At 72.0% G+C, this 57,671-nt stretch carries 50 protein-coding genes and 1 pseudogene (1 of these 51 running past the window's edge); 29 read left to right on the top strand and 22 right to left on the bottom strand.

Annotated elements, in window-relative coordinates; all coding sequences use genetic code 11:
* Positions 1-225 precede the first annotated feature (225 nt).
* Positions 226-3,276: pseudogene (locus ACIBW6_RS17945) on the top strand (NPCBM/NEW2 domain-containing protein); the annotation flags it as partial.
* Between the two features lie 57 nt (positions 3,277-3,333).
* Here ACIBW6_RS17945 and ACIBW6_RS17950 read toward each other — a convergent pair.
* The 13 genes from ACIBW6_RS17950 to ACIBW6_RS18010 all read right to left on the bottom strand — a co-directional run bounded on the left by ACIBW6_RS17950 (position 3,334) and on the right by ACIBW6_RS18010 (position 15,174).
* Entirely contained in the window at positions 3,334-4,299 is a 966-nt protein-coding gene (locus ACIBW6_RS17950) for a PAC2 family protein (protein WP_399060565.1), read from the bottom strand.
* 190 nt (positions 4,300-4,489) lie between these two features.
* Positions 4,490-5,161 (bottom strand): FadR/GntR family transcriptional regulator, encoded by a 672-nt coding sequence (locus tag ACIBW6_RS17955; RefSeq protein ID WP_399060567.1) that lies wholly within the window; start codon positions 5,159-5,161, stop codon positions 4,490-4,492.
* A 115-nt stretch (positions 5,162-5,276) separates the two neighbouring features.
* Positions 5,277-6,278: a Rieske 2Fe-2S domain-containing protein gene (locus ACIBW6_RS17960; protein ID WP_399060569.1), complete on the bottom strand. Its 1,002-nt coding sequence runs from the start codon at positions 6,276-6,278 to the stop codon at positions 5,277-5,279.
* A gap of 5 nt (positions 6,279-6,283) precedes the next feature.
* The gene (locus ACIBW6_RS17965) at positions 6,284-6,514 is read right to left on the bottom strand and encodes a recombinase-like helix-turn-helix domain-containing protein (RefSeq protein WP_399060571.1); all 231 of its coding nucleotides are present in this window, start codon (positions 6,512-6,514) and stop codon (positions 6,284-6,286) included.
* A 28-nt stretch (positions 6,515-6,542) separates the two neighbouring features.
* Positions 6,543-7,487 (bottom strand): PDR/VanB family oxidoreductase, encoded by a 945-nt coding sequence (locus ACIBW6_RS17970; protein ID WP_399060573.1) that lies wholly within the window; start codon positions 7,485-7,487, stop codon positions 6,543-6,545.
* 12 nt (positions 7,488-7,499) lie between these two features.
* Positions 7,500-9,125, bottom strand: a complete 1,626-nt coding sequence (locus ACIBW6_RS17975) for a thiamine pyrophosphate-binding protein (RefSeq protein ID WP_399060575.1) — start codon at positions 9,123-9,125, stop codon at positions 7,500-7,502.
* A 9-nt stretch (positions 9,126-9,134) separates the two neighbouring features.
* Positions 9,135-9,911 (bottom strand): SDR family oxidoreductase, encoded by a 777-nt coding sequence (locus ACIBW6_RS17980; protein ID WP_399060577.1) that lies wholly within the window; start codon positions 9,909-9,911, stop codon positions 9,135-9,137.
* Between the two features lie 19 nt (positions 9,912-9,930).
* Positions 9,931-10,671 carry an SDR family oxidoreductase gene (locus ACIBW6_RS17985; protein ID WP_399060579.1) on the bottom strand — a complete coding sequence of 247 codons (741 nt, stop codon included), beginning with the start codon at positions 10,669-10,671 and terminating at the stop codon, positions 9,931-9,933.
* Complete coding sequence (locus tag ACIBW6_RS17990; protein WP_399060581.1) at positions 10,664-11,185, bottom strand: cupin domain-containing protein; 522 nt, start codon at positions 11,183-11,185, stop codon at positions 10,664-10,666. Before ACIBW6_RS17990 ends, ACIBW6_RS17985 begins: the two co-directional genes overlap by 8 nt.
* A gap of 16 nt (positions 11,186-11,201) precedes the next feature.
* The gene (locus tag ACIBW6_RS17995) at positions 11,202-11,972 is read right to left on the bottom strand and encodes an alpha/beta fold hydrolase (protein WP_399060584.1); all 771 of its coding nucleotides are present in this window, start codon (positions 11,970-11,972) and stop codon (positions 11,202-11,204) included.
* Positions 11,969-12,766 (bottom strand): aspartate dehydrogenase domain-containing protein, encoded by a 798-nt coding sequence (locus tag ACIBW6_RS18000; protein ID WP_399060586.1) that lies wholly within the window; start codon positions 12,764-12,766, stop codon positions 11,969-11,971. Before ACIBW6_RS18000 ends, ACIBW6_RS17995 begins: the two co-directional genes overlap by 4 nt.
* On the bottom strand, positions 12,763-13,668 hold the full coding sequence (locus tag ACIBW6_RS18005) for a VOC family protein (protein WP_399060589.1): 906 nt from the start codon (positions 13,666-13,668) through the stop codon (positions 12,763-12,765). The genes ACIBW6_RS18000 and ACIBW6_RS18005 overlap by 4 nt, the downstream gene beginning before the upstream one ends.
* Before the next feature lie 21 nt (positions 13,669-13,689).
* Positions 13,690-15,174 (bottom strand): aldehyde dehydrogenase, encoded by a 1,485-nt coding sequence (locus ACIBW6_RS18010; RefSeq protein ID WP_399060591.1) that lies wholly within the window; start codon positions 15,172-15,174, stop codon positions 13,690-13,692.
* Between the two features lie 264 nt (positions 15,175-15,438).
* Here ACIBW6_RS18010 and ACIBW6_RS18015 point away from each other — a divergent pair, with 264 nt between their 5' ends.
* The gene (locus ACIBW6_RS18015; protein WP_399060593.1) at positions 15,439-16,803 is read left to right on the top strand and encodes an MFS transporter; all 1,365 of its coding nucleotides are present in this window, start codon (positions 15,439-15,441) and stop codon (positions 16,801-16,803) included.
* On the opposite strand, the gene ACIBW6_RS18020 is transcribed toward ACIBW6_RS18015, so the two are convergent.
* The gene (locus ACIBW6_RS18020) at positions 16,793-18,019 is read right to left on the bottom strand and encodes a TetR family transcriptional regulator (protein ID WP_399060595.1); all 1,227 of its coding nucleotides are present in this window, start codon (positions 18,017-18,019) and stop codon (positions 16,793-16,795) included. The genes ACIBW6_RS18015 and ACIBW6_RS18020 overlap by 11 nt on opposite strands.
* A 219-nt stretch (positions 18,020-18,238) precedes the next feature.
* Between ACIBW6_RS18020 and ACIBW6_RS18025 the strand changes: the two genes are divergently transcribed.
* From ACIBW6_RS18025 to ACIBW6_RS18045, 5 genes are all read left to right on the top strand, one after another.
* Positions 18,239-19,108 carry an FAD binding domain-containing protein gene (locus tag ACIBW6_RS18025; RefSeq protein ID WP_399060597.1) on the top strand — a complete coding sequence of 290 codons (870 nt, stop codon included), beginning with the start codon at positions 18,239-18,241 and terminating at the stop codon, positions 19,106-19,108.
* Entirely contained in the window at positions 19,105-19,650 is a 546-nt protein-coding gene (locus tag ACIBW6_RS18030; RefSeq protein ID WP_399060599.1) for a (2Fe-2S)-binding protein, read from the top strand. Before ACIBW6_RS18025 ends, ACIBW6_RS18030 begins: the two co-directional genes overlap by 4 nt.
* A gap of 2 nt (positions 19,651-19,652) precedes the next feature.
* Positions 19,653-22,004, top strand: coding sequence for a xanthine dehydrogenase family protein molybdopterin-binding subunit (locus ACIBW6_RS18035; protein WP_399060601.1), 2,352 nt, complete (start codon positions 19,653-19,655; stop codon positions 22,002-22,004).
* Positions 22,005-22,027: 23 nt separating this feature from the next.
* The gene (locus tag ACIBW6_RS18040; RefSeq protein ID WP_399060603.1) at positions 22,028-22,630 is read left to right on the top strand and encodes an SRPBCC family protein; all 603 of its coding nucleotides are present in this window, start codon (positions 22,028-22,030) and stop codon (positions 22,628-22,630) included.
* 100 nt (positions 22,631-22,730) lie between these two features.
* The gene (locus tag ACIBW6_RS18045; RefSeq protein ID WP_399060605.1) at positions 22,731-23,252 is read left to right on the top strand and encodes a MarR family winged helix-turn-helix transcriptional regulator; all 522 of its coding nucleotides are present in this window, start codon (positions 22,731-22,733) and stop codon (positions 23,250-23,252) included.
* Positions 23,253-23,356: 104 nt separating this feature from the next.
* Here ACIBW6_RS18045 and ACIBW6_RS18050 read toward each other — a convergent pair whose 3' ends face one another.
* The 4 genes from ACIBW6_RS18050 to ACIBW6_RS18065 all read right to left on the bottom strand — a co-directional run bounded on the left by ACIBW6_RS18050 (position 23,357) and on the right by ACIBW6_RS18065 (position 28,502).
* Entirely contained in the window at positions 23,357-24,973 is a 1,617-nt protein-coding gene (locus tag ACIBW6_RS18050; protein ID WP_399060607.1) for an FAD-dependent oxidoreductase, read from the bottom strand.
* A 9-nt stretch (positions 24,974-24,982) separates the two neighbouring features.
* Positions 24,983-26,521, bottom strand: a complete 1,539-nt coding sequence (glpK, locus tag ACIBW6_RS18055; RefSeq protein WP_399060609.1) for a glycerol kinase GlpK — start codon at positions 26,519-26,521, stop codon at positions 24,983-24,985.
* Positions 26,522-26,581: 60 nt separating this feature from the next.
* On the bottom strand, positions 26,582-27,373 hold the full coding sequence (locus tag ACIBW6_RS18060; protein WP_399060611.1) for an MIP/aquaporin family protein: 792 nt from the start codon (positions 27,371-27,373) through the stop codon (positions 26,582-26,584).
* Positions 27,374-27,728: 355 nt separating this feature from the next.
* Positions 27,729-28,502 carry an IclR family transcriptional regulator gene (locus ACIBW6_RS18065; protein ID WP_399060613.1) on the bottom strand — a complete coding sequence of 258 codons (774 nt, stop codon included), beginning with the start codon at positions 28,500-28,502 and terminating at the stop codon, positions 27,729-27,731.
* A gap of 300 nt (positions 28,503-28,802) precedes the next feature.
* On the opposite strand from ACIBW6_RS18065, the gene metH reads away from it, so the two are divergent.
* From metH to ACIBW6_RS18085, 4 genes are all read left to right on the top strand, one after another.
* Positions 28,803-32,312, top strand: coding sequence for a methionine synthase (gene metH, locus ACIBW6_RS18070; protein WP_399060615.1), 3,510 nt, complete (start codon positions 28,803-28,805; stop codon positions 32,310-32,312).
* Between the two features lie 99 nt (positions 32,313-32,411).
* A complete protein-coding gene (locus tag ACIBW6_RS18075; protein WP_399060617.1) occupies positions 32,412-33,107 on the top strand; it encodes an HAD family hydrolase in 696 nt (231 codons plus the stop codon).
* Positions 33,108-33,465: 358 nt separating this feature from the next.
* Positions 33,466-35,073 (top strand): ABC transporter substrate-binding protein, encoded by a 1,608-nt coding sequence (locus ACIBW6_RS18080; protein WP_399060619.1) that lies wholly within the window; start codon positions 33,466-33,468, stop codon positions 35,071-35,073.
* Between the two features lie 74 nt (positions 35,074-35,147).
* On the top strand, positions 35,148-36,743 hold the full coding sequence (locus ACIBW6_RS18085) for an ABC transporter substrate-binding protein (protein WP_399060621.1): 1,596 nt from the start codon (positions 35,148-35,150) through the stop codon (positions 36,741-36,743).
* A gap of 71 nt (positions 36,744-36,814) precedes the next feature.
* Here the strand turns inward: ACIBW6_RS18085 and ACIBW6_RS18090 are convergent, their stop codons facing one another.
* On the bottom strand, positions 36,815-37,486 hold the full coding sequence (locus ACIBW6_RS18090) for a response regulator (protein WP_399060623.1): 672 nt from the start codon (positions 37,484-37,486) through the stop codon (positions 36,815-36,817).
* A 37-nt stretch (positions 37,487-37,523) separates the two neighbouring features.
* A complete protein-coding gene (locus tag ACIBW6_RS18095) occupies positions 37,524-38,504 on the bottom strand; it encodes a RecB family exonuclease (protein ID WP_399060625.1) in 981 nt (326 codons plus the stop codon).
* Positions 38,505-38,679: 175 nt separating this feature from the next.
* On the opposite strand from ACIBW6_RS18095, the gene ACIBW6_RS18100 reads away from it, so the two are divergent.
* From ACIBW6_RS18100 to ACIBW6_RS18110, 3 genes are all read left to right on the top strand, one after another.
* Entirely contained in the window at positions 38,680-40,563 is a 1,884-nt protein-coding gene (locus ACIBW6_RS18100; protein ID WP_399060627.1) for a site-2 protease family protein, read from the top strand.
* A 55-nt stretch (positions 40,564-40,618) separates the two neighbouring features.
* Positions 40,619-41,524 (top strand): tRNA (adenine-N1)-methyltransferase, encoded by a 906-nt coding sequence (locus ACIBW6_RS18105; RefSeq protein ID WP_399060629.1) that lies wholly within the window; start codon positions 40,619-40,621, stop codon positions 41,522-41,524.
* 259 nt (positions 41,525-41,783) lie between these two features.
* Positions 41,784-42,359 (top strand): hypothetical protein, encoded by a 576-nt coding sequence (locus ACIBW6_RS18110; RefSeq protein WP_399060631.1) that lies wholly within the window; start codon positions 41,784-41,786, stop codon positions 42,357-42,359.
* Between the two features lie 102 nt (positions 42,360-42,461).
* Here ACIBW6_RS18110 and ACIBW6_RS18115 read toward each other — a convergent pair whose 3' ends face one another.
* Positions 42,462-42,776: a ferredoxin gene (locus ACIBW6_RS18115; protein WP_399060633.1), complete on the bottom strand. Its 315-nt coding sequence runs from the start codon at positions 42,774-42,776 to the stop codon at positions 42,462-42,464.
* Between the two features lie 264 nt (positions 42,777-43,040).
* Here ACIBW6_RS18115 and arc point away from each other — a divergent pair, with 264 nt between their 5' ends.
* From arc to prcA, 6 genes are all read left to right on the top strand, one after another.
* Complete coding sequence (arc, locus tag ACIBW6_RS18120; protein ID WP_399060635.1) at positions 43,041-44,807, top strand: proteasome ATPase; 1,767 nt, start codon at positions 43,041-43,043, stop codon at positions 44,805-44,807.
* A 257-nt stretch (positions 44,808-45,064) separates the two neighbouring features.
* Complete coding sequence (gene dop / locus ACIBW6_RS18125) at positions 45,065-46,576, top strand: depupylase/deamidase Dop (RefSeq protein ID WP_399060637.1); 1,512 nt, start codon at positions 45,065-45,067, stop codon at positions 46,574-46,576.
* A 161-nt stretch (positions 46,577-46,737) separates the two neighbouring features.
* On the top strand, positions 46,738-46,956 hold the full coding sequence (locus tag ACIBW6_RS18130) for a ubiquitin-like protein Pup (RefSeq protein WP_190193994.1): 219 nt from the start codon (positions 46,738-46,740) through the stop codon (positions 46,954-46,956).
* 35 nt (positions 46,957-46,991) lie between these two features.
* Positions 46,992-47,582: an endonuclease VII domain-containing protein gene (locus ACIBW6_RS18135; protein ID WP_399060640.1), complete on the top strand. Its 591-nt coding sequence runs from the start codon at positions 46,992-46,994 to the stop codon at positions 47,580-47,582.
* Positions 47,534-48,379, top strand: coding sequence for a proteasome subunit beta (prcB, locus tag ACIBW6_RS18140; protein WP_399060642.1), 846 nt, complete (start codon positions 47,534-47,536; stop codon positions 48,377-48,379). The genes ACIBW6_RS18135 and prcB overlap by 49 nt, the downstream gene beginning before the upstream one ends.
* Before the next feature lie 60 nt (positions 48,380-48,439).
* The gene (gene prcA / locus ACIBW6_RS18145) at positions 48,440-49,225 is read left to right on the top strand and encodes a proteasome subunit alpha (protein WP_399060644.1); all 786 of its coding nucleotides are present in this window, start codon (positions 48,440-48,442) and stop codon (positions 49,223-49,225) included.
* Between the two features lie 59 nt (positions 49,226-49,284).
* Here the strand turns inward: prcA and ACIBW6_RS18150 are convergent, their stop codons facing one another.
* The gene (locus ACIBW6_RS18150) at positions 49,285-50,325 is read right to left on the bottom strand and encodes a LacI family DNA-binding transcriptional regulator (protein ID WP_399060646.1); all 1,041 of its coding nucleotides are present in this window, start codon (positions 50,323-50,325) and stop codon (positions 49,285-49,287) included.
* 121 nt (positions 50,326-50,446) lie between these two features.
* Between ACIBW6_RS18150 and ACIBW6_RS18155 the strand changes: the two genes are divergently transcribed.
* The 9 genes from ACIBW6_RS18155 to tatA all read left to right on the top strand — a co-directional run.
* On the top strand, positions 50,447-51,715 hold the full coding sequence (locus ACIBW6_RS18155) for an MFS transporter (RefSeq protein ID WP_399060648.1): 1,269 nt from the start codon (positions 50,447-50,449) through the stop codon (positions 51,713-51,715).
* Positions 51,716-51,724: 9 nt separating this feature from the next.
* On the top strand, positions 51,725-53,086 hold the full coding sequence (gene pafA / locus ACIBW6_RS18160) for a Pup--protein ligase (RefSeq protein ID WP_164558827.1): 1,362 nt from the start codon (positions 51,725-51,727) through the stop codon (positions 53,084-53,086).
* 144 nt (positions 53,087-53,230) lie between these two features.
* Entirely contained in the window at positions 53,231-54,244 is a 1,014-nt protein-coding gene (locus ACIBW6_RS18165) for an FKBP-type peptidyl-prolyl cis-trans isomerase (protein ID WP_399060651.1), read from the top strand.
* Positions 54,245-54,305: 61 nt separating this feature from the next.
* Complete coding sequence (locus ACIBW6_RS18170; protein ID WP_399060653.1) at positions 54,306-54,680, top strand: FKBP-type peptidyl-prolyl cis-trans isomerase; 375 nt, start codon at positions 54,306-54,308, stop codon at positions 54,678-54,680.
* A gap of 141 nt (positions 54,681-54,821) precedes the next feature.
* Positions 54,822-55,775, top strand: a complete 954-nt coding sequence (locus ACIBW6_RS18175; RefSeq protein ID WP_399060655.1) for a helix-turn-helix transcriptional regulator — start codon at positions 54,822-54,824, stop codon at positions 55,773-55,775.
* Positions 55,776-55,792: 17 nt separating this feature from the next.
* Positions 55,793-56,758, top strand: coding sequence for a helix-turn-helix transcriptional regulator (locus ACIBW6_RS18180; RefSeq protein ID WP_399060657.1), 966 nt, complete (start codon positions 55,793-55,795; stop codon positions 56,756-56,758).
* Between the two features lie 83 nt (positions 56,759-56,841).
* Positions 56,842-57,123 (top strand): hypothetical protein, encoded by a 282-nt coding sequence (locus ACIBW6_RS18185; RefSeq protein ID WP_399061060.1) that lies wholly within the window; start codon positions 56,842-56,844, stop codon positions 57,121-57,123.
* A 9-nt stretch (positions 57,124-57,132) separates the two neighbouring features.
* The gene (locus ACIBW6_RS18190; RefSeq protein ID WP_399060659.1) at positions 57,133-57,330 is read left to right on the top strand and encodes a hypothetical protein; all 198 of its coding nucleotides are present in this window, start codon (positions 57,133-57,135) and stop codon (positions 57,328-57,330) included.
* A 269-nt stretch (positions 57,331-57,599) separates the two neighbouring features.
* A protein-coding gene (gene tatA / locus ACIBW6_RS18195) for a Sec-independent protein translocase subunit TatA (RefSeq protein ID WP_399060661.1) crosses the window boundary here: on the top strand, positions 57,600-57,671 show its 5' portion. Its footprint extends 222 nt past the window's final position; 72 of the gene's 294 nt are visible here — the first part of the coding sequence; the start codon lies at positions 57,600-57,602; the stop codon falls past the right edge of the window.

The raw sequence follows: 57,671 nt of genomic DNA on the forward strand, positions 1-57,671 counted from the left end.
CCTGGCACGCACTCTCGCCGCACCGGGCGCAAGGCCAAGTACGTCCAGTACGAGGCCGTGCGCCCGGCACGCCGAGAGCACGCACCAGACGCCGCAGGGCCGCCCTCCGGGCGACGACGGGAATTGTCAGACAGGCCCTAGCGCGTCTGCTTGTTTCTGCGCTAAAACTCGCCCATGTAATCAGCATCGAGCACGCTCGGACGCACGCGCCCCCACCCACGGACACGTCTCAGATCTCTCGTTGCCCTCGCCGCGCTCGGTCTCGCCGCGAGCCTCGCCGGGCCCGGTCACGCCGCCGCCGACGACGACAGCCGGGCCGGTGCCGTCGGCGACGTCACCGGTCTCCACCGCGACGGCTCCCGCTACACCCTCGACGCCGGGGCCGCCGAGGCCCGCGTCAGCTTCGTCTCCGAGGAGACCTTCCGGATCGAGCTCGCCCCGGACGGGGAGTTCACCGATCCCGCCGGTGACGCCATCGTGCTGCCGCAGGGCCGCCCGCCCGCCACCCGCGTCAGGGACAAGGGCGACCGCTACGAGCTGAGCACCGGCAAGGTCACGCTGCGCGCCTACAAGTCCCCGCTCCGCTTCGCCCTCTACCGCGACGACGGCACCCGGCTGTGGTCCGAGAGCGCCCCGCTCAGCTGGACCGGCGACTCCACCACCCAGACCCTCGACCGCGGCGCCGACGAGCAGTTCTACGGCGCCGGGATGCAGAACGGCCGCGGCAACACCTCACTGCGCGGCCAGACCGTCGAGGCCGAGGTCGACTACGACTGGGACGACGGCGGCCACCCCAACTCCGTGCCGTTCTACCTCTCCTCGGCCGGCTACGGCGTCTTCCGGAACACCTTCGCACCGGGCACGTACACCTTCGGCGCGCCCGTCACGGCCGCCGCGAAGGAGCGCCGCTTCGACGCGTACTACTTCGCGGGCAGCGGCTCCGACAGCGCCAAGGACGTCATCGGGCAGTACACGGACCTGACCGGCAAGCCCTTCCTGCCGCCGGTCTACGGCCTGGAGATCGGCGACGCCGACTGCTACCTCCACAACGCCAACCGCGGCGAGCGGCACACCCTCGACGCCCTCAAGGTCTCCGACCAGTACGTGAAGAACGACATGCCGCTCGGCTGGATGCTGGTCAACGACGGCTACGGCTGCGGCTACGAGAACCTGGCGGAGACCGCCGGGGGACTGCAGAGGAACAAGGCGCAGATGGGCCTGTGGACCGAGGACGGCATCGACAAGATCGCCGACCAGGTCAAGGCCGGGCAGCGCGTCGCCAAGCTGGACGTCGCCTGGGTCGGCGACGGCTACAAGTTCGCGCTCGACGGCTGCAAGGCCGCCTACCAGGGCATCGAGGACAACTCCGACGCCCGCGGCTTCACCTGGGCCCCCGAGAGCTGGTCCGGCGCGCAGCGCTGCGGCGTCCAGTGGTCGGGCGACCAGTCCGGCTCGTGGGACTACATCCGCTGGCAGATACCGACCTACGCCGGCGCCACGATGTCCGGGCTCGCCTACACCACCGGCGACGTGGACGGCATCTTCGGCGGCAGCCCCCAGACGTACGCCCGCGACCTGCAATGGAAGTCGCTGCTCCCGGTGACCATGACGATGGACGGCTGGGCGGCCAGCGACAAGCAGCCGTTCCGGCAGGGCGAGCCGTACACCGCCATCAACCGCAAATACCTCAAGCTGCACGAGTCGCTGCTGCCCTACCTGTACACGTACGCCCACGAGGCGACCGGGACGGGCGTGGGAGCCGTGCGGCCGCTCGCGCTGGAATACCCCGACGACCCGAAGGCCGCGACCGACGCCGCCAAGTACGAGTTCCTGACCGGCGAGGACTTCCTCGTCGCGCCGGTCTACAAGGACAGCGCCGTGCGGGACGGGATCTATCTGCCCAAGGGCACCTGGACCGACTACTGGACCGGCCGCGTCTACCGGGGCCCGACCACGATCGACGGCTACGACGCCCCGCTCGACACGCTCCCGCTGTTCGTGAAGGGCGGCGCCGCCGTGCCGATGTGGCCCGGCATCCGCTCCTACCAGGACCGCACCGCCGACTCGCCGCTGGCCTGGGACATCTACCCGCAGGGCCGGTCCTCCTTCGAGCTGTACGAGGACGACGGCGTGACCCGTGCCCACCGCACGGGCGCCTACGCCACCCAGCGGGCCGACGTCGACGCGCCGGTGTCCGGCGCCGGCGACGTGCGCGTGCGCATCGGCGCGAGCAAGGGCGACTTCAAGGGGAAGCAGACCGCGCGGCCCTACGCCTTCACCCTGCACACCGCCGACGCGCCGGACCAGGTCAGGATCGACGGCCGGAAGCTGGCGCGGGCGGCATCCAGGAGCGCGTACGAGAAGGCTGCGAGCGGCTGGTTCTACGACCGGGACGACCGGGGCGGCGTCGTGCTGGTGAAGACCGGCACGCGGTCCACGCGCCACTCGTTCACGCTCGACCTGCGCGGCACGGCCGCCGTGGGCGGGGCCGTGCCGGGCGCCGCCGCCGCGCTGAGCGCCCCCGCGGGCCAGGAGGCGGGCGCGGGCGTCGAGGAGAAGATCGCCGTCGACGTCACCGCGGGCACCAGGGACGCCACCGACGTCGCCGTCTCCCTGGCGGCGCCGGACGGCTGGCGGGCCGGCGCGCCCGTCACCCTCGACCGCGTCCCGGCCGGCACCACCCGGCGCGTAGCACTCGCCGTGACACCCGACAAGGACGCGAAACCGGGGGAGCAGCCGCTCACCGCCACCGTCCGGTACCGCTCCGCCGGCCAACAGCGCACGGCCCACGGCCACTTCGGCGTGAGCGTGGTGCCGCCGCCGCCCGCCGGGGACGCCTGGGCGAGCGACCTGCCCTGGCCGGCCTCGACCAACGGGTACGGGCCCGCCGAACGCGACCGCAGCAACGGCGAGTCCGGCGCCGCCGACGGGCACCCGCTCACCCTGGCCGGGAAGACGTACGACAAGGGCATCGGGGTGCACGCCGACTCCACGGTCGATCTCTACCTCGGCGGGCGGTGCTCCCGGCTGACCGCCGACGTCGGCATCGACGACGAGATCGACGGGTACGGCGAGGTCGCCTTCTCCGTCGAGGCCGACGGGAAGGTGCTGTGGACCTCGCCGAAGGTGACCGGCGCCTCGGCGACCGTGCCGGCCGACGTGGACGTGTCCGGGGCGCGGCACGTCCGGCTGAAGGTGACCGACACCAACGGGTCCAAGACCGGGGACCACGGGGACTGGGCAGGCGCCAGGGTCAGCTGCACGTCCGGGACATGACGGACGGCGGCGCCGGGCGGGGGAGGCCCCTGCCCGGCGCCGCCGTGCCGTGCTGCGCTACTCGTCGCCGTCGTCGCCCTCCGGGCGCGGCGGCTTCGGCGGGCGGGTCCGGCCGCCCGGATTGTCCCGCAGATAGCTCGAACCGTCCCCGCCGTCGGTCGCGTGCCCGCCGGGCGGGGCACCCGGATCGCGGCGCCGCAGGTACCGCTCGAACTCGCGGGCGATGGCCTCGCCCGTCGCCTCGGGCAGCTCCGCGGTGTCCCGCGCCTCCTCCAGGCTCTGCACGTACTCGGCGACCTCGCTGTCCTCCGCGGCCAGCTGGTCCACGCCCACCTGCCACGCGCGCGCGTCCTCGGGCAGCTCGCCCAGCGGGATGCGCAGGTCGATCAGGTCCTCCAGGCGGTTGAGGAGCGCCAGCGTCGCCTTCGGGTTGGGCGGCTGGGAGACGTAGTGCGGGACCGCCGCCCACAGGGAGACCGCCGGGACGCCCGCGTGCGTGCACGCCTCCTGGAGGATCCCCACGATGCCCGTGGGGCCCTCGTACTTGGTCTCCTCCAGGTCCATGCGCGTGGCGAGATCCGCGTCGGAGGTGACGCCGGAGACCGGCACCGGGCGCGTGTGCGGGGTGTCGCCGAGCAGGGCGCCCAGGATGACGACCAGCTCGACGCCCAGCTCGTGGGCAAAGCCCAGGATCTCGTTGCAGAACGAGCGCCAGCGCATGGAGGGCTCGATGCCGCGCACCAGGACGAGGTCGCGCGGTTTGTCACCGCCGACGCGCACCACCGAGAGCCGGGTCGTCGGCCAGGTCACCTTGCGGACGCCGTCCTCCAGCCACACCGTGGGCCGGTTCACCTGGAAGTCGTAGTAGTCCTCGGCGTCGAGCGCCGCGAAGACCTCGCCCTTCCACTCCTTGTCGAGATGCGCGACCGCGGTGGAGGCGGCGTCGCCGGCGTCGTTCCAGCCCTCGAACGCGGCCACCATGACCGGGTCGACCAGCTCGGGAACCCCCTCGAGCTCGATCACCCAGCGCCTCCTTCCGACGTCCCCGAGACCCTGATGGCCTGGGGGTACCCCCATCGCGTACCCGCCCACCTTACGGCGTCCGCAGGGGCCCTCCGCAGCCCCCCGCGACCCGCGGGTCGACCGGAACACTGCCCCGGACCGGGGGGTCGCACTCCACCCGGACGTGCCCCTTCGCCGCGGCGCCGTGCCGTCACAGGGTCGAGCGCAGCCACTGCTCCACGCTCGCGATGTGCACCGTCGCCCACGACCGCGCCGCCTCCGCGTCGCCGTCACGCAGCGCCGCCAGGATCGCGCGGTGCTCGTGCAGGGTGCGGCTGACCGCGTCCTCCTGGGTCAGGCCGCGCCAGATCCGGGCCCGGGTGGTCGGCCCGGACAGGCCGTCGAGCAGCGAGCACAGGACGGAGTTGCCGGCCGCCCGCACGATGCCGCGGTGGAAGTCGAGGTCGGCGGCGACCAGCTCCTCCACCGACGGCTCGGTGCCCAGGGCGTCCAGCTGGGCCGCGAGCGCGTCGAGCCGCTCCTCGGTGATCAGGGCGGCCGCCGTCGCCGTCGCGGCGGGCTCCAGGATGCGCCGGACCGCGAGGAACTCCAGGACCGTGTCGTCGCGGTGGAAGTCGACGACGAAGCTCAGCGCCTCCAGCAGCAGTTGGGGGTCGAGGCTGGTGACGTACGTGCCGTCGCCCTGGCGCACGTCCAGGATGCGGATCAGCGACAGGGCGCGCACCGCCTCGCGCAGCGAGTTGCGCGACAGGCCCAGCTCCGCGGCGAGTTCGCTCTCCTTGGGGAGGCGGTCGCCGGGGCGCAGCGCGCCGGAGACGATCATGCCCTTGATCTTCTCGATCGCCTCGTCGGTGACGGCCATGGCCACCCCTCCGCTCGTCCCCGGAGGGCCGATACCTCCGATGTCTCGGACCATTATGTGGCTACGGACGCCACCGAGGAGGCGGCCGGGGCGAGCGGGAGGCGGGGCCGCGGGCTCAGACCGTGGCCTGCTCCTCGGCGCCCGCGCGGTACAGGCGGCGCAGCCGCACGACGCCCAGGTCGTGCTGGTAGAGGTTCTCGCGCTGGTCGGCGTCGGCCGGCATCGCCTCCAGCATCACCCGGTCCTGCTCCAGGACCGCCCAGTGCCGCTCCTCGATCAGCGTCTTGTACAGGAACCGCCAGCTGTCGCGCTGCCAGCCCTGGACCGTGCGGTAGCGCCAGAAGAAGACCGCGCACCGCTCGGCGTCGACCGGCCGGACCATGCCGACGATGCCGAACGGCCCGCCGGGCCCGGCCGACGGCGGGTACGGGATCGACAGGTCGACCCAGTCCACGCCGGTGCGGCACAGCTCGACCCAGTCGAAGTTGACCCCGCGCTGGTCGGTCTTCTCGAAGAAGTAGCCGCGGCCGGTCTCCCGGATGCGGAACTTGGCGGTGGTGTCGCCGTCGAACATGGTGTGGGAGTCGTGGTGCAGGAACGCGCCGTGCATCGGGTCGAGCAGGTTCTCGACGGCGTAGCGCCACGGCACGTCCCACTCCGCGTAGCAGAGGATCGCGTCGGTGTCGGGGTCGGTGAGCGGCTCGGGCAGCGTCAGCGCGACGGGCTCCGGCTGCTGTTCGGTGCCGAAGTAGGCGAGGACGGCGCCCGCGACCTCGCGCACCGGCAGGGAGACGACGAGCTGCTTGCCCTCCAGGTTGCAGCCCGGCAGGCCCGGCACGGAGGAGACGGTGCCGTCGGTCTCGACCTCCACGCCGTGGTACCAGCAGGCCACCCGGTCGCCCAGGTGTTTGCCGAGCGACAGCGGGGCGCCGCGGTGCGGACAGCGGTCGGCCAGCATGCTCAGGGTCCCGTCGGAGCGGCGGAAGAGCAGCCACTGCTCGCCGAGGACGGTGACCTTGCGCATCGCGCCGGGCGCGACGAACGAGGACGGGACGACCGGGTGCCACTGCCCGCGCAGGCCGGTGGCGTAGAGGTGGTCGGCGGTCACGGGGGTCATGGCGGTCACGCTCCCAGTCGGTGCAGCTCGGCGCGGAAGGACTCCTCGGTCCACGGCGCCCCGTCGGGGGCGTGGACCTGGCGGGCGTTCAACCCGCGGACGACGTCGGCGAGTTCGTGGCCCTCTTGGGTGAAGACCTCTTCGAGGGTGGCGGCGAGCTTGTACTCGTACGGGCTCGGCTCGTGCGTACGGGACTGGTGGATCTCCAGGTACGGCCAGTCGGTCGCGGTGCTCATACGTGTCTCCAGAAAAAGGGGGGGCGGGTCACAGGTCGAGGACGAGGCGGCCCGACGCGCAGCGCGAGACGCAGATCATCATCGAGGTGCCGGCGGCGCGCTCGGCGTCGGAGAGCAGGAAGTCGCGGTGGTCGGGGACGCCGTCGAGCACCCGGGTCTCGCAGGACCCGCAGATGCCGTCGCGGCACGAGCTGGCCACGTCGAGGCCGGCCTCCTCGGCCGCAGCCAGGATCGAGTCGCCGGCGCCCACGGTGAGGGTGAGCCCGGACGTACGGCACTCGACCTCGAACGCGTCGTCGTCCGCGGCCCGTTCGGCGACGGGCGCCGCGAACCGCTCGACCCGCAGCCGCTCGGCCGGGCACGCCTCCTCGACGGCGGCCAGCAGCGGCTCGGGCCCGCAGCAGTAGACGAGGGCCCCCTCGGGCAGCTCCGCGAGCGCCGCGGCGAGGTCGATATGGCCCAGCTCGTCCTGCGGAACGAGGGTCAACGAACCGCCCAGTGCGTCGAGTTCGTCGGTGAAGGCCATCGAGGCGCGGCTGCGTCCGCCGTACACCATCCGCCAGGCGGCGCCCCGGCGCGCCGCCTGGCGTGCCATCGCGAGCAGCGGTGTGACGCCGATGCCGCCCGCGACGAACACGTACGCCGGGGCGTCCTCCAGGGCGAAGTGGTTGCGGGGCTCGGCGACCGTGACCCGCTGGCCGGGCCGCAGCGCCGTGTGCACGTGGCGTGAACCGCCGCGCGAGGAGGGTTCGTTGAGGACTCCGATGCGGTACGTGTCCGTCGCCGCCGGATCGCCGCACAGGCTGTACTGCCGGATCTGCCCGCCGACGTGCACGTCGACGTGGGCGCCGGGCTCCCAGGCCGGCAGCGGCTTGCCGTCGGGATGGGTCAGCTCGACGGACAGGACGCCCTCGGCCTCCCAGGTCATGCGGCGCACGAGCAGGGACAGGGGACGCTCTTCGGTCGTCGTCATGGCGCGGCCTCCCTACGCGGTGGGGATCTTCACGGGCGGGGTGAACGGGTTCTTCATCGGGCCGAGCGCCGCCAGGTCCACCTCGACGAGGACCGGCCCGTCCGAGGCGACGGCCTCGCCGATCACCGGCCCGGCGTGCTCGGCGGCCGCGATCCGCAGGTACGGCAGGCGGCAGGCGCGGGCGAGGAGTTCGAAGTCGGGCGTGGTCAGGTCGACGCCGGAGCGGCGCTCCGCGTAGCGGTCCTGCATGTTGCGCAGCACGCCGTAGCCGCCGTCGTTGAAGACGAGGACGGTGAGCCGCGGGCGTTCCTGGGCGACCGTGAGCAGTTCGCCGAGGTGCACGGCGAGCCCGCCGTCCCCGGCGATCACCACGGTGGGGCGCCCGGGCGCGGCGAGCGCCGCGCCGATACCCATGCCGAGGCCCTGCCCGATGCCGCCGCCGCGCGGGAACACGTTGGACCGCGGGTCGTACATCTCCAGGAGCCGGTTGCCCCAGCTGCTGGAGGCGATGGTGACGTCCCGGGCGACGACCGCGTCGCGGGGGAGCGCGGCGCGCAGCGCGTCGCAGATCGCGGCCTGCGGCCCGATGTTCTCGTGCAGTGCGGCCCGTACCTCGGATCGGACCCGGCCGGCGCGGCGCGTCCACCCGGGTTCGGCCCCGCGGGCGTGGGGGAGCAGGGCGCCGAGCACCTCGGCGGCGTCGCCGTGCAGGACGTGCGCGGCCGGGTAGACGCGGCCGAGGGCCGCCGCGTCGACGTCGATCTGGATGTGGGCGGCGGGCAGGGCCAGCCCGTAGTCGGCCGTCTCGTTGGACCGGAAGTGGGTGCCGACGCTCACCAGGACGTCCGCGTCGGCGAGCAGCGCGCGGCCCGCCGGGGTCGTCGCGAAGTTCCCGACGACCTGCGGGTGGTCCTCGGGGACGGCGCCGCGCCCCGAGTTGGAGGTGAGCAGTGCCGCGCCGGTCGCCTCGACCAGCGCGGCGAGTTCGGCGCCGGCCCGTACGGCGCCGCCGCCCGCCCAGATCACCGGACGTCGGGCGGTGGCCAGCAAGGCTCCGGCGGCCGCCAGTTCAGGTGCGCCGGGCGCCGGACCGGCCGCCTCCGGCACGGTGTCGGCGGCGTCGCTCTGCGCTGCGTACTGCAGGTCGATGGGCCACTCCACGCTCGCCGGTCCGCCGGGGGAGGCGAGCGCGGCGCGGGCCGCCTCGCGCAGCACCCGGCCCGCGTCCTGCGCGGAGCCGACGGTGGCGGCGTACGCGGAGACGGCCCGCAACATGCCGAGCTGGTCCTTCGTCTCGTGGATGAAGCCCCGCCCGCTGCCCAGGAACGTGGCCTCCACCTGCCCGGTGACGTGCAGCACGGAGGTGCCCGAGGCCAGCGCCTCCACCAGCGACCCGGCCGCGTTGCCCGCGCCGGTGCCGGTCGAGGTGAGCGCGCAGCCGATCCCGCCGCGGGCCCGCCCGTAGGCGTCGGCGGCGTTCACCGCGCTCGCCTCGTGCCGGACGGGGACGAAGCGCAGCGCGCGGTCGACCGCCTCGACCAGCGGCAGGTTGTGCACGGAGACGATCCCGAAGACCGTGTCGATGCCCAGTTCTTGCAGGACAGCGACGAGGAGGTCGCCCCCATTGGCGTAACGCATGCGCACTCCTCAGAGAATGCCGCGGCCGACTCCGCCGCAGACGTCGATGCTGGTTCCGGTGATGTACGAGGCCCGGGGCGCGAGCAGGGTGAGGACCGCGTACGCGACCTCCTCCGCCCGGCCGAGTCGCCCCAGGGCGATGCCCCGGTCCGCGGCCAGCTCCGCCTGCCACTCGGCGTAGGTGAGCCCGGAGTCCGCGGCGGCGTGGCGGCGCGTCCACTGACCGGTGTCGATCAGCCCCAGGCAGACGGAGTTGACCCGGATGCCGTCCGCGGCCAGCTCCGTGGCGAGGGACTTGGAGAGGTTGAGGATGCCGGCGCGGGCCGCGCTCGTCGTGATGAGCCGGGGCTCGGGCTGCTTGGCGAGGACGGCGTTGACATTGACGACGGACGCCGCGTCGGACGCCGTCAGCAGAGGGCGGGCGGCCTGCAAGGGGTTCAGCACGCCCGCGAACTTCAGCTCCAGCTCGTCGCGCCAGTCCTCCGGCGTCGTCTCGCCGAGCCGCTTCATCCGGGACTGCCCGGCGTTGTTGACGAGCCCGTCGAGCCGCCCGCCGAACGCCTCGGCGGCCGCCGCCACGAAGCCGCGGACGGCGGCGGCGTCCCGCACGTCGCACGCGGCCGTGAACAGCCGCTCGTGCGTGCCGATCCGCCGCAGCCGGTCGGCGTCGCGCCCGCACGTGGCGACACGGGCGCCCTCGTCGAGCAGGGCGCGGACCGTGGCCAGGCCGACGCCCGAGCTGCCTCCGGTGACCACGTAGGTCCGGTCGGCGAGGCCCAGATCCATGACAGCTGTCTCCTGTACGTCAGTGCATCGTGAAGCCGCCGTTGACGGCGATCACTTGTCCGGTGAGGTAGCGGGACTCCTCGGAGAGGAGGAAGGAGGCGAGGCCGGTCAGGTCGTCCGGCCGCTGGGCGCGGGAGATCGCCCGGTTGGTGGCGTAGAGCCCGTGCCGCTCGGCGGGGACCGTCTCGGTCGCCTCGCACTCGGTGAGGCCGGGGGCGAGGGCGTTCACGGTGATGCCGCGCTCGCCGAGCTCGCGCGCCATCGCCCGGGTCAGCGCGATCACGGCGCCCTTGGAGGCGATGTAGTGCGCGAGGCGGGGCGAACCGTAGAGCGCCGCGTCGGACGCGACGTTCACGATGCGGCCCACCGGCCCGAACAGCGGGTGCAGGGCCTTCGCGACGAGCCAGGGCCCGCGCGCGTTCACCGCCATCAGCCGGTCCCAGGCCGCGATGTCGATGTCCTGGAACTCCTTGCCGCCCACCCCGTTGGCGAGCGCGGCGTTGTTGACGAGCCCGTACAGCGGCCCCAGGCCGGCGACGGAGGCGGCCAGTCGGCCGACCGAGTCCGGGTCCGCGACGTCGCAGTGCACGAACCGGGCGTCGAGCCCCTCCGCTCGCAGCTCCTGCGCCGCCCGGGCCCCGCGCTCCGCGTCGACCTCGGCGACGACGACCCGGAAGCCGTCGGCGCCGGCCCGGCGGGCCATGGCCAGACCCAGGCCACGGCCCGCCCCGGTCACGACGACCAGGGGAGCGTCAGTCACGGGTGACACCGTGCATGGGGGAGTACTCGGGGTAGGACGGCACCTGCGGCTTCTGCGTGCCGATGACCACGCAGAACAGGGCGTCGGTGGACCCCTCGTTCTTCAGCGAGCGGGTCACGCCGGCCGGCACCACGATCATGTCGCGGTAGCCGAGCGTGCGGTACTCCGCCTCCTGCGCGCCGCGGTGGATGCCGACCCGGACCTCGCCCTCCAGGACGAAGAACGCCTCCTCCACGTCGTGGTGGGTGTGGGCCGGGCCCTCGGCGCCGGGCGGCAGCAGCATGTTGGAGAAGGTGAAGCCGCCGGAGGGCAGGATCCGCCGGTCGCCCTCGTGGTTGCCGGTAGCGCCGGAGCCGACGTAGCGGATCTGGCCGCGCCGGTACTGCGGGCCCGCCTTCTCCTGGAAGGAGAGCGTGTCGAAGTCGGCGACGCGGGACTTCTCCGTGGCGATCAGCGAGTCGGTGTACGCGCCGAGGTCGCCGCCGTTGTCGTACTCGGTGGTGGTCAGAGGCATGGCGATGGCCCTTCTGTCAGTGGGTGACGATGTGCAGGTGGGACAGGACCCAGGCGTTGAACCGCCCGGGCTGTTCCTGGTTGGCCAGGTGACCGGCGTCCTTGACGATCACGAAGGCGGATCTGTGCAGGGCTCCGGCGAGGAGCTGGGAGGCCTCGACGCCGGTGACCGTGTCGCGGTCGCCGCACACGACGAGCGCGGGCGCGGTGACGGCGGCCAGTTCGGGGCGCAGGTCCGCGCCGGCCATGGCCGCGGCGGCGTACCCGTAGCCGGGCAGCCGGACGGCGCCGGCCATGGTGTCGACGACCTGCTCGACGAGCGCGGCGGGCGCGAGGTCCGACACGAGCCGTGGCCCGCGCCGCTCGGCGAACGCCCGGGGCCCGAGCGCCGCCAGTTCGTCGGCGCGGGCCCGCATCCCGGCGGCCTTCGCCTCTTCCGTGCCCGAACCCGCGCTGGAGTCGGCGAGCACGAGCGAGGCGACGAGCCGCGGGTGCCGGACGGCGAGCCGCACCGCGATCACGCCGCCCCAGGACACGCCGAGCACGTGCGCGGACGAGCCGTAGGAGCGGATGACGTCGGCCGCCGCGTCCGCGAAGCCGTCCAGGTCCAACGGGGTGTCGGGGTCGGGGGACCTGCCGTATCCGGGGGCGTCCCAGGCGACGACGCGGACCTGCCCGGCGAGCCCGGCGAGCTGCGGCGCGAACGCCGCCGACGACGAGCCGATCCCGTGCAGGCACAGCAGCAGCGGGCCGTCCGTGCCGGCCTCCTCCACATGGACGGCGGTCACAGGATCTGCCCCGACCGCCCGGCCAGCGCCGCCAGCGAGCGCAGCACCGCGTACGGCACGACCTGGCTGGTCGCCGGGTTGGCGGGGTCCGGCCGGTGCGCCGCCTCGAAGCGGTACGCGCCGTGCGGCCCCGACGCCTCGATCACGTGCCGGGTCCGGGCGGCCCCCGGGTCCGCGACGACCCGGACCCGCACAGCGTCCGGGTCGCCGACGGCGAGGGCGACCGAGGCCGCGACGTTGGTCGACTTGGGGAACTTCACCGGCACGTCCCGCGCGGTGCCGGACATGACCTCGACGGGACCGGTCGCCGCCCGCATCCGCTCCAGCAGCTCCGCGTCCATCCACGGCTGCTCCAGCGTCGAGGGCAGCTTCGTCGTCGTCAGGCTCACCTCGTCCAGCGGGCCCAGCGAGCGGACCGCCTGGAGCAGGTCGAGGCCGCCGACCGCGCCGCCGGTGAAGAAGACCCGGCCGGGACCGGCGGCGAGCAGCCGCTCGGCCAGCTCGTCGTCGGTGAGGGCCCCGGTCGAGGCCACCAGCAGATCGGTGCCCGCGGTCAGGACGCGCTCGCCCCACTCCCGGACCACGCCCTGCCCGGCGGCCTCCACGAGCAGGTCGCAGCGGTCGACGGCGTCCTCGAAGGAGACCTGCGGCGCGGGCGCCGCGTCGCCGAGCGGACGGTTGTCGACGATCGCCGTCAGCTCCGCGCCCCCCACCTCCCGGTGGGCCAGGGCCGTGCCGACGACGCGCCCGATGGCGCCCCAGCCGACCAGGCCGACCTTCAGCGTGCCGCTCATGTGCGTGCTCCTTCCGGCGAACCGGCCATGTGACAGCGGATCTCCTTCGACGGCGCGCCCGCCGTGCCCCACAGGTCGGACAGTTCGGGGACGCGGCGCCACACCTTGGCGATCCACCGGTCCTCGACGACCTGCGCGACCTCGGAGGTGTACTCGCAGACCAGCCCGGTGGGGTCGGTGAAGTAGGAGAAGGTGTTGTTGCCGGGGCCGTGCCGCCCCGGGCCCCACTTCGGCACGATCCCGTGGTGGCGCAGCCGCCCCAGCCCCCGCATGAAGTGGTCGACCGAACTCATCTCGTACGCCACGTGGTTGAGGGAGACCCACTCGGCCTGGTTGAAGGCGACGCAGTGGTGGTCCGCGTTGCAGCGCAGGAACGCCATCTGGTGCTCGGACCAGTCGGAGACGCGCAGTCCGAGCACGTCGCAGTAGAAGGCGACGGCGGCGTCGATGTCGGGGGTGTTGAGGACGGTGTGGGTGACGCCGACCGGGACGGCCTCCGCACGGCCGCGGGGCCGCACGGCCCAGGTCTGCGCGGAGAGTTCGACGAGCCGGCCCTCGTGGTCGTGGAAGCGCAGGCCGTACCCGCCGCCGACCTGGTCGAGCGGGCCGGGACCCGCGACCGGCGCGATCCCGCGGGCCTCCAGGCGCCGCGCCGCCTCGTCGATCTCGGCCGGGGTGGCGACCGCGAAGACGAGCCGGCCGAGGCCGGTGCGTTCGGAGCGGGTCAGTTGCAGGGCGTGGTGCTCGTCGCCGGTGCCGCGCAGCCAGCTCGCGCTGTGCTCGGACTCGACGACCTCCAGGCCCCACGCGTCCTCGTAGAAGTCGGTGGCCTCCGCGAAGGAGGGGGTGAGCAGCTCGACCGAGCGCAGGGCGCGCAGCCGGGCTATCGGGAAATGCGACATCGGACTCTCCGGATTACGGGGTCAGTTGGCCCAGGGCAGCGGGGACTCGGCGGTGCCCCAGTACAGGGACTTCTGGCGCTGGTAGGCGCGGATCGCGTCGCGCCCCTTCTCGGTGCCGAGCCCGCTGTCCTTCATCCCGCTGAACGGGGTGGACGCGCTGAACTGCTTGTACGTGTTGATCCACACGGTGCCCGCCTCGATCCGGCGGGCCAGGCGCCAGGCCGCCCGGTGGTCCCGGGTCCAGATCCCGCAGGCCAGGCCGTACACGGAGTCGTTGGCCTGGCGGACGAGGTCGTCCTCGTCGTCGTAGGGGAGGGTGACCAGGACCGGGCCGAAGATCTCCTCCTGGCAGGTGCGCGCGGAGTTCGGCAGACCGGTGAGGACGGTGGGCAGGTAGTACGCGCCGCCCTCGTACCCGGGGCCCTCGGGCGCCGCGCCGCCGCACAGCACCTCGGCGCCCTCGGTGCGGGCCAGGTCCACATAGGCGGCGACGGAGTCCCGGTGCCGGTGGTGGACGAGCGGGCCCACCTGCGTGGCGGGGTCGGTGCCGGGTCCGACCCGCAGCTTCTCGACGCGGGCCACCAGTTCCCGCACGAAGTCGTCGTGGATCTCGCGGGCCACGAAGAGCCGCGACCCGGCGATGCAGGACTGCCCGCTGGAGGAGAAGATCCCGAACATCACCCCGGCCAGGGCCTGTTCGAGGTCGGCGTCGGCGCGCACGATCGTCGGCGACTTGCCGCCCAGCTCAAGCGAGACCGGGATCAGCTTCGCGCCGGCGAGCGCCGCGACGGACCGGCCGGTCTCCGTGCCGCCGGTGAAGCCGATCCGGCCGACCAGCGGGTGCCGCACGACGGCGTCCCCGACCACCCGGCCGCTGCCCGGAAGCACCGACAACAGGGCGGTCGGCAGGTCCAGTTCGGTGAGTGCGCGGGTGATGAGGCGGCCGAGCGCGAGGGAGACGAGCGGGGTCCACGCGGCGGGCTTGAGCAGGACCGCGTTGCCCGCGGCGAGCGCGGGCGCGATCTTCTGCGCGTCGCTGGCGACCGGCGAGTTCCACGGGTTGATGGCCCCGACGACACCGATCGGCTCGTGCACGCTCATCGTGACGTACGGGCCGCGCGAGGGGGTGAGGGCCTCCTCCGCGGTCTCCAGCGCGGCGCCCAGGTAGCGGAAGGTGCCGGCCGCGCTGAGCGCGAGCGCCTTCGTCTCGGTGAGCGTCTTGCCGGTGTCCGCGGTCTGTACGGCGGCCAGCTCGTCGGCTGCCTCCTCCGTCAACTCCGCGATGCGGTAGAGGAGTCGGGCGCGCTGGTGGGGCAGCAGCGTGCGCCAGGCCGGGTCGGCCGCGGCCGCGGCCGCCGCCCGCGCCGCTTCGTCGACGTCGGCGGCGGACGCGGCGTGCAGGGTGGCGAGGACGGCGCCGGTGGCCGGGTCGACGGTGTCGAGCCGGTCACCGCCGCCGCGACGCCACCGGCCCGCGACGAGGATCTCGGCTGGGGGGAACGGCACGGCGGGCCTCCGAGGCGGGAAGAGGGGATCAGGGGGATCACGGGGATCAGGGGAACCAGGGGGCTCAGCGGGACCGGCGGGACCAGGCGGGTCGGCGGAGTCGCTGAAGTGCTAGAAATCTAAGCGCTTAAATGTTTCTCCGCAAGACCCCTGGAGGTATAGCCCCGGTTCATATGTCTAAGCGCCTAACCATTGACCACTTAGGTGTCGCCTCCTACTGTCGGCGGAACTCCTCTGTTCGCGTGTTCGCGGAAGGACCCCTCCATGACGACTGTGGCCGGTAAACAGGGCCTCGGCTCGATCGCAGCCAGGCTCGAACGGCTGCCGCACTCCCGCTGGCACGTCAAGGTCCGATTCCTGATCGGCGCCGTGACCTTCTTCGAGGCCTTCGACCAGCTCCTGGCCGCCTCCGCGCTGCCCGTCCTGACGGAGGACTGGCACCTCTCCACGGGCCAGGCCACCTTCGCGGTCACCGCCGGCTCCGTCGGCATGCTGCTCGGCGCCCTGCTGGCGGGCTGGCTCGGGGACCGCATCGGCCGGGTGCGCACCGTGGCCCTGGGCGTCGCCACCACCGGGATCGCCAGCCTGGCCGTCGCCCTGGCGAACGGGATCGAGCTGTTCTCCCTCTTCCGGTTCGTCCAGGGCCTCGGCATCGGCGGCGTCGTCCCCGTCGCGGCCACGTACATCAACGAGATCGCCCGCTCCGACAAGCGCGGCCGCTTCGTCCTGCTCTACGAGATGATCTTCCCGGCCGGGCTCGCCGCGGCCAGCCTCGTCGCCGTGTGGGTGGTGCCGAACCTCGGCTGGCGCGCCATGTTCGTGATCGGCGCGCTGCCCGTCCTGGTCGCGGTCCTCCTCCCGCGCCACGTCGCCGAATCACCCCGCTGGCTGCTGTCGCAGGGCCGGACCGAGGAGGCCGAGCGGGTCATCGCCCGGATCGAGGCCGAGGTCGAGAAGGCCGTCCGCGAGCCGCTGCCCCGGCCCGCCGACGCGCCCCCGGAGGAGGTGACGCGCGGGCGCCTGCGGGACCTGTTCACCGGCCGCTATCTGCGCCGCACCACCGTCCTGTCCGCCCTGTGGTTCGTCGCGTACTACGTCAACCACGGCATCTCGACCTGGCTGCCCTCGCTCTACACCAAGAACTTCGGCCTCGACCTGACCACGGCGCTCGTCTACACCCTGCTGAGCAACGTCACCGGACTGTTCGGCACGTTCGCCGTCGCGCTGGTCATCGACCGGATCGGCCGCCGCCCCGCCCTGGTCGCCGCGCTCGGCGGCACCGCCCTCGCCCTGGGCACGCTGGCCCTCGCCGGCGTCACCTCGGGCGTACAGGTCGCCGTCTTCGCCTCCGCCACGACGTTCTTCGTCTACGCGATCAACGCGGGCCTCTACCTCTACTCGCCGGAGCTGTACCCGACCTCGAACCGGGCCAGGGGCGCGGCGTTCGGCGGCCTGTGGAACCGGCTCGGCGTGATCCTCGGCCCCATCACGGTCGGCGCGATCCTCGGCTCGGGCGGCAGCCTCAGCCTCGTCTTCGTCCAGCTCGCGTGCGTGGCCGGAGTCGGCGCCCTCGTCGCGCTGTTCGCTGTGGAGACCAAGGGCCGGACGCTGGAGGAGCTCAACGCGTAGCGCGCAGCGAGCGGCGCAACGCCCGCAGCAGTTCCTCCAGTTGGCGGCGCTCGGCCGGGCGCAGGCCGTCCAGCAGCCGCCGCTCGCCGGCCCCGCGCTCCTCGGCCGCCCGGTCCACCAGGTCACGGCCCGCCGCGGTCAGCCGCACGTGCACGACGCGCCGGTCCTCGTCGTCCCGCTCCCGCTCCACGAGCCCGGCCCGCGCGAGCCGGTCGGCGTGCTGGGTCACGTTGCCGGCGCGCACGGCGCCGGCCGCCGCCAGCTCGCTCATGGTGCGGCGGTGGGGCGCGCCCGCCCGCCGCAGCTCGGCCAGCACCTCGAACGCGGCCAGGCTGATGCCGTGCCCCTTGACGACGCGCTCGGCCGCGGCCCGGTGGAGGGCCGCGCACTCGGCGAGGGCGGTGAAGACGCGGGTGTCGGCGTCGGTGGCCGGGACCCGCGCCTGCGCCGGGTCCGGGTCCGCATCCGGGTCCGGGTCCGCATCCGGGTCCGGGGCCGCATCCGGGTCCGGGTCCGCATCCGGGTCCGGGTTCGCATCCGGGTCCGGGTCCGCATCCGGGTCCGGGTCCGCATCCGGGTCCATGGCACGGTCCGGGGCATCAGTGCTGCCCGCTTCCGCGGGTGTACCGACCGCCGCCGCGAGCGCCGCGGTCAGCAGCGGCTCCCAGTCGGCCGTCGGCACCGACGCCGCCGGCTCGTGGGCGAAGACGTAACGCTCCATGATGACGCCGAACAAGATGCTGCGGACCAGGCCGACGCGGGCGCGGCCGTCCGCCGTGTCGCCGAGCACGCCCGACAGCGGCCGGGTCACGACCCGTTCGAGCAGCTCGGCCAGGTGCTGCGCGCTCGGCGGATGGGTGAGCGCCGAGCGGATCAGCGCGGCGAGCGGGTCCTGCGCCGAGAGGCGGTCCCAGCGGTCCAGGTAGGAGCGGGCCAGCGCCCGGGGGAGCCCCGCCGGATCGTTCCCGGCCTCGTCGAGCACATGGGCGGTGACGCCCGTGCCCTCGCCGACCACGGCACGGAACAGCCCGTCCTTGGACCCGAAGTACGCCATCACGAGCCCCGCAGTCACCCCGGCCTCGGCGGCGATCGCCCGGATGCCGACCCCCTGGTACCCGTGGGCCGCGAACAGGCGCCGGGCCGCTGCCAGTACCGCCCGGCGGTTTCCCTCGGGGTCGTGCGGCCGTCCGCGCCGCCGCTCGTTCACTGCGTCCACGCCGCCACAGTAGACGGCCGCCCGCCGAGCAGCCGGTCCCGCGATCACTTTTGCACGGTCGTTCAGATCGAATGCGAGCCACCTGCCCCCGGAACAACAGGCTTTCATCTTCTTCCGCGCACCCCTTGCCAACACGATAGTTCAGTGTCAATCATTTCAGGGGTTAGGTAGATCGCCGTCCGAGTAGCTCGCCGTCCGAGAGGCCAGGTGTCAGCCGGTTTGAAACCCGCACCCTTCGACTACAGCGCCCCCCGCACCGTGCCCGAGGCCCTCGCCCTCCTCGCCGACGAGGAGCGCGACCCCAAGGTGGTGGCGGGCGGCCAGTCGCTGATCCCGATGCTGAACATGCGGCTCGCCCGCCCCGGCCTGCTCGTCGACGTCACCCGCATCCCCGGCCTCGACCGGATCACCGTCGACGCCGGTGGCGCCCTGCACATCGGCGCCGCCGTCCGGCAGGCCCGGGCCGCGGCCGACCCCGTCGTCCGCTCCGGCTGGCCGCTGCTCGCCGCCGCGACCGGGCACATCGGGCATCCGCAGATCCGGGCCCGGGGCACGGTCGGCGGCAGCCTCGTCCACCACGACCCCGCGGCCGAACTGCCCACCGCCGCCCTGGCCCTCGACGCCCGTTTCGTGATCGCGGGACCGGCCGGCGAGCGGACCGTGGCCGCCGCCGACTTCTTCGTCGCCACCTTCCAGACCGCCGTCGCACCGGACGAACTCCTCACCGAGGTGGTGCTGCCGCCCTGCGCGGGCGGCTGGGCGTTCGAGGAACACGCCCGCAGACACGGGGACTTCGCCACGGTCGGGGTCGCCGTCCGCCTGGAACGCGCGGCGGGCGCCGCCGGTGCGATCGGTGCCGCCCGTGTCGTCTTCTGCGGCGCCGGCTCCGTGCCGCTGCGGCTGCCCGCCGCCGAGGCGGCGCTGACCGGCTCAGACGCGGGCCCCGCCGCCCTCGACGCCGCCCGCGCCGCGGCCCTCGCCCACCTCGAACCGTCCGACGACGTCCACGCCACCGCCGCCCACCGCCGCGAGACCGCCGCCCACCTCCTCGTCCGCGCCTGCACCACCGCCTGGGAGCGCACCCGATGACCTCCGTGACCCCCGCCGCCCGCCCCGCGCGGACCCCACCCCTCGCCGAACCCTCCGCCTGGCACGAACTGCGCCTCACCGTCAACGGCGCGCCCGTCACCGCCCAGGTCGAGTCCCGGCTGCTGCTCAGCGACTTCCTGCGCGACCGGCTCCGGCTGACCGGCACCCACGTCGGCTGCGAGCACGGCGTCTGCGGCGCCTGCACGGTCCTCGTCGACGACACCCCCGTCCGCTCCTGCCTCACCCTCGCCGTCCAGTGCGAGGGCACGGCCCTGCGGACCGTGGAGAGCCTCGCCCCGGCGGACGCGCCGCTCACCCCCGTGCAGCGCGCCTTCCACGAGTGCCACGGCATGCAGTGCGGCTTCTGCACCCCCGGCTTCCTGATGACCGCCACGGCCCTGACCGAACAGGACGAGCGGCCCGCCGCGCCGGTGGTCGCCGACGCCCTCAGCGGCCACCTGTGCCGCTGCACCGGCTACCGCAACATCCGCCGCGCCCTGGGCCAGGCCCTCGACGAGACCTACGGCGAGGAGGGCGCGTGACCATGACCGCACCACACCATCCGGGCGGCTGGATCGGCCGCCCCGTCCCGCGCGTCGAGGACGACCGCCTGCTGCGCGGCGAGGGCCGCTACGTCGACGACATCGACCTGCCCGGCGCCGCCGAGGCGGCCGTCCTGCGCAGCCCGCACGCCCACGCCCGGATCACCGCGGTCGACGTACGCGCCGCGCGCACCGCCCCCGGCGTCCTCGCCGTGTGGACCGGCGCCGACGTCGCCCACCTGCCCGCCCTCCTCAACCGCGAGGAACTGCGCACCCCGCCCCGGCTCGCCGAACTCCTCGACCCGTACGTCGCGATGACACCGATGCCGCTGCTCGCGGACGACAAGGTGCGCTACGTCGGCCAGCCCGTGGCGCTCGTCCTCGCCGAGAACCGCTACCTCGCCGAGGACGCCCTCGAACTCATCGACGTCCGCTACGAGCCGCTCCCCGCCCTCGTCGACCCCCGCCTGGCCCGCGCCGCGGACGCCCCGCTGCTCCACGACGACCTGCCCGACAACACCGCGGTCGCCGTCACCGCCCGCGTCGGCGACCCCGACGCCGCGTTCGCGGCCGCGCACACCGTCATCAGCGAGGAGTTCCAGGCCCACCGCTACGTGGCCTCGCCCATCGAGACCCGCGCCGTCGCCGCCCGCGTCGACTCCTACAGCGGCGACCTCACCGTCTGGTCCAACACCCAGACCCCGCACCGCGTCCGCGAAGCCGTCGCCCACACCCTCGGCCGCGCGTCCGAGACCGTCCGCGTCATCGCCACCGACGTCGGCGGCGGCTTCGGCCAGAAGGGCATCCTCTACGTCGAGGAACTGCTGATCCCCTACGCGGCGGGCGAGCTGGGCCGCGCCGTCGTGTGGCGGGAGGACCGCAACGAGAACCTCACCGCGGCCTCCCACGCCCGCGAACAGCTCCACCGCATCGAACTCGCCGCCGACGCCGACGGCCGCCTCCTCGCCGTCCGGGACCGCGTCACCGTCAACTTCGGCGCCTACAACATGACCGGCCTGGTCGTCCCCTACAACTCGCTCTGCCACCTCCTCGGCCCCTACCGCGTCCCGAACGCCGACATCGACGTCGTCGGCGTCCTCACCAACACCGCCTTCGCCACGCCCTACCGCGGCGCGGGCCGCCCCGAGACGGTCTTCGCGATGGAGCGCGCCCTGGACCGCCTCGCGCACCGGCTCGGCATCGACCCCGCCGACCTGCGGGCCCGCAACCTCATCGGCCCCGACGCCATGCCGTACACCACCGGACTCGTCGACCGCTCCGGCAATCCGCAGACCTACGACTCCGGCGACTTCCCCCAACTGCTGCGCCGGGCCCGCGCCAGGGTCACCGTGCCGGCTCCCCGCGGCCCCGGCCGGCACGTCGGCGTCGGCTACGCCATGTACATCGAGGCGACCGGCCTCGGCCCGTTCGAGACCGCCCGCGTCGACATCGCCCCCAGCGGCCGCGTGAAACTCGCCATCGGCGCCCCCTCCCAGGGGCAGGGCCACCGCACCTCCATGGCGCAGATCGCCGCCGACGCCCTCGGCGTGCCCCTCGACGCCATCGATGTGGTGGGCGGTGACACCGACAGGACCCCGTTCGGCGTCGGCACCATCGCCAGCCGCGCCCTCGTCAACGCGGGCAACGCCACCCACCGCGCCGCGAAGCTCGTCCGGGAGAAGGCGCTCGACGCGGCGGGCCGCCGACTCGGCGTCCCCGCAGCCGAACTCGACCTGACCGACGGGGTGTTCACCACCAAGAGCCCCGGCGGACCCACCCTCACCCTCGCCGGACTCGCGGGCCGCGCCGCCCTGCCCGGCACCCCCGAACCCACCGACGGCAGGCACGGCACCGAGCTGAGCGAGACCGTCCACTTCCGCCCGCCCGGCTTCGCCGTCGCCAGCGGCGCGCACGCCGCCGTCGTCGAGGTCGACGAGGCCACCGGCGAGCTGGAGATCCTCCAGTACGTCGTCGTGCACGACGCCGGCGTCATCGTCAACCCCCTCATCGCCGAGGGCCAGGTCACCGGCGGCGTCGCCCAGGGCATCGGCGGCGCCCTCTACGAGGAGATGGTCTACGGCCCCGACGGCCAGCCCCGCACCGGCACCTACATGGACTACCTCGTGCCCACCTCGTCCGAGATCCCGGACCTGGACATGGACGAGATCCACTCACCGAGCCCGATGAACGACCTCGGCGTCAAAGGGCTCGGCGAGGGCGGCGCCATCGCCCCGCAGGCCGTGCTCGCCAACGCCGTCGAGGACGCGCTGCGCCCCTTCGGCGTCGTCGTGCGCCGCGGCCCGCTCTCCCCCAGCCGCCTGCGCGACCTGTTGCGCACCGCCCCCACCCCCTGACCCGCGAGGAGATCCACCCGATCATGCAGCTCGACCACTCCTTCACCGTCCCGGCCGCGCCCGACGACGCCTGGCGGCTCTTCCACGACCTCGCCCGCGTCGCCCCCTGCATGCCGGGCGCCGTGCTCGACACCCTCGACGGCGACGCCTTCACGGGCCGCGTCAAGGTCAAGGTCGGCGCGGTGCAGATGAGTTACCGGGGCGAGGGCACCGTCACCCGCGATGAGGCCGCCCGCACCGTGCGCCTGGCCCTGAGCGGCAGCGAGACCCGGGGCGCGGGGACCGCCTCCGCCGTCGTCACCGCGGAACTCACCGGCGACCCGGACGGCACCCGCGTCCGCGTCCGCACCGACCTCGACATCACCGGCCGCCCCGCCCAGTTCGGCCGGGGCATCATGACCGAGGTCGGCGACCGCATCGTGGGCCAGTTCGCCACCCGGCTCGCCGGGCTGCTGAGCGCCCCGGCCGCCGCCGTACCCGCACCCCCCGCGGCCGGCGCCGCCGAACCCGAGGCGGTCGACCTCGGCGCCGCGGCCCTGCCCGTCCTGCTCCGCAGGGCCGCCGTCCCGGCCGCCGCCGTGCTCGCCGCGGCCGTCCTCCTGCGCGTCCTGCGCCGCCGCACCTGACCGGGGCGGACCGGACCGGACCGGTCAGGATCGCTTCAGGGGTAGAATTTTCAGGGGCGTACGGTATCGCGCCCGACCCGGAAGCAGCTGAGGGGGCGCGATGGCCGAGCGCAGGCCGGCACGGCAGGACGCCGTGACGCAGATCGTGGCGGACTGGGCGCGGGAGCGGCCCGAGCTGGACACCTCCCCGCTGGAGGTGCTGGCCCGGCTGCACCGCTCGTTCCTGCGGTACAACACCCGGCTCAACGCGTCGATCGAGCGGCACGGGCTGTCCGTCGCGGGCTTCGACGTCCTGACCGCGCTGCGCCGCGCGGGGGCGCCCTACCGCCTGACCGCGGGCCAGCTCGCCGACTCGGGTCTCGTCTCCTCGGCCGGGGTCACCCTGCGCATGGACCGCCTGGAGAAGGACGGCCTGATCGTCCGCGAGCGCGACGCCGACGACCGGCGCGTCGTCTACTCCCGGCTGACCGGCGAGGGCCTCGCCAAGGTCGACGAGGTCTTCGCCGAGCACCTGGACAACGAGCGCCGGATGCTGGCCGGCGTCTCCCCGGCCGAGCGCCGCCAACTCGCCCGTCTCCTCGCCAAGTTGGAGCGCTCGATCGTCGACGCGGACGATCAGTAGCGGCCGGGCCGCGGCCTCACTCCAGCGTCGCGCAGTCCGGTCGGGCTCGACGACGGAGCAGGGACGGCCCCTCGCGGGAGCCGCCCCTGCCACCTGCCGCCGGGCTACTTCTCGTCGAGCAGGTCCTGCACCTTGCCGCGCACCTCGTCCGTGGCCAGGCCGCGGATCGTCAGCGTGGTGCGGCGGCGCAGCACGTCGTCCGGGGTCTCGGCCCACTCGTGGTCGCGGGCGTAGGCGACCTGCGCCCAGATCTCCGGCGCGTCCGGGTGGACGCGCTCGCCGAGCTCCGGGTTCTCGTTGGCCAGCCGCGCGATGTCGAAGGCCAGCGAACCGTAGTGCGTCGCCAGGTGCTTGGCGGTGTCGGCGGCCATTCGCGGGCCGGGCGCGGGGTTGTCGATGAGCAGGCGGTGCGCGACGGCGCGCGGATTGGCGACACCGGGCAGCGGCAGCCGCTTCGGCAGCTCGTCGATCGGCTCGAAGTCCGCGCCGAGCGGGTGGCCCGGCAGCGACTCCAGCTTCTTCATCACCGTACGGCCGATGTGGCGGAAGGTCGTCCACTTGCCGCCCGCGACGGACAGCATGCCCGCCCGGCCCTCGGTGACGACCGTCTCGCGCTTGGCCTTCGAGGTGTCGCCGGGACCGCCCGGCAGCACCCGCAGACCGGCGAACGAGTAGGTGATGAGGTCCCGCTTCAGCTGCTGGTCGCGGACCGAGAACGCGGCCTCGTCGAGGATCTGGTCGATGTCCTTCTCGGTGACCGACACGTCGGCCGGGTCACCCTCGTACTCCTCGTCGGTCGTGCCGAGCAGCAGCATGTCCTCCCAGGGGAGGGCGAAGGTGATGCGGTACTTGTCGATCGGGGTGGCGAGCGCGGCCTTCCACGGCGAGGTCCGCCTCAGGACCAGGTGCGCGCCCTTGGACAGGCGGATGGACGGAGCCGCGTCCGGGTCCTCCATCTTGCGCAGGTGGTCGACCCAGGGGCCCGTCGCGTTCAGCACGAGACGCGCGTTCACCCCGAACTCGTCGCCGCTCGTACGGTCCTTCAGCTCGGCGCCGGTGACCCGGCCCTGGGTGAAGCGCAGGCCGGTGACCTCGGCGTGGTTGAGGACGACGGCACCGGCCTCGACGGCCGCGCGGACCGTCATCAGCGCCATCCGGGCGTCGTTCATCTGGTCGTCGCCGTACACGGCCACGGCCTTCAGGTTCTCGGTGCGCAGCTCCGGCACGTCCTGCTGCGCCTTGGCGGGGGAGAGCAGGTGGCCGACGCCGTCGCCGAACGCGGACAGCGCGCTGTACGCGAAGACGCCCGCGCCCAGCTTGGCCGCGCCGTGCGGGCCGCCCTTGTAGACGGGCAGGTAGAAGGTGAGCGGGTTGGCCAGGTGCGGCGCCACGTTCTTGGAGACCGCGCGGCGCTCGAAGTGGTTCTCCGCGACGAGCTTGACCGCGCCGGTCTGCAAGTAGCGCAGACCGCCGTGGAGCAGCTTCGAGGAGGCGGAGGACGTGGCGCCGGCGAAGTCACCGGCGTCGACCAGGGCCACCCTGAGACCGGACTGCGCCGCGTGCCAGGCAGTGGAGATGCCCAGGATGCCGCCGCCGATCACCAGGAGGTCGTACGTCGCCTTGGAAAGCTGCTCGCGGGTCTCGGCGCGGCTCGGGTTGGAGCCGGCGGCCGGGTGCGTTCCGAGGGCAGGCACGGTCTGCAGGGTGGGCTGGGTCGTCATGGTGGGGTCTTACTCCTCGTCTTCGAGCCAGCCCATGGACCGCTGCACGGCCTTGAGCCAGCTCTTGTACTCACGGTCGCGGGTGTCCGCGTCCATGCGGGGCGTCCACTCGGCGGCCCGGCGCCAGTTGGCGCGCAGGTCGTCGGTGCTGGACCAGAAGCCGACGGCGAGACCGGCGGCGTAGGCGGCGCCGAGGCAGGTCGTCTCGGCCACCATCGGGCGCACCACCGGCGCGTCCAGGAAGTCCGAGAGGGTCTGCATCAGCAGGTTGTTGGAGGTCATGCCGCCGTCGACCTTCAGAGCGGTCAGCTCGACGCCGGAGTCCTTCGTCATGGCGTCGCTGATCTCACGGGTCTGCCAGGCCGTGGCCTCCAGGACGGCGCGCGCGATGTGCGCCTTGGTGACGTACCGGGTCAGGCCGGTGATCACACCGCGGGCGTCGGGGCGCCAGTACGGGGCGAACAGGCCGGAGAAGGCCGGCACGAAGTACGCGCCGCCGTTGTCCTCGACCGAGGACGCGAGCGTCTCGATCTCGGCGGCGGACTTGATCAGGCCCATCTGGTCGCGCATCCACTGCACCAGCGAACCGGTGACCGCGATGGAGCCCTCCAGGGCGTAGACCGGCTTCTGGTCGCCGATCTGGTAGCCGACGGTCGTCAGCAGCCCGGAGTAGGAGTTGATGGCCTTGTCACCGGTGTTGATCAGCATGAAGGTGCCGGTGCCGTACGTGGACTTGGCCTCGCCCTCGGCGAAGCAGGTCTGGCCGAACAGGGCCGCCTGCTGGTCGCCGAGCGCCGACGCGACGGGCACACCGCGCAGGACGTCGCCGAGCGTGCCGCCGGTGACCTCGCCGTAGACCTCGGCGGAGGAGCGGATCTCGGGCAGCATGGTCATCGGGACGCCGATGGACGAGCAGATCTTCTCGTCCCACTCCATCGAGTGCAGGTTCATCAGCATCGTGCGGGAGGCGTTGGTGACGTCGGTGACGTGCCGGCCGCCGTCGACCCCGCCGGTCAGGTTCCAGATGACCCAGCTGTCCATCGTGCCGAAGAGGATGTCGCCGCGCTCGGCGCGCTCGCGCAGGCCCTCGACGTTGTCCAGCAGCCAGCGGGCCTTGGGTCCGGCGAAGTAGGAGGCGAGCGGCAGGCCGGTCTCGCGGCGGAAGCGGTCCTGGCCGACGTTGCGCCCCAGCTCCCGGCACAGGGCGTCGGTGCGGGTGTCCTGCCAGACGATGGCGTTGTGGACGGGCTCACCGGTGTTCTTGTCCCAGAGCAGCGTCGTCTCGCGCTGGTTGGTGATGCCGATGGCCTTGATGTCGTCGCGGGTGATGCCGGCCTTGGAGACGGCGCCGGCGACGACCTCCTGGACGTTGGCCCAGATCTCGTTCGCGTCGTGCTCGACCCAGCCGGGCTTGGGGAAGATCTGCTCGTGCTCCTTCTGGTCGACGGAGACGATGCGGCCGTCCTTGTCGAACACGATGCAGCGGCTGGACGTGGTGCCCTGGTCGATCGCCGCGATGAAGGGGCCTGCGGTGTGTGCGTCGGTCACGGGGTGCTCCTGAAGAGGGGTCTCGGTGCTCGGGCGGGGTGCTCGCGGTGCCGGGCGGGCCTACTTGAACGCGACGTTGTAGAGGCCACCGGCTATGGCGCCGCCGATCAGCGGACCCACGATCGGGATCCAGGCGTACGACCAGTCGGAGCCGCCCTTGTTGGGCAGCGGCAGCAGGGCGTGCACGATGCGCGGGCCGAGGTCACGGACCGGGTTGATCGCGTACCCCGTGGGGCCGCCGAGCGAGAGACCGATACCGACGACGACCAGCGCGGTGATCAGGGCGCCGAGCGTCCCCAGACCGTTGCCGCCGTCGTTCAGGCCCTGCGTGAGGATGGCGAGCACCAGCACGACGGTCGCGATGACCTCCGTGACGAGGTTCTGCACGACGTTGCGGATCTCCGGGCCCGTCGAGAACACGCCGAGCACGGGGCCCGCCTTCGGCGCGGCCTTCTGGTCGACCAGCCCCTCGTCGGCGGGCTGCGCCGCGATGATCTCCGGGTCGGTCAGGTGGGCGCGGAACTGCCCGTAGTACGTCGCCCAGACCAGCACGGCGCCGATCATCGCGCCGAGCAGCTGCGAGCCGAGGTAGAGCGGTACGTCGCTCCACTTGGTGCCGCCCTCGATGGCGAGACCGAGGGTGACCGCGGGGTTCAGGTGGGCGCCGGAGACGCCGCCCGCGAGGTAGGCGCCGGTCAGGACCGCGAAGCCCCAGCCGAACGCGATGGCGGTCCAGCCGGCCTCGTACGCCTTCGAGCGCTTGAAAGTGACGGCGGCGCAGACGCCACCGCCCAGCAGGATGAGCACGGCGGTACCGATGGTCTCGCCGATGAAGATGTCGGAGCTGGACACCCGCGACTCCTTTGTCCTTCGTCCAGGGAAAAACCGAACCCCGGGTCCCTCTCCGGTGGTCCGCGCCCGATGCGGGCGGTTTCGGCCTGGCCTTGTCACACTCTAACGCGTATTGCCGGTAGCTGTTCGACAATGCCGACCGATGGACGCGAGTCTTGCTCCGGGGTCACACGATCGTCAAGGGTTCTGTTATCCAAAGCACGATCGTTATTGATCGGGCACGCCTATCGGTGACGCTGCGGTCATGGACGTGTCTCGATGGTCGCGCGGACGGGTGCGCCCCGCACCCCGGGACGAGAAAGCCCCGTCCGGGGACGGGGCGGCGGGCGGAGTGCGGGCGGTGGGGGCGCCGGGTTCAGAACCGGCTGGCCCCCAGGTCCCGGGAGACGGCGCGGGCGCAGTCCCGTACGGCGGCGATCAGCTCGGGGCGCAGGGCGCCCCGGTCCTCGTCCTTGCAGACCCGCTCCACCGCTCCGGTGATCCCCACCGCGCCCACCGGCATCCGGTGCCGGTCGTGGATCGGCGCCGCGACCGAGGCCACGCCCTCCCAGGTCTCCTCGACGTCCTCGGCGTACCCGCGCGCGCGGGTCAGGTCGAGCACCGCCTCGAACCCCTCCAGGGAGCCGACCGTACGGGCCGTGAACTCCTTGCGCTCGCTCTCCATGACCTCGCTGTGGGCCACGGGGTCGTACGCGGACAGCACCTTGCCCAGGGCCGTGGAGTGCAGCGGCTGCATCGCGCCCACCTCCAGGACCTGCCGGCTGTCGTCGGGCCGGAAGACGTGGTGCACGATCAGGACGCCCTGCTGGTGCAGCACCCCCAGGTAGACGGCCTCCCCGCTGGAGCGCGCCAGGTCGTCCGTCCACACCAGCGCGCGGGCCCGCAGCTCGTGCACGTCCAGGTAGCTGTTGCCCAGGCGCAGCAGTTCCGCGCCCAGCTGGTAGCGGCCCGACGCCGCGTCCTGCTCCACGAACCCCTCGGCCTGCAGCGTGCGCAGGATGCCGTGGGCCGTGCCCTTGGCGAGGCCGACGGCGGAGGCGATGTCCGAGAGCCCGAGCCGCCGCTCGCCGCCCGCGAGGAGCCGGAGCATCGCCGCGGCCCGTTCGAGCGACTGGATGTTGCGTGCCATCGCAGCCCCTTCCTCCTCGGTTCCTCGGTTCCTCTGGCGACGACCGGTGTCGCCGGGCAACGTTCGACAATGCTGAACAGTATCGGTGGTTGCCGACCTCCTGCTAATGCGGCGTACGCCCTTCTTTCGAGCCGCTCGCCGCCGGGGCCGCTCCGCACAGTGTGGCCCGCCCGCGCCGCGCGGCGTTCCACGCCGTGGACGCCTCCCCGATCCGGCGCGGGTCCCGGCTACCCTGGCCGGGTGCGCCTCCAGCAGTGGAGCCGCAAAGCCGACAGCCGTCGCACCTCAGGGAGCACTTTCATGGCCTCGTTGCCACCGCCCGCCGCCGATCCCCGCGCCCGTGTGGACGCCCTCCGCGAAGCCCTCGCCACCCGCGTCGTGGTGGCCGACGGCGCCATGGGCACCATGCTGCAGGCGCAGGACCCCACCCTCGACGACTTCCAGCAGCTCGAGGGCTGCAACGAGATCCTGAACATCACCCGGCCCGACATCGTGCGCTCGGTGCACGAGGAGTACTTCGCGGTCGGCGTCGACTGCGTCGAGACCAACACCTTCGGCGCCAACCACGCGGCCCTCGGCGAGTACGACATCCCCGAGCGGGTCTTCGAGCTCTCCGAGTCCGGCGCCCGCGTCGCCCGCGAGGTCGCCGACGAGTTCACCGCCTCGACGGGACAGCAGCGCTGGGTGCTCGGCTCGATGGGCCCCGGGACCAAGCTGCCCACCCTGGGCCACGCCCCCTACACGACCCTGCGCGACGCCTACCAGCGCAACGCCGAGGGGCTCATCGCGGGCGGCGCGGACGCCCTCCTCGTCGAGACGACCCAGGACCTCCTGCAGACCAAGGCCTCGATCATCGGCGCCCGCCGCGCCCTGGCCGCCACCGGCACGAACCTGCCGGTCATCTGCTCGGTCACCGTCGAGACGACCGGCACCATGCTGCTCGGCTCCGAGATCGGCGCGGCCCTCACCGCCCTGGAGCCGCTCGGCATCGACATGATCGGCCTGAACTGCGCGACGGGCCCCGCCGAGATGAGCGAGCACCTGCGCTACCTCTCCCGCCACTCGCGCATCCCGATCTCCGCCATGCCCAACGCGGGCCTGCCGGTACTCACCAAGGACGGCGCGCACTACCCGCTGTCCGCGCAGGAGCTCGCGGACGCGCAGGAGACGTTCGTACGCGAGTACGGGCTCTCGCTGGTCGGCGGCTGCTGCGGCACCACGCCCGAGCACCTGCGCCAGGTCGTGGAGCGGGTCCGCGGCACGCAGCCCACCAGCCGCGCACCGCGCCCCGAGCCCGGCGCCGCCTCCCTCTACCAGACCGTCCCGTTCCGCCAGGACACCGCCTACATGGCGATCGGCGAGCGCACGAACGCCAACGGGTCGAAGAAGTTCCGCGAGGCCATGCTCGAAGGCCGCTGGGACGACTGCGTGGAGATGGCCCGCGACCAGATCCGCGAGGGCGCGCACATGCTCGACCTGTGCGTGGACTACGTCGGCCGCGACGGCGTCGCCGACATGGCGGAGCTGGCCGGCCGCTTCGCGACCGCCTCGACGCTGCCCATCGTCCTGGACTCCACCGAGGTGCCGGTGATCCGGGCCGGGCTGGAGAAGCTCGGCGGCCGCGCGGTCATCAACTCCGTCAACTACGAGGACGGCGACGGCCCCGACTCCCGCTTCGCGAAGGTCACACAGCTCGCGCAGGAGCACGGCGCCGCGCTGATCGCGCTCACCATCGACGAGGAGGGCCAGGCCCGCACCGTCGAGCACAAGGTCGCCATCGCCGAGCGGCTCATCGAGGACCTCACCGGCACCTGGGGCATCCACGAGTCGGACATCCTCATCGACTGCCTCACCTTCACGATCTGTACGGGACAGGAGGAGTCCCGCAAGGACGGCATCGCGACGATCGAGGCGATCCGCGAGCTGAAGAAGCGCCACCCCGACGTGCAGACCACCCTGGGCCTGTCGAACATCTCCTTCGGCCTGAACCCGGCCGCCCGCATCGTGCTGAACTCGGTCTTCCTGGACGAGTGCGTCAAGGCGGGCCTGGACTCCGCGATCGTGCACGCCTCGAAGATCCTGCCCATCGCGCGGTTCGACGAGGAGCAGGTGCGCACCGCCCTCGACCTCATCTACGACCGGCGCGCCGAGGGCTACGACCCGCTGCAGAAGCTGATGGCGCTCTTCGAGGGCGCCACCGCCAAGTCCCTCAAGGCGGGCAAGGCGGAGGAGCTGGCCGCGCTGCCCCTGGAGGAGCGGCTCAGGGCCCGCATCATCGACGGCGAGAAGAACGGCCTGGAGGCCGACCTCGACGAGGCACTGCAGACGCGGCCCGCCCTGGAGATCGTCAACGACACCCTGCTGGAAGGCATGAAGGTCGTCGGCGAGCTGTTCGGCTCCGGCCAGATGCAGCTGCCGTTCGTGCTCCAGTCCGCCGAGGTCATGAAGAGCGCGGTGGCCTACCTGGAGCCGCACATGGAGAAGTCCGACGCGGAGGGCAAGGGCACCATCGTGCTGGCCACCGTGCGCGGCGACGTCCACGACATCGGCAAGAACCTCGTCGACATCATCCTGTCCAACAACGGCTACAACGTCGTCAACCTGGGCATCAAGCAGCCCGTCTCCGCGATCCTGGAGGCCGCCGAGGAGCACCGGGCCGACGTCATCGGCATGTCCGGTCTCCTCGTGAAGTCCACGGTGATCATGAAGGAGAACCTCCAGGAGCTCAACCAGCGCAAGATGGCGGCCGACTACCCCGTCATCCTCGGCGGCGCCGCCCTCACCCGCGCCTACGTCGAGCAGGACCTGCACGAGATCTACGAGGGCGAGGTCCGCTACGCCCGCGACGCCTTCGAGGGCCTGCGCCTCATGGACGCCCTCATCGCCGTCAAGCGGGGCGTGCCCGGCGCGACCCTGCCCGAGCTGCGCCAGCGCCGCGTCAAGGCGAGCACCCCCGTCGTCGAGGAGGAGGTCGGCGAGGGGCCCGCCCGCTCCGACGTCGCCGTCGACAACCCCGTCCCCGAGCCGCCCTTCCGCGGCACCCGCGTCGTCAAGGGCATCCAGCTCAAGGAGTACGCGTCCTGGCTCGACGAGGGCGCCCTCTTCAAGGGCCAGTGGGGCCTGAAGCAGGCACGGACCGGGAGCGGGCCCACGTACGAGGAGCTGGTGGAGAGCGAGGGCCGCCCGCGGCTGCGCGGCTGGCTCGACGAACTGCACACCAAGAACATGCTGGAGGCGGCCGTCGTCTACGGCTACTTCCCGTGCGTGTCCAAGGGCGACGACCTGATCATCCTCGACGACGAGGGCAACGAGCGGACCCGCTTCACCTTCCCGCGCCAGCGCCGCGGCCGCCGCCTGTGCCTCGCCGACTTCTTCCGCCCGGAGGAGTCCGGCGAGACCGACGTCGTCGGCCTCCAGGTCGTCACCGTCGGCTCCAGGATCGGCGAGGCCACCGCCGAGCTGTTCGCCGCCGACTCCTACCGCGACTACCTCGAACTGCACGGCCTGTCCGTCCAGTTGGCCGAGGCCCTCGCCGAGTACTGGCACGCCCGCGTCCGCTCCGAGCTCGGCTTCGCCGGCGAGGACCCGGACGCGATGGAGGACATGTTCGCCCTGAAGTACCGGGGCGCCCGCTTCTCCCTCGGGTACGGCGCCTGCCCGAACCTGGAGGACCGCGCCAAGATCGCCGCGCTCCTCGAGCCCGAGCGGATCGGCGTCCAGCTGTCCGAGGAGTTCCAGCTCCACCCCGAGCAGTCCACCGACGCGATCGTCATCCACCACCCCGAGGCGAAGTACTTCAACGCGCGGTAATCCGTCACCGTCGTACACTGGTCGGTCCAGCGCAGGCCGGTCGCTCTCCTCTCACGGAGGGCGGCCGGCCTTCTCGTCCCTTCATGGAGGTGTACGCGGATGACCAGTACGGTTCCCGCACTCGGTACCCGAACGGCCGAAGGCTCCACGCTGCAGGCCGTGCTCCTCGACATGGACGGGACCCTCGTCGACTCCGAAGGCATCTGGTGGGACGCCGAGACCGCCGTCTTCGCCGCTCTCGGGCACACCCTCGACCCCGCGTGGAAGCAGATCGTGGTGGGCGGCCCCATGACCCGCAGCGCGGGCTTCCTCATCGAGGCGACCGGCGCCGACATCACCGTCCCCGAGGTCACCGTGCTGCTCAACGACGCCTTCGAGCGGCGCATCGGCGGGGCGCTGCCCCTGATGCCGGGCGCCGCGAGACTCCTCGCCGAACTGGCCGCGCACGACGTGCCCACCGCCCTCGTCTCCGCCTCGCACCGGCGCATCATCGACCGCGTCCTGGACTCGCTCGGCGCCCACCACTTCCGCCTCACCGTGGCCGGGGACGAGGTCACCCGCACCAAGCCGCACCCCGAGCCGTACCTGACCGCCGCCACCGGCCTGGGGGCCCAACCCACCCGCTGCGCCGTCATCGAGGACACCGCCACCGGGGTCGCCGCCGCCGAGGCCGCCGGCTGCCACGTCGTCGCCGTCCCGTCGATCACCCCGATCGAGCCGGCCAGGCGGCGCACCGTCGTGCCCTCCCTCGAACACGTCAACCTGCCTTTCCTGCATGGCCTGATGACGCCCTGACGGCTGCCCCCGTGGCCGAATCGCCGCGCCTGCGCCCGCAGTTGAATGTGTGAGCTTTCCCACTCGACCGGGGGTCGACAGACGCGGCGAGCCGTGCTGTACAACCGCTTCGACACCCTCCGGGCGTGACCTTGTGTCCCGATTGGTCGCCCCCTGGGCCGAACCTTCCTCCTGAGGTGTTTTCGGTGCGTCCACGCCCGGTTCCGCTCCGTGATGGCCCGAATCCTCCAGCCCCTGCGGGCCCCGGCGGCGCGCCCATTAATGTCGTCGCGAGAACATCGCCTTGACCCTCCCGTGTCCGCGCGCACCACCCCTGCCCCCGGTCCCACGGGATCAACAGCTCTGGAGAACTTCGAGCATGAACCGCAAGACTTTGGTGCTGCCGGCCGTCGTCGGCCTGCTGGCCCCGGTGCTCGCCGCGTGCGGCGGTTCCGACGGCGGGGGTTCGGACGGCGACGCGATCGCCGTGGGCACCACCGACCGGTTCGTGGCGACGAAGAAGATCCCTGCCCCGTTCGACCCCGCGTACGCCTACGACGCCGGGTCCTGGAACGTGCTGCGCCAGACCGTGCAGACGCTGATGGCGATGCCCCGCAGCGGCAGCGGCGAGCCGGTGCCCGAGGCCGCCGAGAGCTGCATATTCACCGACAGCGGCAGCGAGCGCTACGTCTGCACCCTGCGCAAGGACCTGAAGTTCGCCAGCGGCGACCCGGTCACCGCGGCCGACGTCAAGTACTCCATCGACCGCGTCCGCGCCATCAAGAGCAGCAGCGCCTCGTACGGTCTGCTCTCCACGATCGACACGATCGAGACGCAGGGCTCCGACAAGGTGATCTTCCACCTCAACACCCCGGACGCCACCTTCCCGTACAAGCTGGCCACCCCGACCGCCGGCATCGTCAACCCCGACGACTACGACAAGCGCAAGCTGCGCGACGGCTTCGAGGTCGACGGCTCCGGCCCGTACACGATGCAGGCCGAGGTCGACGGCGACGCGATCGTCAAGACCGTCTTCACCAAGAACCCCCACTACAAGGGGCAGTTGAAGCCGAAGAACGACAAGGTCGAGCTGGTCTCCTTTGCCGACGCCGACGCCATGGGCAAGGCGCTGGAGAAGGGCGACATCGACCTGATGACGCGCACCATGTCGCCGGAGCAGATCAACGCGTACTCGACCACGCCCCCCAAGAACGTCAACCTGGTCGAGATGCCCGGCATGGAGATCCGCTACCTGGGCTTCAACACCACCGCCGACAGCGTCCGCAGCAAGGCCGTCCGCCGCGCCATGGCACAGGTCGTGGACCGCGGCGAGCTCGCCGCCGGCGTCTACGGCACCACCGCCGAACCGCTGTACTCGCTGGTCCCGGCCGGCATCACCGGTCACCAGAACTCGTTCTTCAACAAGTACGGCGACCCGGACAAGGCCAAGGCCAAGCAGATGCTGAGCCAGGCGAACATCAGCACGCCCATCAAGGTGACCCTGCACTACACGAGCGACCACTACGGCTCGGGCACCAAGAAGGAGTTCGAGGTCCTGCAGAAGCAGCTGAACGCCAGCGGCCTGTTCGACGTCGACATCAAGGGCGACAAGTGGGAGACGTTCCGCGACTCCCAGCTCAAGGGCGAGTACGACGTCTACGGCCTCGGCTGGTTCCCCGACTTCCCCGACGCCGACAACTTCCTCGCGCCCTTCCTGGACAAGGACAACTTCCTCGCGACCCCGTACGCGAACAGCAGCATCCGGGGCCAGCTGATCCCGGCCGAGCGGCGCGAGGCCGACCGTCTCACCGCGTCCAAGAGCATCCAGCAGATCCAGAACATCGTCGCCGACGACGTACCGGTCCTGCCGCTCTGGCAGGGCAAGCAGTACGTCGCCGCCCGCGACGACATCACGGGCGTGGAGTGGGCGCTCTCCGCCTCCTCCGTCCTCCAGCTGTGGGAGCTGGGCCGCGGCGTCAGCGGCTGAGCCCCCTGGGGGGCCGGTCCCGACGCCGCGGCCGGCCCCGCCCCCGCCCGCACGACCGACGACAAGGCACGTACGTGACAATGCGCATCCAGTGGCCGGCCCTGCCCCTCGGCATAGGGCTCGCCGCGGCCCTGCTGACCGGCTGCGGCTCCGACCAGGGCGGCTCCGGCGGCACCGGCGACTCCGTCGTCATGGGCATGTCCGACGACATCCAGGCCACCGACCCGGCGTCCGGCTACGACCCGGGCTCGTGGCTGCTGTTCAACAACGTCTTCCAGTCGCTGCTCAGCTTCCCCAACGGAGCCACCGAGCCGCAGCCCGAGGCCGCCAAGGAGTGCCACTTCGACGGCTCGGGTACCAAGGTCTACTCGTGCACGCTGCGCTCGGGACTGAAGTTCAGCAACGGCAACGCGCTCACGGCGAAGGACGTCAAGTTCTCCTTCGACCGCATGATGACCATCAACGACGACGCCGGCCCCGCGATCATGTTCCCCATGCTGGACAAGGTCGAGACGCCGGACGAGTCCACCGTGGTCTTCCGTCTCAAGTACGCCGACGCCACCTTCCCCAGCAAGATCGCCTCCGGCGCCGGCTCGATCGTCGACCACACCGCCTACCCGGCCGACGCCCTGCGCAAGGACGGCAAGGCCGTCGGCTCCGGCCCCTACCGGCTCGACTCGTTCGGCAAGGGCGAGGCGGTCTTCTCGGTCAACGACAAGTACGAGGGCACCGCCAAGGCCAAGAACACCGGCGTCACCATGAAGTTCTTCCACGGTGACCAGGCAGGCCTGAAGAAGTCCCTGCTCGACGGCGACATCGACCTCGCCTACCGCGGCCTCGCCGCCAAGGACGTCGCCGACATCCAGGCAGCCACCGGCAAGGACGCCGAGACCGCCAAGAAGCTCGACGTCGTCGAGGGCACCAGCGCCGAGGTCCAGCACCTCGTCTTCAACATGAAGGACCCGGTCGTCGGCAAGCTCGCCGTCCGCAAGGCGATGGCCTACCTGATCGACCGCGACGCCCTCATCGACGAGGTCTACGACAACACCGCGACCTCGCTGTACTCGATCATCCCGGCGGGCATCGGCGGCCACAACACCGCCTTCTTCGACACCTACGGCGCCCACCCTTCCACCAGCAAGGCCCAGGCCGCGCTGGAGTCCGGCGGCGTCAGCGGCAAGGTGAAGCTGACGCTGTGGTCCACGCCCTCGCGCTACGGACCGGCCACCGACGCCGAGCTCAAGGCCATCGCCGGACAGCTCAACGCCAGCGGCCTCTTCGACGCGGACGTCAAGTCCGTCGCCTTCTCCCAGTACGAGCGGGACATCAAGTCCGGCAAGTACGGCGTCTACGTGAAGGGCTGGGTGCCCGACTACCCGGACCCGGACAACTTCACCCAGCCGTTCTTCGGCGACGGCAACGTCCTGGCGAACAACTACACCAACGACACCATCACCGGCACGATCATCCCGCAGACCGGCGCCCAGAGCGACCGTGCCACCACCACCAAGCAGTACGAGCAGCTCCAGGACATCGTCGCCCAGCAGCTGCCGATCCTCCCGATCTGGCAGGCCAAGCAGTACGCCGTCGCCCGCGACAACGTCTACGGCCTGGAGAACTGCCTCGACGCCTCGACCGTCTTCCGGTTCTGGGAGATCAGCAAGGGCTGACCCCGGCGCACGCGGCACACGCGAAGGCGGCGGCCACCTCCGGGTGACCGCCGCCTTCGCGTGGTACGGCTCTACTGGGCGCCCGGCCGGACCAGCCCGGACTCGTACGCGTACACCGCGGCCTGCACCCGGTCGCGCAGCCCCAGCTTCGTCAGCACGTGCCCGACATGGGTCTTCACGGTCGTCTCGCTCACGAACAGGTCCGCGGCGATCTCCGCGTTCGACAGGCCCCGCGCCACCAGCTTCAGCACCTCGACCTCGCGCTCGGTCAGCGTGTGCAGCGTGTCCGGCACCGGCTCGTCGCCCGACGGGAGGTGGTCCGCGTACTTGTCGAGCAGCCGGCGCGTGATGCTCGGCGCGAGCATCGCCTCCCCGCCCGCGACCACCCGGATCGCCTGCACCAGCTCGTTCGCCGGGGCGTCCTTCAGCAGGAAGCCACTGGCCCCCGCCTTCAGCGCCTCCACCACGTACTCGTCGAGATCGAACGTCGTCAGGACCAGCACCTTCGCCGGACCGTCCTTGCCGGGCCCGGTGATCTGCCGGGTCGCCTCGACCCCGTCCATCCGCGGCATCCGGATGTCCATGAGCACCACGTCGGGCTGGAGCGCCCGGACCTGGTCGAGGGCCTGGAGCCCGTCACCGGCCTCACCGACGACCGCGATGTCCTGCTCGGCCTCCAGGATCATGCGGAAGCCGGTGCGCAGCAGCGGCTGGTCATCGACCAGTAGGACGCGGATGGCCACGAAAGTCTCCTTCGCTAGTCCGGCCCATTCTGCCCTGCTAGCCCTCGCCCGACGCGGCCACCCTGACCGGGAGCGGATAGGGCGGCGGGGTCCCGCCGAATTCCGGGCACACCGCCTGGTGGTCGCACCAGCCGCACAGCTTCGTCGGCCGGGTCCGCCACTCGCCGGTCGCGGTCGCCTCCTTGATCGCGTCCCACAGCGCGTGCACCTTGCGCTCCACCCGCTCCAGATCGGCGATCACGGGGTCGTACGTCAGCACGTCCCCGCTGCCCAGGTAGACCAGCTGGAGCCGCCTCGGCACCACGTTCTTCAGCCGCCACACCACCAGCGCGTAGAACTTCATCTGGAACAGCGCGCCCTCCGCGTACTCGGGGCGGGGCGCCTTGCCCGTCTTGTAGTCGACGATCCGCACCTCGCCGGTGGGCGCCACGTCGACCCGGTCGATGATCCCGCGCAGCCTGAGCCCGGACTCCAGCTCGGCCTCCACGAACAGCTCCCGCTCGGCGGGCTCCAGCCGGGTCGGGTCCTCCAGCGTGAACCAGCGCTCGACGAGCCGCTCCGCGTCCGCGAGCCAGCGCGTCATCCGCTCGCCCTCCGCGTCGTCGGCGAACAGCTCGCCCAACTCGGGCCGGGACTCGCGCAGCCGGTCCCACTGACCCGGGATCAGCGACTTGGCGCGCGGCGCGGTCCGCTCCCCGGCCGGCGCGTCGAACAGTCTCTCCAGCACCGCATGGACCAGCGTGCCCCGCGTCGCCGCCTCGCTCGGCTTCTCCGGCAGCTTGTCGATCACCCGGAACCGGTACAGCAAGGGGCACTGCATGAAGTCGCTCGCGCGCGACGGCGAGAGCGAGGCCGGCGCGACCGCGGTCACCGCCGCGACGGCGGCGACCCCGGGGGTGGCAGCGGTGACAGCGGTGACGGCGGCGACAGGCACGGTCTCACCGGGGCCGCTCGCCGCGCCGCTCTCGGGGCCGGGCCCCGGGCTCGTCCCCGGCTCCGGCTCGGTACTGGTCTCCATGCCCCACGACGATACGGGCCGCCACTGACACTCAGGCACCTGCGCGTCCCCGGCGTCTTGCGTAGCGTGGCCCGGGGGAGTCGACCGGGGCCACCGGACACCGTCCGCATACCATCGACGCCAGAACGTCCCGCTCCGGCGGGAGACGCTCGAACGAGGGGACCGAGGGATCACCGTGGACGAGAGCGGGCAGCCGCAGTCCGGCACCGGCGGGGCGACGCCGCCCGCCGAGAGCACCGGGGGCTCTCCCGCGCAGCCCCGCCCCCGTGCCGAGCCCCCGGCACACACCCCACCCACCCCGGCCGCGTCCGAGCCGGACGACCGCCCGGCCCAGGCCGCCTCCGGTCCTGCGACTCCGCCGGACCGGGACCCGGCCGGCCGGCCCACGGACCCCGGCGCCGGCGAGCCGACCCCGGCCGCACCGGACCCGGGCCACCGCCCCGCGCAGGAGCGCCCGGGTGCCGACGCGCCGGCCGCACCGGGCCCGGACGACCGTCCCGCGCAGGAGCGCCCGGGTGCCGACGCGCCGGCCGCACCGGACCCGGGCCACCGTCCCGCGCAGGAGCGCCCGGGTGCCGACGCGCCGGCCGCACCGGACCCGGACGACCGCCCCGCGCAGGAGCGCCCGGGTGCCGACGCCCCGGCCGCACCGGACCCGGGCCACCGTCCCGCGCAGAAGCGCCCGGGCGCCGACGCCCCGGTCGCACCGGACCCGGACGACCGCCCCGCGCAGGAGCGCCCCGGCGAGTCCACCCCGGCCGCGCCCCGCCCGGACCGCCCCGCAGCGGCGCGCCCCGGCCCCGAGGATCCCGCCACCGAGGACCCCGCCCGGAGCCCCTACGACACCCATCCCGACCGCGCCGCCGCCACCTCCGGTACTCGCAAGGGGCCGGCCAAGCCGCCGCCCAACCCGCGCGGCGGCATCCTCATGGGGCGCCCGTTCGGCGTACCGGTGTACGTCGCCCCCAGCTGGTTCCTCGTGGCCGCGCTGATCACCTGGGTCTTCGGCGGCCAGCTCGACCGCGTGCTGCCCGAGCTCGGCGCCGCCCGCTACCTCGTGGCCCTCTTCTTCGCGGTCGCCTTCTACGCCTCCGTCCTCGTCCACGAACTCGCCCACGTCGTGGCCGCCCTGCGCTTCAAGCTCCCGGTCCGCCGGATCCAGCTCCAGTTCTTCGGCGGCGTCTCCGAGATCGAGAAGGAGTCGGAGACCCCCGGCCGCGAGTTCGTCCTCGCCTTCGTCGGACCCCTGCTCTCCCTCGTCCTCTCCGGCGTCTTCTACCTCGCCATGACGGCCGTCGAGCCCGGCACCGTCCCCGGCGTCCTCCTCGCGGGCCTGATGGTCTCCAACCTCATCGTCGCCGCGTTCAACCTGCTGCCCGGCCTCCCCCTGGACGGCGGCCGCATGCTCCGCGCCGTCGTGTGGAAGCTCACCGGCAAACCCATGAGCGGCACGATCGCCGCGGCCTGGGTCGGCCGCGCCCTCGCCGTCACCGTCCTCATCGGCCTGCCCCTGCTCACCCAGTCCGGCGCCCTCGGCGAGAGCGCCGAGGACGTCAGCGGCATGGACACCGTCACCGACGCCCTGCTCGCCGCGATCCTCGCCGCGATCATCTGGACCGGCGCCGGCAACAGCCTGCGCATGGCCCGGCTGCGCGAACACCTCCCCGAACTGCGTGCCCGCACCCTCACCCGCCGCGCCGTCCCCGTGTCGGCCGCCACCCCCCTCTCCGAGGCCCTGCGCCGCGCCAACGAGTCGGGGGCCCGCGCCCTGGTCGTCGTCGACGCCGACGGCGAGCCCCGCTCGCTGGTCCGCGAGGCCGCCATCGTCGGCGTCCCCGAACACCGCCGCCCCTGGGTCCCGGTCAGCGGCCTCGCCCAGGACCTCACCGACGGCATGCGCGTCTCCGCCGAGCTGGCCGGGGAGGACCTCCTCGACACCCTGCGCGCCACCCCCGCGACCGAGTACCTCGTCGTCGAGCACAACGGCGCGATCTACGGCGTCCTCTCCGCGGCCGACGTGGAGCGCGCCTTCGTCAAGGCCATGGCCCGGCCCGCGTAGCGCACCGCGGGAGGCGGTGGTCGGCGGCCACCGCCAGGGCCGGTAGGCTGGTCACATGTCCGAACCGACCGGTGCCGCCCGCCGACGCGGGCCCTTCAAGGTCGGGGACCAGGTACAGCTGACCGACCCCAAGGGCCGCCACTACACGTTCACGCTCGAAGAGGGAAAGAACTTCCACACCCACAAGGGTTCCTTCCCGCACGACGAGCTGATCGGCGCTCCCGAGGGCAGCGTTGTCCGCACCACCGGAAACGTCGCCTACCTCGCGCTGCGCCCCCTGCTCCCCGACTACGTCCTGTCCATGCCCCGCGGCGCCGCCGTGGTCTACCCCAAGGACGCGGGGCAGATCCTGGCCTTCGCCGACATCTTCCCCGGCGCACGCGTCGTCGAGGCGGGCGTGGGCTCCGGCTCGCTCAGCAGCTTCCTGCTGCGCGCCATCGGCGACGAGGGCATGCTGCACTCCTACGAGCGCCGCGAGGACTTCGCCGAGATCGCCAAGGGCAACGTCGAGCGCTACTTCGGCGGCCCGCACCCCGCCTGGCAGCTGACCGTCGGCGACCTCCAGGACAACCTCACCGACGGCGACGTCGACCGGGTCATCCTCGACATGCTCGCCCCCTGGGAGTGCCTGGACGTCGTCAAGAAGGCGCTCGTCCCGGGCGGCATCCTCTGCTGCTACGTGGCCACCACCACACAGCTCGCCCGCACCGTCGAGTCCATCCGCGAGATCGGCTGCTTCAACGAGCCCACCTCGTGGGAGTCGATGATCCGCAACTGGCACGTGGAGGGCCTCGCGGTCCGCCCCGACCACCGGATGATCGGGCACACCGGCTTCCTGCTCACCGCCCGGCGCCTCGCGGACGGCGTCGAGCCGCCCATGCGCCGCCGCCGTCCCGCCAAGGGCGCCTACGGCGAGGACTACGAGGGTCCGAACGCCGACGGAGGCAGCCGCGGCCGCTGAGCCGCCGCCCGGCCCGGCCCCACCACGTAACGCGGCGGCGCCGCCACCGACTTCCCGCCCGCTCGGGGGAACTCGGCGGCGGCGCCGCCGCGTTGATGCGGGCGCCGGCACCGGGACGAGGAGCCCGCGCACCGACACCGGACCCCGCCGTTCCCTCGCACTGTGACCTGTGGCACGATGCTGGCCACCCCCACCGGCACAGCCCGCACCACCGGCACAGCCCTCACCACCGGCACAGCCCTCACAGGAGACACTCCTCGTGCAGCAACCCGCCGTCCCGGAACTGGCGCACACCACCACCCGGCCCATCCACTGGCTGGCCACCGCGGCGGCGCTCGCCGCCGTCGTCGCGGCCTCCGGCTTCCTCCAGCCCGGCGCGGCCACCGCGGCCCAGCCCGGCGCCGAGGCGCCCCGCACCACCGCCCACGCCGTCGCACCGCCCGACCCGGCCGCGGTCCGCTTCCCGCTCAACTGCGGGCCGGTCAAGGCCGTCGTCCAGCAGAAGGCCTCCGGCGACCTCGACGGCGACGGCCGGCCCGAGACGGTCGCCGTCGTCCACTGCGACGCGGGCTCCGGCACCCCGCCCGACGGGATCTACGTCCTCACCCAGCCCCGGGGGGCCGGACCCCGGATCGTCGCCACCCTCGTCGACCCGAAGGACAGCTTCTCGGTCAGCGCCTTCGCCGTACGGCACGCGGCCGTCACCGCGACACTCGACGGCTACTCCTCCGACGCGGTCCCGCGCTACCGGCCCGACGTCCACGACAAGGCCGAATGGCAGTGGAAGGGTGGGGCGTTCGTCCGCACCGCCCAGGCCGCGGCCAGCAGCGTCTGAACCGGCACGCACAGGGCCCCGCACGCCGGTACACCGGCCTGCGGGGCCCGTCCGGTCCGGCGGGGGCAGGGCGCGGACCCGACGGGCCCCGTCACCGCCGTCTCACGCCGCGTCGGGCCCGTACACCTCGACGCTGTCCGAAACGCGGCGTACATGGATGCAGTCGCCCGGGCACTCCTTCGCGGACGCCACGACGTCCGTGAGAAGCGGGAGCGGCACGGGCGTTGAGGCACCCGCCTCCTGCAACAGCTCGTCCTGCGGGCTCTTCACATATGCGAGCCCGTCGATGTCCAGCTCGAAGACCTCCGGCGCGTACTGGGCGCAGATCCCGTCCCCGGTGCACAGGTCCTGGTCGATCCACACCTCCAGCGGAACGCTGCTGTCAGTGCCGGATCCGGCCTCTTGCCGCACGGTCATGTCTCCTGCCGTTTCCTGCGTCGCGGCCCCGGAAAACCGACTTCACAGGAGCAAGTCGGGCCAGGCCTGACGGGTGTTGAACGGTTCGACCCTACAACCGCCCGCTTTCCGATGTTGATGGGTGGGTATTCCCCTGGCGTGAGGGAGAGCGCAAGGGTGAAGATCAGACACACTCCTACCGTCTTTGTGATCTAGGGGTTTCAATCAACACCCACCCAGGTAGGGTCTGGAAGCGTCCAGCTCCCCTTGGAGGAGGTGAGGACCGTGGCAGCCCACGACGACGACATCAACCGCGGCATCCGCCCGGGACGAGGGTCCGACGACCCCGCCGGGCAGATTGCCTATCTCGAGCAGGAAATCGCCGTCCTGCGGCGCAAGCTCGCCGACTCTCCGCGTCATACGAGGATTCTCGAAGAGCGGATCGTCGAGCTGCAGACCAATCTGGCCGGCGTGTCCGCTCAGAACGAGAGACTCGCGAACACCCTCCGCGAGGCCCGCGACCAGATCGTGGCCCTCAAGGAAGAAGTCGACCGGCTCGCACAGCCGCCGGCCGGCTTCGGGGTCTTCCTCACGGCGAACGAGGACGGAACGGCCGACATCTTCACCGGCGGCCGCAAACTCCGGGTGAACGTGAGCCCCGGCGTCGAGCTCGACGAGCTCACGCGCGGCCAGGAAGTCATGCTCAACGAAGCGCTGAACGTGGTCGAGGCCATGGCCTTCGAGAGCGTCGGCGACATCGTCACCCTCAAGGAGATCCTCGAGGACGGCGAGCGCGCCCTGGTCACCGGGCACACCGACGAGGAACGGGTGGTACGGCTCGCCGAGCCGCTGCTCGACGTCGTCATCCGGCCCGGCGACGCCCTGCTCCTCGAACCCCGCTCCGGGTACGTCTACGAAGTCGTACCGAAGAGCGAGGTCGAAGAGCTCGTCCTGGAAGAGGTCCCGGACATCGGCTACGAGCAGATCGGCGGCCTGGGCAACCAGATCGAGCTGATCCGCGACGCGGTCGAGCTGCCCTACCTCTACCCGGACCTCTACCGGGAGCACGAGCTGCGGCCGCCCAAGGGCGTGCTGCTGTACGGGCCCCCCGGCTGCGGCAAGACCCTGATCGCCAAGGCGGTCGCCAACTCGCTCGCCAAGAAGGTCGCCGAGGTGACCGGACAGGGCCAGGGCAAGAGCTTCTTCCTGAACATCAAGGGTCCCGAGCTGCTCAACAAGTACGTCGGCGAGACCGAGCGGCAGATCCGCCTCGTCTTCCAGCGTGCCCGTGAGAAGGCCAGCGAGGGCACCCCCGTCATCGTCTTCTTCGACGAGATGGAGTCCCTCTTCCGCACCCGCGGCTCCGGTGTCAGCTCGGACGTGGAGAACACCATCGTCCCGCAGCTGCTCGCCGAGATCGACGGCGTGGAGGGCCTGCAGAACGTGGTCGTGATCGGCGCCTCGAACCGCGAGGACATGATCGACCCCGCCATCCTGCGGCCCGGCCGACTCGACGTGAAGATCAAGATCGAGCGTCCGGACGCCGAGGCGGCCAAGGACATCTTCGGGAAGTACCTCACCCAGCGCCTGCCGCTGCACGCCGACGACCTCGGCGAGAACGGCAGCGACCGGGCGGCCACGGTCCACAACATGATTCAGACCGCCGTGGAGCACATGTACGCGGAATCCGAGGAGAACCGCTTCCTCGAAGTCACGTACGCCAATGGCGACAAGGAAGTCCTGTACTTCAAGGACTTCAACTCCGGCGCAATGATCGAGAACATCGTCGGCCGCGCCAAGAAGATGGCCATCAAGGCCTTCCTCGAACAGAAGCAGAAGGGCCTCAGGGTCTCGCATCTCCTCCAGGCTTGCATCGACGAGTTCAAGGAGAACGAGGACCTGCCGAACACCACCAACCCCGACGACTGGGCCCGCATCTCCGGAAAGAAGGGCGAGCGGATCGTCTACATCCGCACCCTCGTCACCGGAAAACAGGGCGCGGACACCGGACGCTCCATCGACACGGTGGCGAACACCGGTCAGTACCTGTAAAAGACAGGGTGGCTGCGGGTGCCCGGACCGGGCACCCGCAGCCCACTGCTTTTCCGGGCAACTATCACGTGGCCATCCGCGCGACGTCGGAGCGAAGCAATGACGCAAATGATCTCCCCACCGGCGCGGAGGCGTTCTAGGCTCGTCCGTACCGCCGCGTCGCGCCGTGCGGGATCGGGCACCGCACGCGCACCGGAGAACCAGCGGTACTTGAGCGCCGCCCCCGACCGAGGGCGCCGCCGGGCAAGGAGGGCCGCATGACCGTACGGCGAGTAATGGGCATCGAGACGGAGTACGGGATCTCCGTCCCCGGCCACCCCAATGCCAATGCCATGCTCACCTCGTCCCAGATCGTCAACGCCTACGCGGCGGCGATGCACCGGGCCCGCCGCGCCCGCTGGGACTTCGAGGAGGAGAACCCGCTGCGCGACGCACGGGGCTTCGACCTCGCGCGGGAGGCCGCCGACTCCAGCCAGCTGACCGACGAGGACATCGGCCTGGCCAACGTCATCCTGACCAACGGGGCGCGCCTCTACGTCGACCACGCGCACCCCGAGTACAGCTCCCCGGAGATCACCAACCCGCGGGACGCGGTCCTGTGGGACAAGGCCGGCGAGCGGATCATGGCGGAGGCCGCCGACCGCGCGGCGCAGCTGCCCGGCGCCCAGCCGATCCACCTGTACAAGAACAACACCGACAACAAGGGCGCCTCGTACGGCACGCACGAGAACTACCTGATGAAGCGGGAGACCCCCTTCTCGGACATCGTGCGGCACCTGACGCCGTTCTTCGTCTCCCGCCAGGTCGTCACCGGCGCGGGCCGCGTCGGCCTCGGTCAGGACGGGCACGAGCACGGCTTCCAGCTCAGCCAGCGCGCCGACTACTTCGAGGTCGAGGTCGGCCTGGAGACCACGCTCAAGCGCCCGATCATCAACACCCGCGACGAACCGCACTCGGACGCGGAGAAGTACCGCCGCCTCCACGTGATCATCGGCGACGCGAACCTCTCCGAGATCTCGACCTACCTCAAGCTCGGCACGACCGCGCTGGTCCTCTCCATGATCGAGGACGGCTTCATCGCCGTCGACCTTGCCGTGGACCAGCCGGTGCGCACCCTCCACCAGGTCTCGCACGACCCCTCGCTCCAGCATCTGATCACGCTCCGTAGCGGCCGGACACTGACGGCGGTACAACTCCAGATGGAGTACTACGAGCTCGCCAGGAAGTACGTCGAGGAGCGGTACGGCGCCGACGCGGACGACCAGACCAAGGACGTCCTGACCCGCTGGGAGGACGTCCTCGGCCGCCTGGAGAGCGACCCCATGAGCCTCGCCGGCGAACTGGACTGGGTCGCCAAGCGCGAGCTGATGGAGGGCTACCGGCGCCGCGACTCCCTGGACTGGGACGCCGCGCGACTGCACCTGGTCGACCTCCAGTACGCCGACGTACGGGCCGACAAGGGCCTCTACAACCGTCTCGCGGCCCGCGGCAAGATGAAGCGCCTGCTGACCGAGGACGAGGTGGAGCGGGCCCGTACGGCGCCGCCCGAGGACACCCGCGCCTACTTCCGCGGCCGCTGCCTGGAGCAGTACGCGGACGACGTCGCCGCCGCCTCCTGGGACTCGGTCATCTTCGACCTGCCCGGCCGTGACTCCCTGCAACGGGTCCCCACGCTGGAGCCCCTGCGCGGCACCCGCAACCACGTCAAGGAGCTGCTCGACCGGTGCCGGACGGCCGAAGATCTCGTCCGCGTGCTGTCCGGCAGCTGATCTGCGGCTGAAAGGCCTCCGGCAGGGGAATCACAGAGGTGGGCCCCGTACGTTGCACCAACTGCGGGGCCGATGTCGGAACCGACTTGTAGGGTTCTGATCACGAACAGCCTGTACGACACGTACGACGTGTATGTCGAACCGAGCGGGGTGAGCTGGATATGGCGACCAAGGACACCGGCGGCGGACAGCAGAAGGCGACGCGCTCCACTGAGGAGGTCGAGGAGCAGGCGCAGGACGCGCAGGCGACCGAGGACCTCAAGGAGCGCCAGGAAAAACTGAGCGACGATGTCGACTCGGTCCTGGACGAAATCGATGATGTGCTCGAAGAGAACGCAGAGGATTTCGTGAGGTCCTTCGTTCAGAAGGGTGGGGAATAGGCCCCCGATTCCTTCGAATCGAAGGTCGTCTCGTCATGAACGAATCGGGGGGACGACGCTGCTCGCGATGTAAGCAGTCGCTGTCGCGAGCAGCGTTCGCCGGCAACAAGTCCATGCCCGACGGTCTCCAGGCGTACTGCCGCGCATGCTCGGCCGAGTACTACCGCCAGCGCCAGGAGGCCAAGGGCAAGAAGGTGCGGGCTAAGGTCCAGGTGCCCGCGGGCCACAAGCGCTGCCCGCAGTGCGAGATCGTCAAGCCGCACTCCGCGTGGGAACGCAACAACTCTTCCTCGGACGGCTGGGCGAGTTACTGCCGGGCCTGCCGGGCGGAGCGGAACCGGGTCAGCTACTACAAGCGCAAGTACGGCCTCGGGCCGGTCGAGTTGGAAGCCTTGCGCCAGGAGCAGAGAGGCGTGTGCTGTATTTGTCTGTCTGCTCCGGCCGAACATGTGGATCACTGCCATGAGACGGGTAGGGTCCGTGGCGTACTGTGCTTCAGCTGCAACGCAGCCCTGGGGCAGTTCAAGGACCGGCCCGACGCGATAAGGCGGGCCGCCGCATACCTGGAAGGAAACGCGTGGAAGCCAACCCTCGTAGCACCGGGCGTCTACCGGCTGCCTTCCTGACGCCCGGTTCGTCGTCCTTCATGGACTTCCTGGCCGAGCACCAGCCGGAGATCCTGCCGGGGAACCGGCAGTTGCCGCCGACGCAGGGCGTCATCGAGGCCCCGCACGGCACCACCATCGTCTCCGTGACGTTCCCCGGCGGCGTCGTGCTCGCCGGCGACCGCCGCGCGACGATGGGGAACGTGATCGCGCAGCGCGACATCGAGAAGGTCTTCCCGGCGGACGAGTACTCGGCCGTCGGTATCGCCGGCACCGCCGGTCTGGCCGTCGAGATGGTGAAGCTCTTCCAGTTGGAGCTGGAGCACTTCGAGAAGGTCGAGGGCGCCCAGCTGTCCCTGGAGGGCAAGGCGAACCGGCTGTCCACGATGATCCGGTCGAACCTCGGCATGGCGATGCAGGGGCTGGCCGTGGTGCCGCTCTTCGCGGGGTACGACGTCGACCGTGAGAAGGGGCGCATCTTCTCCTACGACGTCACGGGCGGGCGCAGCGAGGAGCACGGGTACGCCGCGACCGGTTCGGGTTCGGTCTTCGCGCGCGGGGCGATGAAGAAGCTCTACCGCGAGGACCTGACGGAGGAGCAGGCGACGACGCTGGTCGTGCAGGCGCTGTACGACGCGGCGGACGACGACTCGGCGACCGGTGGCCCGGACATGGCGCGCCGGATCTTCCCGATCGTCACGGTCATCTCGCAGGACGGGTTCCGCCGGCTGACGGACGCGGAGTCGTCCGAGATCGCCCGGTCGATCCTGGAGCGGCGTCTGGAGCAGCCGGACGGCCCGCGCGCCGCGCTGCTGTGAGCCGTTGTTCGCCCTTCTTTCCTCACTGATGCGTTACTGACAGAAAGGGACGGATAGCCGGTGTCGACGCCGTTCTATGTCTCACCCCAGCAGGCGATGGCCGATCGCGCGGAGTACGCGCGCAAGGGCATCGCCCGCGGTCGCAGCCTGGTCGTGCTGCAGTACGCCGACGGCATCGTGTTCGTCGGGGAGAACCCGTCCCGGGCCTTGCACAAGTTCAGCGAGATCTACGACCGGATCGGCTTCGCTGCCGCCGGGAAGTACAACGAGTACGAGAACCTGCGGATCGGTGGCGTCCGGTACGCGGATCTGCGGGGGTACACGTACGACCGTGACGACGTGACGGCTCGCGGTCTGGCGAACGTGTACGCGCAGACGCTGGGCACCATCTTCTCCAGCGCGGCCGAGAAGCCGTACGAGGTGGAGCTGGTCGTCGCGGAGGTCGGTGAGACCTCCGAGGGGGACCAGATCTACCGGCTGCCGCACGACGGGTCCATCGTCGACGAGCACGGTTCGGTTGCGGTCGGCGGTAACGCGGAGCAGATCAGCGGGTACCTGGATCAGCGCCATCAGGACGGTATGACGCTGTCCGAGGCGTTGAAGCTGGCCGTGCAGGCGCTGTCGCGCGACACGAACGGGAGTGAGCGGGAGATCCCCGCGGAGCGCCTGGAGGTGGCGGTCCTGGACCGGACGCGGCCGCAGCAGCGCAAGTTCAAGCGGATCGCGGGGCGGCAGCTGTCGCGGCTGCTGACGGCCGAGGGCGCCGCCGCGGTGTCGAAGGCGGCGTCGGACGCGGTGTCCGACGATGCCTCGGACGACACCTCCGAGGATTCCACCGAGGAGTAGCGCGCAGCACGTGTGCGGGGGCCCCGGCCGGTTGCTCGATCGGCCGGGGCACACGTGTGTCAGGACCGGGTGCGGGGTGGTGGTGCCGTGGAGCCGCGTACGACCAACTCGACGGGCAGCGGGGTGGTTTCGGGGGTGCGGCCGTCGAGGACGGCGAGGAGGGCGGTCATGCCGTGTTCGCCGACCTCTTCGGCGGGGAGTCGCACGGTGGTGAGTTCGGGTTCGACGGCGGTGGCGAGGGAGAGGTCGTCGAAGCCGGTGACGGAGAAGTGCTCGGGGATGCGCAGGCCCATGCGCCGGGCGGCTTTGTAGGCGCCGGTGGCGAGTTTGTCGTCGTCGCAGACGAGCGCGGTGGGCGGGATCAGCCCGGAGGTGTGCAGGGCGCGCTGGGTGGCGGCGAGGGCGTCCTCGACGGTCAGGGCGGAGCGGACGGTGCGGACCGTCGTGCCGGGGGCCTGGGCGAGCCGGTCGGCGAGTGCCCGGGCGCGGACGTCGAAGGTCCAGGACCGGACGGCCGAGGCGAGGTGCAGGAAGTGGCGGTGGCCCAGGGCGAGCAGGTGGTCGGTGATCTGCCGGACGCCGTCGGCGAGGTCGAGGTTGACGGTGGTGGCGCCGGGGCTGCCGGCCGGGTCGCTGTCGAGCATGACGAGGGGCAGCGCGTCGCCGCGGAGCGCGGTGACGGCGTCGGCGGCCATGGAGGAGGCGAGGATGCCGTCGAGGGTGGCGGGCGCGGAGGGGAACGGGTCGCGGGCGCGGCCGACGCCGTCGGGGGAGGGGTAGAGGACGACGCCGAAGTCGTGGGCGGCGGCGACGCGGGCGGCTCCGGTGTAGACGCCGGCGAAGAACTCGTTGGTGAGTGCGGGGACGACGAGCAGGGCGGTGCGGGTGCGGCCGAGGCGGAGGTTGCGGGCGGCGAGGTTGGGGCGGTAGCCCAGTTCGCGGGCGGCGGCGCGGACGCGCTCGGCGGTGGCGGCGGCGACCCGGCCGCGCCATTTGTCGCCGAGGACGAGGGAGACGGCGGCCTGCGAGACGCCGGCGGCGCGGGCCACGTCCCGGCTGGTGGGGCGGGTGGCCGCTGTCCCGTCCGTACCGCTGGTCACTGCTGCCTCCGTCTGGGTCGTTCCGGGTGGTCGACGTTAGCGGGTGGTCCCCGGGGCCGCGCACGTGGTACGTATAACGCCTTGACGTTATACGTAAAACTTGGTGGAAGGGGGCGGCGCGATGGCCGCCGGGTACGCGGAGATCCTCCGGGCGCGGCACGCGCTGCGGCTGCTCACGGGCACGCTGGTGGGCAGGTTGCCGAACGCCACGGCGGCCATCGCCATCGTGCTGTTCATCCGCGCCGAGGGCGGCACGTACACGCTGGCCGGTGCGCTCGCCGCGATCTACGGCGTGGCCAACGCGGTCGGGCAGCCGGTGCTCGGGCGCCTCGTCGACCTGCGCGGCCAGCCGGTGGTGCAGCTGCCGGCCGCCGTGCTGTCGGCGCTCGCGATGACCGTGTTCACCTTCGCCGGCACGGGCTCGCCCGGGTGGGCGTACGCCTCGGTCGCGGCGGCCGGGCTCTGCACGCCGCCGCTTGAGGGCGGCCTGCGCGCGCTGTGGCCGAGCGTGCTGCCGCGCGAGGAGCAGGTGCACACGGCGTACGCGATGGACGCGATCGCGCAGGAAGTCATGTTCACGGTCGGCCCGTTGCTGGTCACCGTATGCGTGTCGCTGTGGTCGGCGCAGGCCGCGCTGATCGTCCTGAACGTCGTCGGTGTGCTCGGTGCGCTGTCGGTGGTGCTGTCGCGGCCGTCGCGCCAGTGGCGCTCGGCGCCGCGCGAGGCGCACTGGCTGGGCGCGCTGCGCTCGCCTGGCCTGTTGGTCCTGCTCGCCGCGTTCTTGTTCGTCGGCTGCGCGCTCGGCTCGATCACGGTGGCCGGGGTCTCGTACGGCGACGAGCACGGCGGTGGCGGAGGGAACGCGGTCTACGGCTGGATGATGGCCGCGCTGGGGCTCGGCGCGCTGGTGGGCGGCAGCGTGTACGGGGCGCGGCAGTGGAGCGGCGCTCCCGAGGGGCGGCTGCGCCGGCTGGTGGCCCTTCTGGCGCTGTTCTACGTGCCGTTGGTGTCGATGCCCGGGCCGGTGGCGATGGTGGCGCTCACGGCGGTCGCCGGGGTCTTCCTGGCGCCCTGCATCGCCTGCGCGTTCATCGTCGTGGACCGGCACGCGCCGCGGGGCACGGTGACGGAGGCGTTCTCCTGGCTCGTGACGACGTTCACGGTCGGGGCGAGCGTGGGCACGGCGGTCGCGGGGCCGGTCGTCGAGTGGGGCGGCACGCGGTGCGGGTTCGCCGTCCCGGCGGCCGCCGGGGGCCTGGCGCTGCTCGTACTGCTGGCCACGGGGCGGGTTCTGACGGCCCCTCGCACGTCGGGGCGTGGGGTGGCCGCGTGGGAAAATGATCCAAACCGTGCTGTCGAACCCCGTTTCAGCTCGGGGGATCGGGCGTAATGTTCAGACATGGACCGCCGCATTTTCGGGCTGGAGAACGAGTACGGCGTCACATGCACGTTCAGGGGACAGCGACGTCTGTCTCCTGACGAGGTGGCGCGGTACCTCTTCCGCCGTGTCGTGTCATGGGGCCGCAGCAGCAATGTCTTTCTGCGGAACGGTGCCCGCCTCTATCTCGACGTGGGTTCGCATCCGGAATACGCAACACCGGAATGCGACAACGTGACCGAGCTGGTCACCCACGACAAAGCGGGCGAGCGCATTCTGGAAGGCCTGCTCGTCGACGCCGAACGACGCCTGCACGAGGAGGGAATCGCAGGCGACGTCTACCTCTTCAAGAACAACACCGACTCGGCGGGAAACTCCTACGGCTGCCACGAGAATTACCTGGTGGCGCGGCACGGGGAGTTCTCGCGGCTCGCGGACATCCTCATTCCCTTCCTGGTCACGCGGCAGCTGTTGTGCGGCGCGGGCAAGGTGCTGCAGACCCCGCGCGGTGCGGTGTACTGCGTGAGCCAGCGGGCCGAGCACATCTGGGAGGGCGTCAGCTCCGCCACGACGCGCTCCCGGCCGATCATCAACACCCGGGACGAGCCGCACGCCGACGCCGAGCGCTACCGCCGTCTGCACGTCATCGTCGGCGACTCGAACATGTCCGAGACGACCATGCTCCTCAAGGTCGGCGCCACCGACCTGGTGCTGCGCATGATCGAGGCGGGCACGGTGATGCGCGACCTGACCCTGGAGAACCCGATCCGGGCGATCCGCGAGGTCAGCCACGACATCACGGGCCGGCGCAAGGTGCGCCTGGCCAGCGGCCGCGAGGCCTCCGCCCTGGAGGTGCAGCGCGAGTACTACGAGAAGGCCGTCGACTTCGTCGAGCGCCGGGGCATCCGCACCGGCACCGTCGACCAGGTCCTGGAGCTGTGGGGCCGCACGCTCGACGCGATCGAGGCGGAGGACCTCGACCGCATCGGCACCGAGATCGACTGGGTCATGAAGTACAAGCTCATCGAGCGCTACCGCGCCAAGCACAACATGACCATGTCGCATCCGCGGGTGGCGCAGATAGACCTCGCCTACCACGACATCCACCGCCGCCGGGGCCTCTACTACCTCCTGGAGAAGAAGGGCCAGGCCGCCCGGATCTGCAACGACCTGAAGATCTTCGAGGGCAAGTCGGTGCCGCCGCAGACCACGCGCGCGCGGCTGCGCGGCGACTTCATCCGCCGGGCCCAGGAGCAGCGCCGTGACTTCACGGTCGACTGGGTCCATCTGAAGCTGAACGACCAGGCGCAGCGGACCGTGCTGTGCAAGGACCCGTTCCGCAGTGTGGACGACCGGGTGGAGAAGCTGATCGCCGGTATGTAAGGCGGTCCGGGGGGTTCCCCGGTCCGTCCCGTGCCAACCGGGGCCTCGTGCGAATCATTCGTACGAGGCCCTTCGGCCGCCCTTGGAAAGGGTGGGGGAGGGCCTAGAGTGGCCGGACCGTACTCGAGCGACCTGAGGATCATTGTGCGACGCCGACTTGCAGCTCTACTGATCGTGCCGGCACTGGCGCTGACCGCGACGGCCTGCGGCAGCGACGACGGCAAGAAGGACGCGGCGGACAAGGCGGACTCCTCCGCGTCGCCGTCGGCGACCGAGGTGCCCAAGCCGGTCGACACCGCGAACCCGATGCCGAAGGTGAGCGGCGCCGTCGGCAAGAAGGCGACGATCTCGCTCCCCAAGGGCGACCCGAGCGGCAAGTTCGTCGTGCACACGCTCTCCGAGGGCAGCGGCGCAGAGGTGAAGAAGAACGACCTGGTGTCGATGAACTTCACGGGCAAACTCTGGAAGGGCGGCAAGGACCTCGGCACGACGTACGGGGCGCAGGGCGGCGGTGACCAGATGGTGACGGCGGGTGGCCAGGGCCAGCTGCCGGCCTTCGCGCAGGCCGTCGTGGGTCAGAAGGAGGGCAGCCGGGTGCTGGTCGTGGCGCCGCCGGCGGCGGGCTTCGGCAGCCAGGGCAACCCGCAGGTCGGCATCACCGCCACGGACACGCTCGTCTTCGCCGTGGACGTCGGCAAGGTCATCCCGAAGAAGGCCGAGGGCACGCAGGGCGCGATCCCCTCGAACCTGCCGCAGATCCAGGCGGACAAGGAAGAGCCGGCCACCATCTCCGTGCCGAAGAACGACCCGCCGAAGAAGCTCGTCGACCAGGTCCTGATCCAGGGCAAGGGCGCCGAGGTCAAGAGCGGCCAGACGGTCGCGATGCAGTACAGCGGCGCCGCGTGGAAGCCGAACGAGGGCAAGAAGAAGGCCGAGCTGTTCGACTCGTCCTGGAAGACGGGCCAGCCGTTCTCGACGGTCATCGGCAAGGGCCAGGTCATCAAGGGCTGGGACACCGGGATCGTCGGCAAGCACGTCGGTGACCGGGTCCTCCTGGTGATCCCGGCCGACCAGGCGTACGGCAAGGAGGCCAAGGGCGAGACCCTCCCGGCCAACTCGACGCTGGTCTTCGTGGTCGACATCCTCGCCGCGCACTGACCGCCCCACAAGTGGCAGACTGTTCCGGTTGCCCAACCGCCGACAAGCAGGAGCACTACACGTGAGCATCGACAAGCCCGAGATCGACTTCCCCGACGGCCCGGCCCCGACGGACCTGGAGATCGTGGATCTCTGGGAGGGCGACGGCCCCGAGGCGAAGGCGGGCGACACCGTCTCCGTGCACTACGTGGGCGTGGCCTTCTCCACCGGTGAGGAGTTCGACGCCTCCTGGAACCGCGGCACCCCGCTGCAGTTCCAGCTCGGTGGCGGACAGGTCATCCAGGGCTGGGACAAGGGGCTGCAGGGGATGAAGGTCGGCGGCCGCCGCCGGCTGACCATCCCCGCGCACCTCGCGTACGGCGACCGCGGCGCCGGTGGCGGCCGCATCGCCGGCGGCGAGACGCTGATCTTCGTCTGTGACCTGATCTCCGTCTGAGTCCGTCGCACCTCGACCGCATTCGGTCGGCGCAGGGCCCATGCCTGTCGGCATGGGCCCTGCGCTTTGCCCCTGGCTTTTGCCGGTACACCCCGTAGCGGTACGGTCATCGGTCGGGAGCCACATGAGGAAAGGGCGTCGATGGCCATTGCCAAGGCCGAGCGGCTGATGAATCTGGCGCTGTGTCTGCTCGGGACGCGGCGGCCACTCAGCAAGCGCGAGCTGCGGGGGTCCATCGAGGCCTACCTGGAGGCGGGCAACGACGACTCCTTCAACCGCATGTTCGAGCGCGACAAGGATGATCTGCGCGAGCTCGGCCTGGTCATCGAGACCGTGGAGAACCTCGACGGCGACGTCGGCTACCTCGCCCGCCGCGACAGCAACCGGCTGCCGCCCGTCACGCTCGACGCCGAGGAGGCCGCCGCGCTCGGCCTCGCCGCGAAGGTGTGGCAGCAGGCCCGCCTGGCCGGAGCCGCCAGCGGCGCCCTGCAGAAGCTGCGGGCCGCGGGGATGCCCGAGGACGTGGACCCGTACGAGAGCCACGGTGCGCTCGAACCCCGGATCCCGGTGCACGAGGCGTCCTTCGAACCGCTGATGCTGGCCTGCCGCGACCGCAGGCCCGTGGTCTTCGACTACCGCAAGGCGACCGCCGCGCGGCCCACGCCCCGGCACGTCGAGCCGTGGGCCCTGGAGTGCTGGCGCGGGCACTGGTACCTGGCGGGCTGGGACCGCGACCGGGAGGCCGAGCGGGTCTTCCGGCTCTCCCGGATCACGGGCAAGGTCCGATCGCGCGCCGGACAGTTCAAGGCCGAGGTGCCGGACGTGGTGACCGTACGGGAGACCGTCGCGGGCTGGGCGGGGGAGAGCGCCACGCGCTCCGCGCTGATCAGGCTGCGCGCCGGTGCGGGTTACCCGCTGCGGGCCAAGGCCGTCTCCGTGCGGGAAGGGGACGACGGCTGGGACGAGTTGGAGATCCCCTACGGGCACGGGCTCGACGCCTGGCTGGTGGAGTTCGGGCCCGACGTGGTCGTCCTGGAGCCCGCGGAGCTGCGGGCCGACGTCGTGGACCGGCTGCGCGCCGTGGCCAAGGGCTGAGGGGGAGAACGGACGGTATGGCTTCCAATGCCATCGACCAGACCCGGCGGATGCTGTCCCTGGTGACGTATCTGCGTGAGCGCCCCGGCGCCCGCGTCGAGGACGTCGCCCGGGCCTTCGGCATCACCGAGGACGAACTGATCTCGGACCTGGACGTGCTGCCGCTGTGCGGCACCAGCTTCCGCGGCGGTGACCTGCTCGACATCGACACCGACGGCGACCGCATCTGGTGGCACAACCCGGACGACGTCGCCGAGCCGCTGCGGATCGCCGCCGACGAGGCGACCGCGCTGCTGGTCGCCGCGCGGGCCGTGGCCACGCTGCCGGGGCTGCGCGAGAGCGACCGCCTCGCGCTGCTGCGCGCGACCGCCAAGCTGGAGGCCGCGGCCGGCGAGGTCGCGAGCGCGAGTGCCCGGCTGAACGTGACCTTCGAGTCCGAGGGCGGTGTCTTCGCCGACGTCGACCGCGCGATCTCCGAGCGCCGCCGGCTGTGGATCCGCTACTACTCGCCCGCCCGCGACGAGGTCACCGAGCGGGAGATCGACCCGATCCGGCTGGTCAGCGTCGGCCACACGTACGTCGAGGCGTGGTGCCGCAGGTCCGAGGCGCGGCGCACGTTCCGGCTCGACCGGGTCGCCGAGATCCGGGTCCTGGACGAGGCCGCGGCGCCCCCCGAGGTGGAGCTGCGCGACCTCTCCGAGGGTCTTGTGCAGCCGGCCGCCGAGGACCCCGAGGTCATCGTCGAGGTCGGGCCCGGCGGGCGCTGGGTCGCCGAGTACTACCCGCACGACAGCGCCGAGGAGCTGGCCGACGGCGGCCTGCGGATCACGCTGCGCACGCCCGACCCGTCCTCGCTGCGCCGGCTCGCGCTGCGGCTCGGCAGGGACGGGCACATCGTGGCGCCGGCCGAACTCGCGGTGAGCGCGCGGGACGCGGCGCGGCGGGCGCTGGCCGCGTACGACGAGGCCGTCGGGGCCGCATGAGGCAGTGGCGGACGCCCCCGGCGGACGCGGTGGGCGCGGTGGGCGTCAGGGGCGGAACGGACGAAAGGTGCGAAGTGGACAGGATGACCGGTGTGGCCGGTTTCACCGAGGTCGCCAGGGTGTCCGCGCCGGTCGCCGCCGTGGCACCGGTCGTCTTCAAGGCCGCGTGCCCGGACTGCCGCGCCCGGTGCGAACTCGCCGCCACCGCGCTCCGCCTGGCGATCGGCGCCAGCCGCCGCACCACCTTCTACTCCTTCACCTGTCCCGAGTGCGGCACCTCGGTGCGCAAGCCCGCCGGTGAGCGCATCGTCGAACTCCTCACCGGTGGCGGGGTGCGCACGCTCCGCCTCCACCAGACCGTCTAGGCTCGGCGCATGTTCTGGGCGATGCTGGCCGTGGCGATGGGATTCGTGGGACTGGCCGTGCTGGCCGTCTTCGCGGTCAGGGTGTTCGTCGAGGCGGAGCGGCTCGGACGCCAAGTCGCCGACACCACGCGGCAGATCAACCGCGCGGCCGAGGAGCTGGAGCGGGCCGCGGTGAGCGTGGCCAGGGCCGGCGGCGAGGCGCTCTGATCCGTCCCGGTCCGTGCCCGCGTACCGCGTGGCGGGAGGGAAAGCGCTTTACCACCGTGATCTGTCCGACCCCCAGGTCGGACGGGTACGCTCCATGAGGCGGCCTGATAGTGAGGCGTGGGCCGCAATTGGGAGTATGCACGGGGATTGCCCCGTGTTCACCCCCACGGGATACGATCGCTGCCAGCACGGTGGTCGGACAACAGTCCGAAGTCCGATCGGTACCGGCAGTCCCGCCCCCTGCCGCCTCAGTGAGAAGGTAAACGGATATGTTCGGAAAGCTCGGCGCACCCGAGATCATCCTGATCCTCGTCGTGATCATCCTGCTGTTCGGCGCGAAG

This window comes from Streptomyces sp. NPDC049813, assembly GCF_044465085.1.
Classification (GTDB): domain Bacteria; phylum Actinomycetota; class Actinomycetes; order Streptomycetales; family Streptomycetaceae; genus Streptomyces.

What these genes read in the sequence shown, in the direction of transcription:
- ACIBW6_RS17955 (WP_399060567.1), bottom strand. Translation starts at nt 5,161, where the DNA reads ATGGCCGTCACCGACGAGGCGATCGAGAAGATCAAGGGCATGATCGTC.
- ACIBW6_RS17960 (WP_399060569.1), bottom strand. Translation starts at nt 6,278, where the DNA reads ATGACCCCCGTGACCGCCGACCACCTCTACGCCACCGGCCTGCGCGGG.
- ACIBW6_RS17965 (WP_399060571.1), bottom strand. Translation starts at nt 6,514, where the DNA reads ATGAGCACCGCGACCGACTGGCCGTACCTGGAGATCCACCAGTCCCGT.
- ACIBW6_RS17970 (WP_399060573.1), bottom strand. Translation starts at nt 7,487, where the DNA reads ATGACGACGACCGAAGAGCGTCCCCTGTCCCTGCTCGTGCGCCGCATG.
- ACIBW6_RS17975 (WP_399060575.1), bottom strand. Translation starts at nt 9,125, where the DNA reads ATGCGTTACGCCAATGGGGGCGACCTCCTCGTCGCTGTCCTGCAAGAA.
- ACIBW6_RS17980 (WP_399060577.1), bottom strand. Translation starts at nt 9,911, where the DNA reads ATGGATCTGGGCCTCGCCGACCGGACCTACGTGGTCACCGGAGGCAGC.
- ACIBW6_RS17990 (WP_399060581.1), bottom strand. Translation starts at nt 11,185, where the DNA reads ATGCCTCTGACCACCACCGAGTACGACAACGGCGGCGACCTCGGCGCG.
- ACIBW6_RS18000 (WP_399060586.1), bottom strand. Translation starts at nt 12,766, where the DNA reads ATGAGCGGCACGCTGAAGGTCGGCCTGGTCGGCTGGGGCGCCATCGGG.
- ACIBW6_RS18005 (WP_399060589.1), bottom strand. Translation starts at nt 13,668, where the DNA reads ATGTCGCATTTCCCGATAGCCCGGCTGCGCGCCCTGCGCTCGGTCGAG.
- ACIBW6_RS18015 (WP_399060593.1), top strand. Translation starts at nt 15,439, where the DNA reads ATGACGACTGTGGCCGGTAAACAGGGCCTCGGCTCGATCGCAGCCAGG.
- ACIBW6_RS18030 (WP_399060599.1), top strand. Translation starts at nt 19,105, where the DNA reads ATGACCTCCGTGACCCCCGCCGCCCGCCCCGCGCGGACCCCACCCCTC.
- ACIBW6_RS18035 (WP_399060601.1), top strand. Translation starts at nt 19,653, where the DNA reads ATGACCGCACCACACCATCCGGGCGGCTGGATCGGCCGCCCCGTCCCG.
- ACIBW6_RS18040 (WP_399060603.1), top strand. Translation starts at nt 22,028, where the DNA reads ATGCAGCTCGACCACTCCTTCACCGTCCCGGCCGCGCCCGACGACGCC.
- ACIBW6_RS18045 (WP_399060605.1), top strand. Translation starts at nt 22,731, where the DNA reads ATGGCCGAGCGCAGGCCGGCACGGCAGGACGCCGTGACGCAGATCGTG.
- ACIBW6_RS18050 (WP_399060607.1), bottom strand. Translation starts at nt 24,973, where the DNA reads ATGACGACCCAGCCCACCCTGCAGACCGTGCCTGCCCTCGGAACGCAC.
- ACIBW6_RS18065 (WP_399060613.1), bottom strand. Translation starts at nt 28,502, where the DNA reads ATGGCACGCAACATCCAGTCGCTCGAACGGGCCGCGGCGATGCTCCGG.
- metH (WP_399060615.1), top strand. Translation starts at nt 28,803, where the DNA reads ATGGCCTCGTTGCCACCGCCCGCCGCCGATCCCCGCGCCCGTGTGGAC.
- ACIBW6_RS18075 (WP_399060617.1), top strand. Translation starts at nt 32,412, where the DNA reads ATGACCAGTACGGTTCCCGCACTCGGTACCCGAACGGCCGAAGGCTCC.
- ACIBW6_RS18080 (WP_399060619.1), top strand. Translation starts at nt 33,466, where the DNA reads ATGAACCGCAAGACTTTGGTGCTGCCGGCCGTCGTCGGCCTGCTGGCC.
- ACIBW6_RS18095 (WP_399060625.1), bottom strand. Translation starts at nt 38,504, where the DNA reads ATGGAGACCAGTACCGAGCCGGAGCCGGGGACGAGCCCGGGGCCCGGC.
- ACIBW6_RS18105 (WP_399060629.1), top strand. Translation starts at nt 40,619, where the DNA reads ATGTCCGAACCGACCGGTGCCGCCCGCCGACGCGGGCCCTTCAAGGTC.
- ACIBW6_RS18115 (WP_399060633.1), bottom strand. Translation starts at nt 42,776, where the DNA reads ATGACCGTGCGGCAAGAGGCCGGATCCGGCACTGACAGCAGCGTTCCG.
- dop (WP_399060637.1), top strand. Translation starts at nt 45,065, where the DNA reads ATGACCGTACGGCGAGTAATGGGCATCGAGACGGAGTACGGGATCTCC.
- ACIBW6_RS18130 (WP_190193994.1), top strand. Translation starts at nt 46,738, where the DNA reads ATGGCGACCAAGGACACCGGCGGCGGACAGCAGAAGGCGACGCGCTCC.
- ACIBW6_RS18135 (WP_399060640.1), top strand. Translation starts at nt 46,992, where the DNA reads ATGAACGAATCGGGGGGACGACGCTGCTCGCGATGTAAGCAGTCGCTG.
- ACIBW6_RS18155 (WP_399060648.1), top strand. Translation starts at nt 50,447, where the DNA reads ATGGCCGCCGGGTACGCGGAGATCCTCCGGGCGCGGCACGCGCTGCGG.
- pafA (WP_164558827.1), top strand. Translation starts at nt 51,725, where the DNA reads ATGGACCGCCGCATTTTCGGGCTGGAGAACGAGTACGGCGTCACATGC.
- ACIBW6_RS18175 (WP_399060655.1), top strand. Translation starts at nt 54,822, where the DNA reads ATGGCCATTGCCAAGGCCGAGCGGCTGATGAATCTGGCGCTGTGTCTG.
- ACIBW6_RS18180 (WP_399060657.1), top strand. Translation starts at nt 55,793, where the DNA reads ATGGCTTCCAATGCCATCGACCAGACCCGGCGGATGCTGTCCCTGGTG.
- ACIBW6_RS18185 (WP_399061060.1), top strand. Translation starts at nt 56,842, where the DNA reads ATGACCGGTGTGGCCGGTTTCACCGAGGTCGCCAGGGTGTCCGCGCCG.
- ACIBW6_RS18190 (WP_399060659.1), top strand. Translation starts at nt 57,133, where the DNA reads ATGTTCTGGGCGATGCTGGCCGTGGCGATGGGATTCGTGGGACTGGCC.